Here is a 57,671-nt window from a genome sequence, read left to right as displayed (position 1 = left end):
CTTGAGTAATTTTGAACTGGGACTGGCGAAAGTAGAAACAGCTATGAATAAATGCCCCAGAAGCATCTGAATGCTCGCTGAATATTTTATAATCTTAGCTACAAAATTATAAACTAAGTAAACTATATTTCCGATTGTAAATTACACCAAAAAACTTCAAGAGCCTACGAAGTTAGCTTAACTCTCATATAGGTGAATTGTGCTTAAAGACAGGAGGCAGTCTCAATAAAAAAATTTTCACCGCTAAGTGTGAAAGAGGGACTGAAGACTGGGGAGCCAGTCGCGTGCGGAGGTTCCCGACGCTCGATGACTCGCTACCGCTTCGCTATCCGTTGAGCGAACTGGCGTGACTGGGGAGGAATTCAATTAGTTCTTCTGCTCCCTTGATCCCCTGCCCCTCTACCCCTCTGCTCTCCTGCCCCTCATCTCCCCATCTCCCTCTGGGGGTGTACCCCTTGGTTAGGATAGAATATTGCCGCAGGTAACTGTCTGTCGCCGCTTGGATTTATCTTTGTAAGTGACTTCTTCCTCAGTTGCCACCACACTCTATCGATCCATCATGCAACCACCCATTATAGTTGGCACTGTCCTGCAAAATCGTTACCGCGTAATTCAAATTCTCGGACAAGGGGGATTTGGTAGAACCTATCTGGCAGAAGACCAAAGGCGCTTTAACGAACTGTGCGCGATCAAGGAATTGATGACTGTAGCAACGGGAGTTTCTGCCTGGGAGAAGGCACAAGAACTTTTCCAGCGAGAAGCTACTATCTTGTATCAAATTGAACACCCACAAGTACCTAAATTCCGGGAAAAATTTGACCAAGACCAGCGCTTATTTTTGGTGGAGGACTATGTTGCTGGTAAGACATACCGGACTTTATTAGCCGATCGCCAAGCTGTTGGTCAAACCTTCAGTGAAACAGAAGTGTTGCAGTTAATACGCTTTTTATTACCTGTACTAGAGCATATTCATAGTCGCGGGATTATTCACCGGGATATCTCACCAGAAAATATTATTTTGCGAGATAGCGATGCTAAACCGGTGTTAATTGACTTTGGAGTGGTAAAAGAACTGGCAACGCGTTTGCAGTCTCCAGATAGCGAATCGCCAGTCACTACGGTGGGAAAATTAGGCTACTCTCCTATTGAGCAAATACAAACAGGACGCGCTTATCCAAATAGCGATTTGTATGCATTAGCAGTCACAGCGATAGTTCTGCTAACGGGTCGAGAACCAAGCGATTTATTTGATGAAAACCAACTAACTTGGAATTGGCAAAGGTGGGTGAGAGTAAATCCGCAGTTTGCTCAGGTTTTGAATCGGATGTTGAATCGGATACCAAGCGATCGCTACCAAAGTGCTGCTGATGTAGCCCAAGCATTACAATATCCGGAACTACCCAGTGTCCCTACCCCTGAGTTGTCTAACTTGCAAACAGTTGCTGTTGGCCGCCGCCCTGACCCGGTATCACCACCAATTGCGCCCAATAACAAACCTGACCCCGTAATTCCACCCAGCCGTAGTAGCTCAGTTTTAGATAATCCATTAGCGATCGGGGCAATTGGTAGTGCTGTAGTTGTTTTGGCAGGATTCGGTTCTTGGGCGCTGGTAAGTTCCATCCGTAATCAGTCAAGAACACCACAAAATGAGGCACCACCGCAAACTTTTCCTTCGCCAGTTGTTTCTGGTGGCACTACATTCGCACCAACACCCACACCTACACCTACTAACGACCAACCAGTAATATCTACTAAACGCCTGAATTTGAGAGGATCTGGCACAACCATAGTTGAAGATACTATTAAGGCAAATCAAATCATTCAGTACAGCTTTTTTGGACAACAAGGAGCCAAGTTAACTGCATTTCTTGACCAAGGAAGTGGCATTTTGCTATCAGTCTTTGGTTCCAACCAACAACCAATCGATAGTACTGCCCTGCAAGTAACATCTTATCAAGGAATATTACCAATTACTGGTAGATACACCATTCAGTTAACTTTAGCGCCAGGAGTTGCCGAAAGCGATTACAACCTGAATGTTGCATTGGAAAAAGCGCTTGAGCCGACACCCACGCAAACATCTATAGAAACCCCAATACAGATACCAACACAAACTCCAATACAAACACCTACGCCAACACCAATAATCGTACCGACACCAATAATCACGCCAACGCCAACCCCAACAACTGATGGAGAAAACAGCCCACCCGTTGATAGCACATTCACGCCATTTCCTGAGCCAAGCACTTCACCCTAAATTCACTCATAAACTAGTTAATGGTCAACGGTCATAAACTTCGGATTTTAGACTCTTGACTTTAAACTCTTGACTTTGGAATATTAAAAATTGTTAAACGCACTACTGATTACTGGAACTGATACCGAGGCAGGTAAAACTGTTTTAACCACAGCTTTAGCAGCCTATTGGCAAAAATATTATCCGCAGCGTAGCTGGGGAATCATGAAACCGATTCAATCAGGGATTGGCGATCGCGAATGGTATCAACAAGTGTTTACACTGGAACAATCTGCTGAAGAAATTACACCGTTGTACTTTCAAGCACCTCTAGCCCCTCCCATTGCGGCAGCGCGAGAAAATCGACAGGTGGATTTAGCAGTAGTTTGGCAAGCTTTGTCAGAATTGCGATCGCGTCGTGATTTCCTTCTCATTGAAGCTTTGGGAGGGTTAGGTTCACCCGTCACAGATGAATTAACAGTGGCAGATTTAGCAGGAGAATGGCGGCTGCCAACGGTGTTGGTAGTGCCAGTCAGACTAGGTGCGATCGCTCAAGCAGTAGCAAATGTCGCATTAGCTAGGCAAATACGGGTGAATCTTAAAGGCATTGTGCTTAATTGCGTACAACCCCGTTCAGATGCAGAAATAGCCGACTGGACACCACCCGATTTGATTCAATCACTGACTAACACACCAGTTTTAGGCTGTTTGCCTTATCTAGATAATCTTAATGATTTAGATAAACTCGCCCAAGTTGCATCAAATCTCGATTTGGAAACATTACAAAGTTAGGAATCAGTGGTCAGAAGGCAATAGGCAATAGGCAAAAGTCAGTAGTAGAGACGCGATTATACTCTTACGAGAAGCCGCTCTTACGAGCGTCTACGCGTCTGTACAATAGTCAGTGGTTATTCCCCGCGTCCCTGCGTCCCCGTGTTTTCCTCATCCCCCTCCTCCCCACTCTCCATCCTCGAATGGCGATTAACTTAACACTTTCAGAACGATTAAACTGGGAAAATGACCTAAGTTAGCTGTTTATAACTAGCTTGTTTTTACAATGGTTTCCACTTTTCCCAACCCATCTTCTGTTGACTTATCACGTGTTCGCCTCTCGATTCGCTCATTGCAACCACAATTGGTAGAGTGGCGGCGGGGATTACATCAAAAACCAGAGTTGGGTTTTAAAGAAAAACTAACTGCTGAATTTGTCTCACAAAAGCTGCAAGAATGGGGAATTGAGCATCAAGCTGGTATTGCCCAGACTGGGATTGTTGCCATCATTAAGGGTATCAAACTAGGTGCTGAGAAAGTATTGGCAATTCGGGCAGATATGGATGCTTTGCCAATTCAAGAACTCAACGAAGTGCCCTATCGATCGCAACATGATGGAGTTATGCACGCTTGTGGACATGACGGACATACAGCGATCGCTTTAGGTACAGCTTACTATCTCCAGCAGCACCGCGAAGATTTTGCTGGCACTGTCAAAATTATCTTTCAGCCAGCAGAAGAAGGGCCAGGAGGTGCTAAGCCGATGGTTGAAGCTGGGGTACTGAAAAACCCTGATGTGGATGCGATTATCGGCTTGCACTTGTGGAATAATTTGCCCTTGGGCACAGTCGGTGTTCGCAGTGGGGCATTGATGGCAGCTGTTGAGTTATTCGACTGCACGATTTTGGGCAAAGGTGGACATGGTGCAATACCCCATCAAACTGTAGATTCTGTGGTGGTTGCAGCCCAAATAGTTACTGCTTTGCAAACTATTGTCGCTCGTAATGTTAATCCGATTGATTCAGCTGTAGTAACTGTGGGCGCACTTCATGCAGGCACAGCACACAACGTGATTGCTGATACAGCCAGTATGAAAGGAACTGTGCGGTATTTTAATCCAGCATACAAAGGCTTTTTTAAACAGCGTGTCGAACAGGTGATTGCTGGAATTTGTCAAAGTCATGGTGCCAATTATGACTTGAAATATCAGGAATTGTATCCACCAGTGATTAACGATGCCACAATGGCAGAATTGGTGCGATCGCAAGCCGAACAAGTTATAGAAACACCTGTAGGAATTGTACCTGAGTGCCAGACTATGGGCGGCGAAGATATGTCATTCTTCTTGGAAGAAGTTCCCGGTTGCTATTTCTTTTTAGGTTCTGCCAACCCTGAGAAAGATTTGGCTTACCCTCATCATCATCCCCGATTTGATTTTGATGAAATCGCCTTGGCAATGGGTGTGGAGATATTTGTGAGATGCGTAGAAAAATTTTTAAATTAATTGGGTGGGTGTTAATTATACCAATTTGAAATTTTTTGTCTCACGCAAATACGAGGCAGTACACCCTTCCATACAATAGTAATCCTATCTAATTTGTGAAAAAGATTTTCTTTAAACGAACCGCAAAGACACAGAGAACTCAGAGAGAATAAAGAAAGATTTTCATGAATTATTTAGGATTTCTACAGATTCATAATTAAAATTCTAGAGGCAGCCGACTGTCATGGACTAGTTGCAAACATTCTCTGATGTCAGAACCTTCCCAGCTACCCACGAATTCTAATAAATTTTCAGCAGTAGAACCTGTTAAAGTATGTTCTGTTATAAGCGTTTGAGCAGGTTGGCTCTCTGAAAATATACTGTTTGTTTGATGCTTGGCTTGCAAAAATTGCACAAAGTCTAATATTTCCTCCAATAAGGGTTCAGGTAATTTTTCTAGTTCTTGGGTAATTTGTTCTTTAACAGTCATTATTACCCCTGTGTTTAGATAGTTGAAAAGGTGGGTGTTAATTTATATCTTATCTAATGTTGATTGTAGCTTTTTGTGAATTTTAGAGTTTATGCTTTAGCACATCACTATATTAAAGGTGGTAAAGTCAAAAGTTTTGTAATCTTTACAGACCTGTTTTTACCTGTATAGATGCGGTTTGTAGGCGCTATTTTCACCGTACCTTACTCTTACTAATTTACAAAACCTTTATAGTTTACATTTTGTTAGTCTCAATGAAAGAGAGGTGATAATATCCCACCAAGCTATAGTTTTTCCACTGCTAAATCTCGAATCATAACGCTGCCATAACCAGATTAACAGAGACGCAGGAAGGTGACCTTCGGGAGATTTAGTATTGAACGTTATTTGCTCGTACATTAGCCATCCTTCGGGGTCTTTATACCATCCGACATACTGGCAAAAAGTAATGTAAATGTTTATATTAGCAAAACGTTTACCTCCAACTTCTTGCCAAATCCGCTTTTGTACGCTAAAACCAAAATGCCCATTGCTGCATCTCACCCAGATTTGGTCTATTGTGCGTAGATCGGTGCAGGGAAACTTGTTAATATCTTCAATATCAAGCCACCCTTGCTGTTCTCTGCCAGCAATTTTCAACATCAACCTAGTTGTTTCCTCATCTGCTGCTTTCCATTGACCCGCTTTGAGTAAATTCTCCAGTTTGTGATAGTCTACCCCTACATCTGAAGCTAATATCAATTCTGTTGAATTACTCTCAATTTCTGCAAAACCTGTCCCTGCTTGCAAAGAAGGGAGTAAATTTAACCACTCTTGCATTGTCTGGGGTCGGTCTTTTGCCTCTAATGCCATACCTTGCAAGATTCCCTGATTAACAGCATCGCTAAGACTGGGTATTAGTTGCTTGGGTTGTACTAATTCCTCTTGTTCATACTTGCGGTCAAATGAATTAGTCGGGCGTTGTCCAGTGACAGCATAATACAGTGAAGCTGCTATGCAGTAAACATCCACTGTTGAGTGACGACTACCTTTTCGGACTAATTCATAAGGTGCGAATGCCTTATTACCAAAAGACCTGGAAAGGGTACTAGGTGGAGAAATATCCCCAGCAATACCAAAGTCTATCAGCACTGCTTTACCAGAGTTAGCAATCTCCGGATCAAAGTTAAGCATAATATTGGGAGGAGTGACATCGAGGTGAAAAACTCCTTTTTTATGTACATCAACTAAGGCCAAACCAATTTGACGGATGTATTTCACAGCATCAGTTTCTGGTAACGCCCCGTGAGTTTGGACATACTCCCACAGACTCTTACCTGCTATGTATTGCATTTCTAAGCAGTAGCGACCATCTTCTTCAAAAAAGTCGAATACTTGGACAATATGAGGGTGGGAGTCAGCACAACACATTGCTAGCATCTGTGCTTCTTTTTTGAAGCGTTCAACATACTTGGGATAGTCTGGGTCGCGTTGGACGCTGATATTAGGAGTTTTGATGACCACTCGGCGATTTAACTTAGTGTGCATCGCTTGGTACGTAACTGCAAAACCGCCACCACCTAAATATTTTTCTATTCTGTATTTACCGTTGTATATTAGCTGTCCCTCTTGCCAGTTCATATCCAAATTGATTGATGGCTTATGTTGATTTTGACACGCTTTTTGTTTGTTATGGTCGTTCCCCGTCAGTAGGTAAAGAGAATGTAATTACCTATTGCGTGGTTGAGTGGGGGATGATGGCGTTTGTTGTAGTGTAGGATTTGTAGGTATTGATTTTTCTAGAAACCAATCTTTTAACAAATCTGTACCGTCTTTGATTCCTGAGATCAAGGCTGCAAATAATGCCAAGATACCCATAATCTCTAATATCCACGCCCATAAAGGTTGTGTCCAAGGGAGTTTGGGAAGAGAAAAGTTAGATGTTTTTAAGCCTAATTCCTTTAGCCATGTCTCTACTGTTTGCGGACGCTTTTCTGGTTCTAGTTCCATTGCGTGGAGAATGGCTTGATTGACGCGATCGCTTATTCCATTGTTCAATTCTTGAGGTGGAGTTAAACGCTGATTGTTATCTTGGCGATCGATAGCACTTTCTGGCTGTTTTCCTGTTAATAAAATATATAAAGTTGCAGCCAGCGAATAAACATCAGTCCAAGGGCCGCGTCGCGTTTGTTGTCTAGCAGAGTTGGAATACAGTTCAATCGGTGTAAATCCTTCAGTCCTTGCACCGCGACTAGTTAATGGATTGTCAATTCCTCTTGCTAAGTCAAAATCTATCAAAACAACTTCATTTTTACCCGCCCGCACCATAATATTTTCTGGTTTCACATCCCGATGCAAAAATCCTTGTTTATGTACTTCTATCAATGCTTGTCCAACTTGCTGGATGTAACCTAGGGCTTCTTTTTCTGGTAAAACTCTGTTAACTAAGTTGGCTAAATTGGTTCCGGGAATATACTCCATTACCATGCAAAGTAAATCCCCTTCGTTGAATGTCTCAAGCACGCGGACAATATTTGGGTGTTTGCATAGTGCTAGTTTGCGCGATTCATCTGCAAAACCTGATTTTAAGCGATCGCGTTCTTCGTTACTTAGTTGGTTAAGCAGATCGGGATTCAATGTTTTGATTACAACGTTCTTGCTATCCCGATCCTGAGCAAGATAAGTAATGGCAAAGCGTCCCCGTCCTAATTCGTGTTTAATTTCATACTTATTTCGGTATAGCTTCTGTCCAGGTACCCAAGCCATTGGTTCATCATCTCAGAGACTTGGATTAATTTTGACATAGTCATCTAGCAAACAGAAGTTTATCAATTCTAGAAAGACCTAACCGTTAATCACACAAGCAAAAGGCTATTTCCACCAATTCTTCAAAACAAGGCAACAGATTCAAACTTCTAGGTTCTAGTTAAATCTGACACCTCTTAATTACGAATTATGAATTATGAATTACGAATTACCTCCATACTTCCGGCTGTAAACTACATTTACGGCAATTCAAGAGGCACGATCGCTTTTGGAAAAACTACTAAAAATATCCAAAATTATTGATACCTGCACCGAACGCATTGGTCGATTGACTAGTTGGCTGGTGCTAATAATGGTCATACTCGGCGTGTGGAATGTTGTCGGGCGATACCTAGGGCGAATTAGCGGTAACAACTTCACTTCCAACGCTTATATAGAAGCTCAATGGTATATTTTTGATTTAGTTTTTTTCTTGGGCGCAGGTTATGCCCTCAAGCATAACGAACACGTTCGGGTAGATATTTTTTACAGTAATTGGCAGCGCAAGCAGAAAGCACTTGCAGACTTACTGGGAACAGTATTTTTCCTGATTCCTTTTTGTATCTTGGTAATAATTTTTTCTTGGGATACTATCTTGGCTTCATGGCAAATCCGGGAAGCATCGTCCGATCCTGGTGGCTTGCCCCGCTACCCAATTAAAGCCATGATTATTGTCGCCTTTATTCTACTGATTTTCCAGGGAATTTCTCAGGCGATTAAAAACTTGGCTATTCTTCAAGGCAGACTAGAACCCCAGGAGGAAAATCATGACGCTGGCTTATGAATGGCTGGGGCCGCTGATGTTTGCTGGTGCATTGGTACTGCTATCACTGGGATATCCTGTGGCTTTTTCACTAGGTGGAGTGGCGATCGCATTTGGGATACTAGGAATTAGCTTGGGTGTATTCGACCCCATATTTCTCACCGCTATGCCACAGCGGATTTTTGGCATCATGGCGAACTACACTCTCCTAGCTATCCCTTATTTCATCTTTATGGGGGCAATGCTAGAGAAATCTGGCATCGCCGAGAGGTTGTTGGAAACGATGGGGATTTTGTTGGGACGCTTGCGTGGCGGACTAGCCTTGGCTGTGATACTAGTTGGGGCAATGCTTGCAGCAACTACTGGTGTGGTGGCGGCGACAGTAGTAGCGATGGGTTTGATTTCTCTACCGATTATGCTGCGCTATGGCTACAACAAAGAATTAGCCACTGGTGTAATTGCCGCATCGGGAACCCTAGGACAAATTATCCCGCCAAGTGTGGTTTTGGTAGTACTGGGCGATCAGTTGGGTGTATCGGTGGGCGATTTATTCATCGGTTCGGTGATTCCCGGTTTGATGATGGCTGGCGCATTTGCCTTACATGTGTTGATTGTGGCGTTTTTGAAGCCAGATATAGCACCAGCTTTACCTGCCGAGGTGCGAGAAATTGGTGGTAAAGCTTTAGGAAAGCGAGTGATTCAGGTGATGGTGCCACCTTTGATACTCATTTTATTAGTACTGGGAAGCATATTTTTTGGGATTGCTACGCCAACGGAAGCAGGTGCAGTCGGTTGCGGAGGAGCGATCGCACTTGCTTTCACTAACCGTCAACTCACGTTAGAATCTTTGCGGCAGGTTTGCGATACAACTTTGCGAATCAGCAGTATGGTAATTTTTATACTGTTCGGTTCTACAGCTTTTAGTTTAGTCTTTCGGGGATTGAATGGCGATCGCTTCATGTTAGATATTCTCTCCAATCTTCCCGGCGGTCAAGCAGGCTTTTTATTTGTCAGCATGGCAGTGGTATTCATCCTCGGCTTTTTCATCGACTTTTTTGAGATTGCTTTTATCGTCGTGCCGTTGTTTGTGCCAGTTGCCCAGCAGTTAGGTATCGATTTGGTGTGGTATGGTGTGGTGTTGGGAGCAAATTTACAAACTTCTTTTCTCACGCCTCCCTTTGGCTTTGCACTGTTTTACCTGCGCGGTGTTGCGCCGCCAGAAGTCACAACAGCAGATATCTATCGCGGTGCAGTACCATTTATTCTGCTGCAACTGTTAGTACTGGTGTTAATTATTGTCTTTCCGGGAATTGTTAGTTTTTTGCCTTCGTTGGGAAGTTGAGACGAGGCGAGAGAAGTAACCGAAATTCTACGGTAACGAGAATAACTTAGAAGCTGCTCGTTTGCTGGCTGCACCCGATGCTTCAATTAACACTGCGCCAGCATTTTTAAAAGCTTCCATCAGTTCCGCACCCGCTTTTTCTGGTGAGCCGACTCCAAATGGGGGTGAGGGATTATACTCCAGTATCAATTCTGTCAACTTGGCAGTATTTTCACCGTAAAGTATTCCTGCAATAGTCAGGGCAAAATCAATCCCAGCCGTTATGCCTCCACCTGTAACGCGGTTGCCATCTATGACCACTCTTTCTGTACTTACTTGCGCTCCCATCAATGCCAATTGTTCCCGAAATGCCCAATGAGTCGCAGCTCGATAGCCCCGCAGTAATCCGGCGGCTGCTAGAATTAAGGAACCAGTACAAACAGCAGTAACATACTGAGCTATCTTTCCCTGTTCCTGCAAAAATGCCAACACTTCGGCATCTTCCATCATTTGGACTGTGCCAAAAACTCCACCTGGTACACATAACACATCCAGTTGAGGACACTTATCAAAAGTAGTGGTTGGTAAAATTGTTAACCCGCCATTGCTGACTACAGGTTCAAGTGACTTCCACAATAGTAGGACACGAGTATTGGGCATTGAAGAAAAAACTTGGTGCGGCCCAGTGATATCTAGCTGAGTCATATCTGGGTATATGACTAGACCAATAGTGTATTTAAGCTGATTATTCATACTGCCAATTCCAAATGTTGTAGTGAATACAGTTATCCTAGAGTTGAATATTTTGGCTGGCAATTACCCAGTTGAGTACATTTTTTCTATGTTTCGTAGCTTTCAGACATTGGTGCAAAAAATAGCGATCGCCAAGAATGAACTCCAATTGCGCCTAAACTATATGGATATAGTGGGAGATTTGTTCGCTTGTCAACACTGGAGTATTTATTTGCATGACAGTTTAGGACAACGTGCGACTATTGAGATCAAAGGACTACCAGATAGCTTTCTCGATTATTACGAAACTATTGGTGCAGAAGTTGATCCGGTAATCAAGTATGTCAGCAAACATCATATCCCTGTTCATGAGCAAGTCATTTTTACTGAAGCGACTTGGAAGCAGAGTCAATTATATCAGAGTGGATGTGGCAAAATTTATGACCACGAACATATCATGACTGGGCCAATTGTTGGGCAAGGAAAACTGATTGGCACAGTTCACTTTGCCCGAACCAGTGGAACATCACCCTTCAATACAATGGATTTGATGCATCTGGGTGCAATTTGCGCTCATATTTCCGCAAAATTAGCATTTCTCCGGGCACAACCAGAATTGAGCCGATTAGAAGGCGTGACTTGTTTAACTGTGCGAGAATTGCAGATAGCTTCCTTAGTCGCAAATGGTTTAACCAATGCCGAAATTGCTAATGAACTTTGGATTAGTCAAAATACGGTCAAGCAGACTTTAAAGCGAATTTTTCGGAAGCTAGATGTATCTGCACGAGCGGAAATGGTAGCAAAATTGCAATTAACTAGCTGATAAAATGTCTGCGAATAAGTACGTCGGCGAGAAAAACAAAGCTATATAACGAAATGTAAAATCTCTGAAACTGGCTCGTAGTTGCGCTGTCTTCGCTAAAGCGCAAATACGAGCCATGATGAATTATTTGCGCTTACATACTTAAATATTAAGTTTAAATATTTGTAGATGTAACAAAATTGGCATAGCTTAATTCATTGATGCGATTCCAAGTAAAAATCTGCTGCCGAAAGCCTTTCCACTGTTCGTAGACTTGTTTGAAACTAGGGTCTTTGCTGGCATTTTCTTCAAATAACTCAAAGGATAGTTTCTGGGCTGCTTGCATAATCTCTGGGCTGTAAGGAACCAGCTTTGTACCACCTGCAAGTAATCGCGTTAGTGCTTGCCCATTCAAGGAATCGTACTGACTCAACATATTTAAGTTAGCTTCATAAGTCGCTGTCTTTAAGACTTCCTGGTATTCTTTGGGCAAACGCTTCCAAGGAGTCAGGTTAACTAATACATCTAAGGTTGGCCCTGGTTCCCACCAACCGGGATAATAGTAAAATGGAGCGGCTTTGTGTAAACCGAGTTTCTCATCATCGTAAGGGCCAACCCACTCGGCAGCATCAATTGCCCCTCTATCTAATGCTAAGTAAACTTCGCCGCCTGGTAATACTTGCACGTTGACTCCCAAACGTGACATTACTTCTCCACCTAATCCCGGAATTCGCATTTTCAAGCCTTTGAGGTCAGAAAGAGATTTGATTTCTTTTTTGAACCATCCCCCCATTTGTGCGCCGGTACTGCCAGCGGGAAAACTAATGACGTTGAAGTTGGTATAAATTTTGTGTATAGCTTCTAGTCCACCACCTTGATAAAGCCAAGCATACTGTTGTTGGGCGTTTAAACCGAAGGGTACAGCGGTGGCGAAAGCTAATCCCGGACTTTTACCGATGTAATAGTAACTGGATGTGTGACCGCATTCAACAGTGCCAGCTTGCACGGCATCTAGAACTTGCAACCCTGGTACTAACTCCCCAGCAGCAAACGGCGTAATCTTGAAACGCCCATTGGTCATTTCCTCAACTCGCTTCGCAACTGTTTCTGCACCAATAAAAGTACCTAAAGACTTGGGCCAGCTGGTTGCCATCCGCCAACGAATATTCGGCAGTCCCGTTTGTACGCTTGGGGATTTACTGCTTTGGTTACAGGAAGCTAGTGTAGCAGCAGTTGCCGTGGCGATCGCAGCAGTGTTCAGAACCTCTCGGCGTTTCATATTTGTTTGTTATTTAAATGACGGAGAATTTAGGCTGATAGAGAATATTTATCAGGTTTTTGATGAGTTTTTCCTGGAATTATCGCTAGTGAGAATTCCAGGCTTGAAAGATTCCTAGTAAAACACAGCAGAGACAGCGTAAAATAAAACATCAATTTCTGGTAGCAATGCCCTTAGCAGTACCGAATACTGCCATCAACAGAAAGTGAACTCTACGCAAACCACCACTAGTCAAGAAAAAAAGCAAAACCTTTTCTTAGTATGTGGACTCAAAAGTTTAGGTCAACATTGTATTGCAGTTTTAAAAGAATACAACGTTAAAGTTAGCGCCATTGATGATGTGCAGCCTGAATATTGGGAAGTCCCAGAAGTACCAAGCTTAATAGAAAACTTAATTATAGGAGACTGCCGTCAACCAAGTGTTTTAGAGCAGGCAGGTATACGCCAGTGCCGTTCAATACTCTTAGTGACAAGAAATGAGCGGATGAATATAGAAGCGGCGTTTGCTTCCCGACGAATGAATCCGCACGTTCGCATAATTGTACGTTCTGATAAACAAAATTTCACTGAACTTTTGTACAAAAATCTAGGCAATTTTGTTGCTTTTGAGCCTACCCATCTCTCTGCTCATGCCTTTGCTTTGGCAGCCCTCGGATCTGAAGCTATTGGATATTTCACTTTAGAGGGGCAACTGTTGCGAGTTATCGAGCATCAGGTACAACAAAAAGATTGGTGTAATGGCAAGTCAGTACATCGACTCAATTTAACGACTCGCCGCATCTTGAGTCATACACCTGTTTCATCTCAACCACCAACACAATTCTATGAGTGGAACCCAGAGGCACTTGTGCAAGCGGGAGATACACTTGTCTACATTGAGGTGGCACCAGAACTGGCTTTGTCTGAGCAATATCCAGGGAAATCTCAGCCCTTCTGGTGGGAGTGGCAACAGTTTGTTCGAGGTATAACAGCGAAAAATCTCCAGCAGCAAATAATGCGATTTTGGCAATCTTACTACCAAAGCCAAAATCAAATCCGGCGAATTGCGACAATCTATGCAATTACCGTACTCATCTTGTGGCTGATGGGAATAGTTCTTTACCGCTTGTATTATCCTCATATCTCCCTGCAAGAAGCTTTTTATGCAACAGCAGTTTTGCTTTTGGGAGGATACGGTGATTTATTTGGCGGTGTTAAGTTTACATCGCAACCACAACCCTCAGATTATATGCCGTGGTGGTTGCGATTATTCAGCCTGGGACTAACGTTGATAGGTCAAGCTTTCGTGGGAGTGTTGTATGCATTGCTGACTGATGCGCTTGTCACTTCTAGGTTGCAGTTTTTCAACAGACATCCGCCGATACCACAACGCAACCATGTAGTGTTGATTGGCTTAAATCGGTTGGGGCAGAGAGTGGCTGGTATTTTGCAAGAACTCAACCAACCATTAGTGGGAATAGATACTACCACTCTCGACCAAAGCACTTTTCCCAAGATACCCTTGATTGTTGACAATGCTAACGCAGCGCTGGCTATGGCAAATCTTTCCTATGCCAAAAGCATTGTTGTAGTCGGGGACGATCGCATGGAAAATCTAGAAATTGGTCTGATGGCTCATGCAATTAACCCCGCCATTCGCTTGATTATCCGCTCTCAAGATCGTCAATTTAGTGAGAATATAGCCCCTCTGTTTCCCTATGCCCAAGTTTTGTGTGGTGCAGCTTTGTCAGCAGAAGTTTTTGCTTGTGCTGCTTTTGGCGAAAACGTTCTGAGCTTTTTTCACTTGAATGCTGAGATAGTCATGGTGACGGAATACAAAATCGAGGAGGGTGATACTCTCAACGGGTTGCTTCTATCTCAAATAGCTCATGGCTATGGTGTCGTGCCGATTCTTTACCAAAAAGCGCGGCAACACAATTACTCGTTAATGCCTTGGGATGATGTGAAGCTGAATGCTGGCGATCGCTTGATTGTTTTAGCCGCCAGCAGTGGTTTGCAGCGAATTGAATGGGGTGAAATGCTGCCTCGCCTTTGGCAGGTACACATTGAAAAAGCTCTGACTAAAAATGCTATTGCTGATGGTGCAGAAAAAATAGCCTCGATTACGGGATGTAATTTTACTACTGCTAGGCAATGGATGAATGATTTGCCTAGAGTGTTGCCAACACCACTTTATAAACATCAAGCTCAGGGTCTTGTGCGCCAGCTAGCAAAAGTCCAAGTTTTAGCAAATACAATTTTCATTGGGCAATAACAGAAGGCAGGAGGCAGGAGGCATACAGAAGGCAGAAGGATGTCCACACCTCCTCATCTTCCCCTGCTTCCCCTGCTCTCCCTGCTCCTCTCCCTAGGGCACATTCATCCCCCGCTGGACTGCTGGACGCTGTTGCACTGTCTCAACCCAGCGTTTGAGGTTTGGGTGATTGTCTAGCGTCAAACCTTGCATTTGATAAATTGCCACCCAAGGATAAGTCGCAACGTCAGCTATGGAATAATCACCGCTGATAAATTCATTGTCTGCCAATTGTTTATCTAGTACGCCATAAATTCGGAGGGTTTCCTTTTCGTAGCGTTCGATGGCGTAGGGAATCTTTTCTGAGGCAAACTTTTTAAAGTGGTTGAGTTGTCCAAACATTGGCCCGACTCCCCCCATTTGGAACATCAGCCACTCTAGTACTTGAAAGCGCCCTTTTTGGTCAGTGGGTAGTAGTTTACCTGTCTTTTCTGCCAAGTAAATTAGAATTGCACCGGATTCAAAAACTGTAATGCCTGTCTCTTGGTCAACAATTGCCGGAATCTTACTATTAGGGTTGATGGTGATGTATTCGGGTGTGAATTGCTCTTGTTTGGTAATGTCGATTTTGTGGACGTTGTAGGGAAGTTCGACTTCTTCCAACATGATGGAAGCCTTGCGTCCGTTGGGTGTAGTGAAGGTGTAAAGGTCAATCATGCGTTAATACCCTGGAATGTTGAGGTTTTCCGAGGGTAGTGTAGCTTGAATTGAGGTATTAGAGGCGGGGGAGATGAGGGAAATGAGGAAGTAGTAGTTCGGAAAACCAGGTTTGAGGATCAAAGGTGCAACTTCGAGGATTAAAGGCGCAACGTTGAGGGTCAAAGGCGCAACTTCGAGGATTGAAGGCGCAATGCTGAGGGTCAAAGGTGCAACTTCGAGGATTAAAGGCGCAATGCTGAGGGTCAAAGACGCAATTTCGAGGATTGAAGGCGCAAGCTTGAGGTTCCAAGGCTCAATGTTGAGGCTTAAAGGTGCAAGCTTGAGCTTCCAAAGCTGAAAATTTACTATTTAGAGATGAGGACTTAGATAAAATTGTGAAAGAACGAACCGCGTTCGCGAAGCGTCTCGCAGAGAAGGACGCAAAGGACACAAAGGAATAAGAGTTGCAAAGAGTTTTTGGGTAAGTCTAGAGTAAAAATAAGGGCGTTGCTACTTCCAATGTTCGGGGCGTTGAAGATTTTCCGGTAAGATGGTTGTGCGATCGCCTATTGCCAATTCAATCTGGTGTTGCTCTAGGTTTTTGGCTTCCCTGAGGTTTGCTCCTTGCAGGTTGGCTTCCTCAAGGTTTGCTTTTTGTAGGTCAGCATCAGAGAAGTTTACCCCTTGTAGGTTGGCTTCAGAGAGGAATGCTCCTTGCAGGTTAGCTTTAAAGAGTCCTGCATTTTGCAGATCGGCTCTATAGAGATATGCTCTTTGCAGCTTTGCTTCAGAGATATTTGCTCCTTGCATTTCAGCATTATGAAAGTTTGCCCCTTCCAAGTTAGCTGAGGAGAGGAATGCTTCTTGCAAGTTAGCTGCTATGAGGAATGCCCCTTGCAACTTGGTTTCAATAAGGTCTGCTCCTTGTAGGTTGGCTGCAACAAGGTTGGCCCCTTGTAGGTTAGCTTTAAAGAGTGTTGCATTTTGCAGGTTAGCTTTATAGAGATATACTCTTTCTAGATTGGCTTCCTCAAAGTTTGCCTTTCTGATATCAATATTATGTAGATCAAGGCGCTGATTTTCTTGCTCATTCTCACACTTACGTTGTCCGATAATTGTAAGGGCTGCTTGAATATCTGTGCGTGTTTTTAATTGTTGTTCTATCTCCTCTGACTTATTACCATTTATCCAATAATTTATTAACGGTTTTGCATTCTCTGCCTTTTCTTTGTATTTTTTCAAAGGCGCATTCTCTCGCACAAAAGCCGTGAGGATTTCCATGATTGTCCAGTGGTCTTTTGGGGAATCTTTGGCAATTCGTTCTAGAGTATAAATTGCGCCTAATCGTACTTCAATCTTGTCACTTCCAAGCTGTTCGATTGCTTTAGCAAAGCGTTCTGTTATTTGCTTGTCTTCTGCTATTTCGGCATTTTTCAGTGCAGCCTCAGCATTTTTCAAAGCAGCTTTAGCACTTTCACTGGCAGCTAAAGCACTCTTATCCATTGCTTCCGAACGCTTGGCTGCATAGTAAGCATTAATTATTCCTGCAAATCCAGCAAAAATAACTCCAGTAGTTGTTAAGGCTGGAGTACCGTATTTGAACCTTTGCTCTGTTGATAAACCCTCAAGATTCAAGAATGCTAAGAAAACACCAGCTATGAAGAGAAGAAATATAACTGCTAGACCGATCAACCAATTCTTGAGTGTGTCTGTGTTGTTATCAGACATAAATTTAGATTATCCCTCATCTCCGTAACAGTTCTGGAGACTTCGGTAAAAACTATAGCATTTTGTGAAACTGGTAGAATGCGCCCAAATAACTAATATCAAGTCCAGATAATCACTTATGATTCAAATCTCTCCGCGTCCCCGCGTCTCCGTGTCAGCAGTCACTCAACTAGACTGCCGCCAATGTATTGGTGCTTCGATATAATCAGGGAGGCGAGTGGTGCGATCGCCAAGTGCTACTCTAATCTGTTGTGATTCTAGGTTTTTCGCTCCTGTCAAAACTGCGCCTTCGAGTTTGACATCACAGAGATTAGCATCACAGAAGTTAGCTCCTATGAGGTTAGCACTTGAAAGGTCAGCTTGATAAAGGATTGCCCTATTCAAATTAGCTCCCATCAAATTTGCTTTATGCAAGTCGGCTTCCGTCAAGCTGGCTTCGCTAAGGTTGGCAAAAAATACTTCTGTATGATGCAATTTGGCAGCATTAAGATTTGCCCCAGTCAGGTTAGCGGCATTTAGATTTGCTCCAGTCAGGTTAGCTCCTATCAAACCTGAAAGATGCAAGTTAGCTTTACCAAGTTTTGCTCCTTGCAGGTTAGCTAGAAATAGTTTAGTTCCTGAGAGGTTGGCAACTTTTAGAGTCGCTTGTTGCAAGTTGGCTTTATAAAGGTTTGCCCCTTGCAAATTTGCTGCACGCAGACTTGCACCATAAAGGTTGGCTGCACGCAGGTTAGCCCCAGAAAGGTTAGCTCGATTGAGGTTTGCCCAACAAAGTTTTGCTCCCCGCAAGTTGGCTTTAAGCAAGTTGGCTTCATAGAGAGCAGAACGAACTAGTTTTGCGCCCTCAAGGTCTGCACCGTAAAGGTCACAGCTACGTAGGTCTGCCTCACAAAGGTCACAGCCACGTAAATCTGCCCGTTGGAGGTTAGCTCCTAGCAAGTCCGCTCGCCTGATGTCTGTATTACGTAAATCCAGTTTCTGAGTTTCTTGTTCTATCTCGGAATTGCGCCGCCCGATAACAGTCAAGGCTGCTTGAATATCCCGGCGAATTTTTGGGGATGCTTCATAAACGTTCGTTTCTGGCAGCTGCGTCAGCTGCTCTCTGGTTCTTTGTCTGCTCCAGTATTTTGGCTGTAAGTCTTCCTCCTTTTGTTGAGCCTCATCACGGATAGGAGCATTCTCTCGTACAAAAGCTGTGAGGATTTCCATAATTGTCCAGTGTTCTTGGGGAAAATCCTGTGAGATTCTTTCTAAAACATAAATTGCACTTGTTCGGGTTTCAATTCTTTCATGTCCCAACTGGGTAATTGCTGCCATCAAGCGTTCTGTCACCAGTCTGTCTTGATGGAGCTTAGCGTTTTCAATGCTCACTTCAATGTTTTTTTCAGCAGCAAGCCTCCATTGGAGAAGCTCCGTTAACGCATTTTTCTGCATAGCTTCCGCACGCTTGGCTGCATAGTAAGCATTCGTCATTACTGCCAATCCTAAAAAAACGATGGCAGTAGCTATTAATGCTTGATTTCTATATTGCATTTGTTGCGGAATTGGTAATCCTTTAATATCAGATGATGCGAAAACAATTAGAGTCAGTGCGAGAGCAAATATGACTGTTATAGCTATTAGCCAAGGTAAGAGAGTGTCTGTCTTTTTAGCAGACATATCAGTAATATTCCTCACAACACAGAATTATTACCTAGAGGTTTGGAATGTTTAGTATATCATTTAGCTAAAAATTTGAATATGTGTCTCCAGCATTAGTTGATATGTCTTTTTTTAAGAAAATGGTATTAAATGTTATAGTAATTAACACTATTATGTAGTAATAAAAATTATGCAGTTATGCGATCGCTTTTAGCCTCGGTGAAGTGATGCCACTATCTTTAAAAGTAGCTAGTACAGCACGGGGTAAATAACTAGCTTGAAAATGGGTGTGAAGGTGTAAGGGAAAGACATTTTCATGCTTGGTTATGAAATTTTTTTTTCATTGGGACTGCCTCCTTAAGCGCCTGTAGAGAATTTGGCTTCTCGGAGGTTAGCCCCATCTAGTATGGCCTCATTAAGATTTGCCCCATGCAGATTGGCTAAATATAAGCTTGCTCTATGCAGGTTAGCACCAGAAAGATTAGCCTTAGAGAGATTAGCTGCACTGAGAATTGCCCCAGATAAGTTAGCGCCAGAGAGGTTAGCGCCAGAGAGATTAGCTGCACTGAGAATTGCCCCAGATAAGTTAGCACCAGAGAGGTTAGCCCCAGAAAGATTAACTTGATAGAGGTTTGTCAGTTCTAGGTTAGCCTCATTCAAGTTTGCACCTCTTAGGTTATTGTGACTCAAATCAAGTTGTTCATTTTCCATGTCTTGCTGAACATCTCTTCTACCAATCACAGTAAGGGCTACTTGAATATCTGTACAAATTGTTAGTGATGGCTGGCTTTTGACCTCCTCTTGACTTACGCTAAGAGTATGATTTCGCACAAAATTTGTCAGTATTTCCATGATTTTCCAGTGATGTTCTGGATAACTATGAGCTAATCGCTCTAAATCATAGATTGCAGCCAGCCTGTTATCAATTTTTGGATTATTTAAATCCTCTATTGCCACTCTCAAGCATTGCTTAAGTGCCTGATGTGAATTATTTTGCAATTTTTCTTTGTTAAAAACTATCCCAGGTATGATGTTTATAATTGGTACTTGATTTGTGATTAACTGTCTTTTCGCTGAGTAGTAAGCATTAATAATGGCGGTTAACATAACCAACAAGATTTTGAATTATCGGTGGTGTAGCTATTGTCTACGCATTTACAAAGTTTGCCATTAGTAAATTTAATGATTATTTAAGCCAAGCAATAAGGAAATATCACTATTAATTTAGCTAATAAAAATCGGTTTTGAGGCTAATTGTAACCATCAGTATGCTAGTACAAATTTATAACTATTACCGAGCAACAAGACATCTAAAATCCCAGTCATTGACAAATCGCAATAGTTGTTTAGTTTGGATATTACGCGAGCAAAAATTAATAGAGTCATTTTATAAACAGGATGTTGATAATGGTATGTATAAACTGATAAGCTAAAGATAATATTTGACTGTATGGTAAATAACAAACTATAAAAAAATAGTAAAACTAAAAGATTAAAATATTTTTAATTTTAAATTGTTTAGTCAGGTTGATAGATGCAGCAATACTCCCAGCCAATAGTCAAAGACTTAGTGCTGATTGGTGGTGGTCACAGCCATGCCATTGTGCTAAGAATGTTTGGGATGCAACCCTTGTCTGGAGTCCGGTTGACACTGATTACCCCAGCTTCAGATACACCCTACTCAGGAATGCTACCAGGACACATTGCTGGATTTTACAGCCACGATGAATGCCACATTGACTTACGAAGATTGACTAATTTTGCTCAAGCACAGTTATATATTGACCAAGTAGTTGATTTGGATTTAAACAACCACAAAGTAATTTGTGCTAATCGTCCTGCCGTAGATTTTGATGTCCTGTCTATTGATATTGGCAGCACTCCAGCGACAATATCTATACCGGGTGCAGCAGAATATGCGATCGCAGCTAAACCAGTATCAAAATTATTACAACATTGGTATGATTTACTGACAGAAGTAGCCAAAAATCCCCAAGAAGCGATTTGCATTGGAATTGTGGGTGGCGGTGCTGGTGGCGTAGAATTGGCTTTAACAATGCAAACTCATCTACATCAGATTTTGCATCAAAATCAACAGCCAATTAAAAATTTAGAAATTCATTTATTCCAACGTCACGAGGAACTGATGCCTCATTATCATCAGTCAGTGCAGCGTTTAGTTAAGCAAATTTTAACTAAGCGCGGTATCAAATTGCATCTGGGAGAAACTGTGTGTGAAATTGCACCACAGTATCAAGAAATATTGGAGATTAAATGTGAATCTGGATTGACAAGAAACTGTCATAAAATTTTTTGGGTAACGCAAGCATCTGCACCCCAGTGGTTAAAAAAAACCGGATTGGGAACTGACGAGAAAGGCTTTATTTTAGTAAAAGATACTTTACAATCTCAAACGCACCCGGAAGTATTTGCAGCAGGTGACATTGCCACAATGGTGAATTATCCTCGTCCCAAAGCTGGGGTGTTTGCTGTACGGCAAGGGAAACCGTTATTTGAGAACTTACAACGGTTTTTATTAGGTAAGTCGCTGAAACCTTACAAACCACAGCAACAATATTTAAGTTTAATTGGTACAGGGGATAAAAGAGCGATCGCCACACGCGGTGCTTTCACCTTAGCACCTCACCAATTATTGTGGCGTTGGAAAGATTGGATTGACCGCCGCTTCATGGAACGCTTCAGCGAGGGACTGGGGACTAGTGACTGGGGACTAGGGATTAGGAAAGAGTTTTCCCAACATCCAATATCCAATACCCAGTACCCAGTACCCAGTACCCAATCCCCATTGATGCGTTGTGCTGGATGTGGTTCTAAGGTTGGCAGTACTGTTTTAGAAAAAGTGCTATCTCGCATTCAGCAAGAACAGCCAATTGCCAAAGATAGAGAAGATATCATCATTGGTTTGGATGCACCGGATGATGCAGCAGTGGTACAAATACCAACAGACCAGTTGCTGGTGCAGACAATTGATTATTTTCGCACTTTAATTAACGACCCGTATATATTTGGGCAAATTAGCGCTAATCATTGCTTGAGTGATATTTTTGCCATGGGGGCAACTCCTCAAAGTGTACTAGCGATCGCTACCATTCCCTACGCTGCACCAGCCAAAGTTGAAGAAACTCTTTACCAATTATTGTCTGGTGCTGTCAAAGTCCTCAACCAAGCCCAAGCACCGCTAATTGGCGGACACACCAGCGAAGGAACAGAACTGGCATTTGGCTTGGCTTGCAACGGTCTGGCTTATCCCAACAAGTTATTACGCAAAAGCGGAATGCAACCCGGACAAGTGTTGATTTTAACCAAAGCATTGGGAACCGGAATTTTATTTGCTGCCGAAATGCGTCGTCTAGCTAAAGGTCATTGGATTGATAATGCTGTAGAGTCAATGCTGTTATCAAATCAAGCTGCGGCGGCTTGTTTGTTGCAACATGGCGCAACTGCTTGCACAGATGTTACGGGTTTTGGGTTGCTGGGACACTTAATGGAAATGGTGCAAGCCTCTCATGTTGCAGTTGAGTTACAACTTGCAGGTATTCCGGTGTTAGCAGGGGCCATTGAAACAGCACAAAAAGGAATTTTTAGCTCGCTTCAACCAGAAAACTTACAGGCATCGCGTTACATTCAAAATCGCTTGCAAGTTGCATCTCACCTTAATTATCCCCTATTATTCGACCCGCAAACCGCTGGCGGTCTTTTAGCTTCCATCCCAGAAGAACAAGCTAACCATTGTTTAGCCGCACTCCAAGCCTTGGGGTATGAGCATAGTTGCTTAATTGGTTGCATCACGCCGCCAGTAATGACACAACCAATTACTTTGATTGATAAGTAGGTAGACATACCCTGGTTCTACCTAGCAATGGTAAAATCATCGCCGACTACAATAATTTGTATTGACAAACACTTTGAATATTTTCCATCGCATGTTCAAATAAAAATGATTTAATAAAATTCTTGCGAAAGTGTATACAGCCTCCTGTGGTTCAGAGATAGCGGCCAAGGCTATTAACTTTTGCGTGATTTCTAATCACTACATAATTATTGACCAATGAAAACTACTTTTACTCGTACAACAGTATTATTATCTACTTGCGTGCTGCTAGCAGCCTGTGGTGGTGGCACAAATTCTGCAAATAATAGCCAAAATAATACTACAAGTAACTCTGCAACTAACACCACAGCAACGACGGGGACATCAGGTGCTATTCCCATAGGTATTGCTGTTGCACAAAGTAGCAACGTCGCTTTACTCGGTCAAGAAGAAGTTGCTGGAGCAAAAATTGCCGAGAAGTATTTTAATGATAAGGGTGGTATTAATGGAACTCCAATTAAATTGGTGTTTCAAGATACTAGCGGCGATGAAGCAGGAGCAATAAATGCTTTTCAAACTTTAATTAATAAAGATAAAGTTGTTGGAATTGTCGGCCCAACTTTGTCACAGCAAGCTTTTAGTGCTGACCCGATTGCCGAACGTGCTAAAGTACCGGTTATTGGCCCATCAAATACAGCCAAGGGAATACCTGAAATAGGTGATTACGTTGCTCGTGTGTCTGCACCAGTTTCTGTAGTTGCTCCCAACTCTGTGAAAGCTGCGCTAAAGCAGAATCCTAACATCAAAAAAGTTGCTGTTTTCTACGCTCAAAATGATGCTTTCAGTAAGTCAGAAACTGATATTTTTCAGAAAATAGTTAAGGATCAAGGTTTGGAATTGGTAACAGTACAAAAGTTCCAAACCAGTGATACAGATTTTCAAAGCCAAGCAACTAATGCTATTAACCTCAAACCAGATTTAGTAATTATTTCTGGTTTGGCTGCTGATGGTGGTAACTTAGTGCGACAACTGCGGGAATTAGGTTATAAAGGCTTAATTATTGGTGGTAATGGTTTGAATACATCGAATATATTTCCAGTTTGTAAAGCATTGTGTGATGGTGTGTTGATTGCTCAAGCTTACAGTCCAGAACATCCAGGTGAGATTAACGCTGCATTTCGCAAAGCCTATAATGACCAATACAAAAAAGAACCACCTCAATTTAGTGCCCAAACTTTTGCAGCAATACAAGTATATGTTGAAGCTCTTCAAGCTATAGATAAAAAGAGCAAAGCCAACAAATTACAATTGCCACAGCTAAGAACTGAATTAAACAAGCAGCTACTAACTGGGAAATACAATACGCCGTTAGGTGAAATTAGTTTTACCCCATTAGGCGAGATAGTACAAAAAGATTTTTATGTAGCTCAAATCAAGATAGAAAAAGACGGAAACAAGAGCAAATTTGCATTTATTAAGTAGTTACTACATGGATATAAGTCTGTTTGTACAACAATTGCTGAACGGGTTATCCATAGGTAGCGTCTATGCGATTTTTGCTTTGGGTTATACCTTAGTCTATTCTATTTTGGGCATCATTAATTTAGCTCATGGTGCAATTTTTACCCTAGGTGCATATTTCACTTATGCACTTATGGGTGGTACTTTTGGATTTAACGGCTTGTTGGCTAATTTAACGCTGCCCATACAATTACCATTTGCGATCGCTTTACTTTTAGGAAGTACCTTGGCAGGATTGGTAGGAATCGCGATGGAACGTATTGCTTTTCAACCCTTACGCCGTCAAGGATCTGACCCCTTGCTGACGGTTGTTTCTAGCTTGGGAGTAGCAGTGGTAATTGTCAACTTAATTCAGTATTTAGTAGGCGCAGAAAGTTACACATTTCCCGCAGACACTTACGGTAATTTACCGCCTGCGATTAACTTTGGTAGTGTAGAAAAACCGATTCCTATTCGCAGCGTACAGGTAGTAATTTTTACTGTTTCATTAGTGTTTGTGGGAATTATTACTTACTTTATTAATCGTACTAAATATGGTAAAGCAATGCAGGCGATCGCAGAAGACCCCACTACCGCTAGTTTATTAGGAATTAACTGCGATCGCTTTATTGTATTAACCTTTTTCATCAGCAGTTTTTTAGCGGGGTTGGCGGGGACTTTGGTAGCCTCTAGTGTCAGCATTGCTGGCCCGTATTTTGGTATTGCCTTTGGTTTACGGGGTTTGGCTGTGATTGTCTTGGGTGGTTTAGGTAGTATTCCTGGTGCAGTTTTAGGAGGTTTACTAATTGGCTTAGTAGAAGCGTTTGTTCCATCTGAATATTCTGGTTATAAAGACGCTGTAGCCTTTGGAATTTTGTTTATCATGCTATTAGTTAGACCCCAAGGTTTGCTAGGGCGTAGGTTTATTCAGAAAGTGTAGCGAGAGTAAATTAGGAAACTCCTGACTTAAAACATGGCTGAATTTTTCTCTACTTACGGTTCATTAATCGTCTCTATGGTATTAGGAGCGTTGCTAGGACTATCGCTTTATTTACCACTAATGACAGGACAACTGTCTTTAGCTAGCCCTGGATTTTATGCTTTAGGTGGGTACATTGCAGCAATTCTATCTACACAAATTTTTACATCAAGCACTGGTTTATTTCCGATTCAATTTTTATTATTAGAAATGTTAATTGCTGGGGTAGTTTCTGGTTTATTGGGTGTAGCAGTGGGAATTCCAGCGTTACGATTGCGAGGAATTTATTTAGCGATCGCTACTATTGCTTTTGTAGAAGTTCTACGAGTCATCTCGCTCAATCTGGAAATTACAGGCGGTGCTGTCGGAATTTTTGGTATTCCTCAACCCTTCCAAACACCAATTGAATATTTATGGATTGCTTTGCCATTACTAATAGTTAGTATGGTGTTATTTTACCGTTTAGAACGCATTCGTGTAGGTAGGGCGTTTATAGCTATTCGTGAAGATGAATTAGCAGCGGGAGCAATGGGAATTGACCCCACTTACTATAAAGTTATGGCGTTTACACTTGGAGCAATTCTCGCAGGGATTGTCGGTGCAATTAGCGCCCACTTTCTCAATACATGGAATGCTCGTCAAGGTACTTTTGATGCGAGTATTATCTACTTAACTTTTGTATTAATTGGCGGTTCCAGAACTTTTTTAGGTTCTGTAGTAGGTGGTATGGTATTTACAGCCTTACCAGAAGTTTTACGCGGACTAGCAGATACAGGCGGTTTACCTAATTGGTTAGCACAATTCTTACGTGATGGTCGATTAATTATTTTTGGCTTGCTTATAGTTGTAGGAACAATCTTTTTTCCTCAAGGTTTGGTAACTCCAGATATTTTTAAAATAGGTAAAATTAGAAATAAATAAAATGAGAAACTGCAAAATTAATATGCGAAAATTAGAAAATGTCGGATATCAACCCAGCATATAACAATAATATTCTTTTAGAAGCAAAATCCCTGACTCGCCGCTTTGGGGGTTTAGTTGCAGTAAATAATGTATCTTTTGCAGTCAATAAACATGAGATTTTCGGATTGATTGGCCCTAACGGTGCTGGCAAAACGACACTTTTTAATTTAATCACAGCCTTCATTCCACCTTCAAGTGGAGAACTACTTTATCAAGGTGCAGAAATTTCTCGACTGCGCGCCCATCAAATAGCTGAATTAGGTATAGCTCGTACCTTTCAAAATATTCGCCTGTTTGGTGAATTATCGGCATTAGAAAATGTCATAATTGGGCGACATTTGCACAATAAAAGTAGCATAATAACAGGAGTTTTGGGATTACCACCAGCTCTGAAAGAAGAATACAAAAATAGACGTAAAGCTTTAGAATTATTGGATTTGATGGGTTTAAGAGAACGCATAGAAGAAAAAGCAAAAAACTTCTCTTACGGCGATCAACGTCGTTTGGAAATTGCCCGCGCCTTAGCTTTAGAACCGCAAATCTTACTTCTCGATGAACCTGCTGCCGGTATGAATCCCAACGAAAAACAACAACTCAGTACATTTATTCGCAATCTTCGCGATCGCTTCAACTTGACTATCATCCTGATTGAGCATCATGTACCATTGGTAATGGGATTATGCGATCGCATTGCTGTTTTAGATTTTGGTCAATTAATTGCCTTGGGTGAACCAGCTGTTGTCAGAAATAATCCGGCTGTAATTGAAGCTTATTTAGGCAATGAATAATAACTAAGATGAGAATATATTTTATTAGTAGCGTATGAGTGAAATTATTTTTTTGGTTGAAGAAGACCCAGACGGTGGCTACACTGCAAGAGCGCTTGGTGAGTCTATTTTCACACAAGCGGATGACTTGAAAACGTTGCGAGAAATGGTAAGAGATTCAGTTCAATGTCATTATCTCGATAAGCAGAGTCGTCCCAAACTTATCCGCTTGCACATAGTTAGAGATGAAGTAATTGCCTTGTGAAACTGCCCAGAAATTTATCTTGTGAAGACCTCATTAAAGCACTTGCTCAACTGGGTTACGAAACAACTCGCCAGACTGGTAGCCACGTTCGTCTGACAACTCAAGAAAATGGAGAACATCACCTCACAATTCCTGCTCGCGATCCAATCAAGGTAGGAACTCTCAATGCTATTCTTCGAGATATCGCTAATCACTTTGATTTAGAGCGTGAAGAATTACTCAATCGCCTCTTCTAGTGTTGGCATTATCTTATCTTGTCACAATGCGATCGCACTGATTTGGGACTTTATATTGATGTATATTAAGCTTTGTCTCACAATTCAATATATCTAGATGTGAATAGCCAATGAACGCTCATGAACAACCAAATTTTACAATCTTAGAAATTCAAAACCTTGATGTTAATTATGGTGGCATTCAAGCTCTGAAAAAAATTAATTTAACTATTCAAAAAGGTGAAGTAGTTACTTTAATTGGTGCTAATGGTGCAGGTAAAACTACTACACTCCGCGCTATCTCTAAAATAGTTAATCCTAAAAGTGGTGAAATTATTTATAGCGGACGTAATATTACCCGTCGTCAAGTACACGAAGTTGTCAAACTTGGTATTGCCCATTGTCCAGAAGGACGAAGAGTATTAGCAAAGCAAACAGTTTTTGATAACTTACTATTAGGTGCTTATATTCGCTCCAACCAAGCAGAGATTAAAGCAGATATTCAACGTCAATTTGAACAATTTCCTCGTTTGGCACAAAGACGGAATCAACTAGCAGGAACCCTCAGCGGTGGCGAACAGCAAATGTTAGCGATCGCTCGGGCTTTAATGAGTAGACCACAACTGTTACTTTTAGATGAGCCTAGCTTGGGTTTAGCACCTGCGATCGTTCGGGAAATCTTCTCCATTATTGAAAATCTCCGTGCAACAGGCGTTACTATTCTACTAGTTGAACAAAATGCTAACCTTGCCCTACAAATTGCCGATCGCGGATATGTTTTAGAAGCTGGTTCTATCACTTTAACAGGTGCAGCATCAGAATTAATTAGTGATGAGCGAGTTAAAAAAGCCTATTTGGGATAATTAGTTAAAATAAGACTTAAGAGGTGCAAATATATGGTAAATTCACCAACTAAACCCATAAGTTTAGAAGAGTTTTTAAAACTACCAGAAACCAAGCCAGCAAGTGAATATATCAACGGTGAAATTATTCAAAAACCAATGCCTCAAGGAAAACACAGCATACTTCAGGGTGAGTTAGTCAGTAGTATAAATGCTATAACTAAGCCTCAAAGAGTGGCTATTGCCTTTCCAGAATTGCGGTGTACCTTTGGTGGACGTTCGATTGTACCCGATGTTGCTGTATTTGCTTGGGAGCGAATTCCCCTAGATGAACGTGGAGAGGTGGCAAATATCTTTAAAACTCACCCAGACTGGACAATTGAAATTCTCTCACCCGATCAAAACCAAACTAAAGTAACTGGAAATATTTTGCATTGCTTAAACCAGGGTAGCCGTTTAGGTTGGTTAATCGATCCAGATGAGCGTTCTGTTTTAGTTTATCCACCAAAGCAGCAACCATAACTTTTAGAAGAAGAACAAGAAATATTACCAGTTCCCAATTTAGTTAGCGGTCTGCAATTAAGTGTAGGGCAACTATTTGAATGGTTGAAGATATAAATTTATGAGAATTTGTAATGCCTAAACAAGCTATTTCACATCAGATTTAAGTCTTTAGCTAAACAGGCTTCGAGGAAAACCCAATAAATTTTCCAAATAGGTTAAATTATTATAAAGTATTACAGAAATTGTCATATTATATTTGCAGCCCTCTTTTTTGGGTGTCTATCTTTGTGTAAATGCGAATTCTGTTCGCCTGAATATTTAAACTTATGAGTCAAATAGTCTGGATCGCAAGACATGCCAACCGCCTCGACTTTGTCAACCCCGATTGGTTTCTTACCGCAGAACGACGCTACGATCCACCGCTGTCTGATGATGGAATAACTCAGGCACAGCAGTTAGCCAAACGCTTGAAACGAGAAAAGATTGCTCACATTTTTGCTTCCCCCTTCTTGCGAACTGTGCAAACAGCAAACGCAGTCGCCCAAGTGGTAGATTTGCCCATTAAACTCGAAACAGGCTTGAGTGAATGGCTAAATCCAGCGTGGATGACAGAAGAACCAGAAAGACTTTCAATTCCAGCCTTAGCAGAATTATTTTCTAGAATTGACATCAGCTATACACCACGCATTGCCGCCAAATATCCCGAAACTCGCGAAAAAGTATGGGAACGTTCCGGGCAAACAGCTAGATGCCTAGCTGCTGAATTCTTCCCAGAAAATATCCTTTTGGTAGGACACGGTGTATCCGTGGTGGGTGGGACAATAGGGCTTGTAGGTGAAATTGCGAAAACTGAAGTCAAGGCTTCCCTGTGTTCTCTAGTAAAAGTGGTACTTCAAGGGCCAGAATGGTTACTAGAACTAAAAGGAGATACTTCCCATTTAACCCAGGTTGAGGAAGTAATTCGATTTGCTTAAATGACTTCCGCTAGCCTCAGTACATTCTCCAAAAATCACTAAATTAGCGATAAGTTTTATGACTTTGTTACTAGCAGGAGATATCGGCGGCACGAAAACTATTTTGCGATTGGTTGAAACATTAGACTCGTCAGAGTTACATACTATTTTTGAGGAAAGTTACCACAGTGGAGATTTTCTCGATTTAGTACCGATGGTGCAGCAGTTTTTGGTTAAAGCTAACACACTAACTCCCCAAAAAGCTTGTTTTGCGATCGCTGGGCCAGTAGTGAACAATACTGCCAAGCTGACTAATTTGGTATGGTTCCTGGATACCGAACGCCTCCAACAAGAATTGGGCATTGCATCTATATCTCTAATCAATGACTTTGCTGCTGTGGGCTATGGCATTTTCGGTTTACAACCACAAGATTTGCTGACTTTGCAAGCTGGTAAACTTAAACCGGAAGCGCCCATTGCTATTATTGGTGCTGGTACTGGCTTAGGACAGGGATTTTTAATTAAGCAGGGAGATCGTTATCAAGTCTTTCCTTCAGAAGGCGGACACGCCGACTTTGCCCCCCGTAACGAGTTAGAGTTTCAGCTATTAAGATACCTGCTAGATAAACATGATATCCAGCGTATTTCAGTAGAACGAGTAGTTTCTGGGCTGGGAATTGTGGCAATTTATCAATTTTTGCGCGATCGCAAACTAGCCACAGAATCACCAGAAATCGCCCAAATTATCAGAAGCTGGGAACAAGAAGCCGGAAAGCCGGAGAAAAGTGTCGATCCGGGTGCGGCTATTGGTAAAGCTGCACTGCAAGGAAGCGATCGCCTTTCAGAACAAACCTTGCAATTATTTATAGACGCTTACGGTGCAGAAGCTGGCAATCTGGCCCTAAAACTCTTACCTTACGGTGGCTTATACATTGCTGGAGGCATTGCCCCCAAAATACTGCCCTTAATCCAAAACAGCAGTTTCCTGTTAAGCTTCACCCAAAAAGGCAGGATGCGTCCTCTCCTAGAAGAGATACCCGTGTATATAATTCTCAATCCCCAAGTGGGGCTAATAGGTGCTGCTTTATGTGCTGCTAGGTTATAACAACTAGCATCATCAGTAATAGTTGCATCTTAAAAGGCAAAAAATATGACAATCATACGTCTGTTGCCATTCATCGCCACCGCTTTAATTTGTGGGGGTTCTGTCATAGTTGAAGCGCGTCAACCCAAACAACCAGTTTCTCAGCAGAAACCAACCACTGCTAAACCCGCACAGCCCAAATGGAAGTTATTCACTGCCCCAGACGGGCGTTTTACTATTTTGATGCCAGGAACGCCCAATAGAAATACTCAAGCTCAAAAAACCTACATGGGGGAAATTAACTTAGAAACATTCATCGTTCAACCACTAAAGCAGGAAGTTGCATATATAGTTGCTTATAATGACTTTCCATACAGTTACGGTGAAATAACTAACCCCCAAGCAATACTAAACGATGCACGGGATATGGCTTTAAAGACTACGAAAAGTAATTTAATTCGTCAGCGAAGCATTCGTAGTTTAAATGGTCATCCTGGCAAAGAAATTGAGTACATTAATGCTGGGGGTAAAATCACTAAAAGCCGCATGTATGTTGCCGAAGGGCGACTATATCAAGTAATGGCAATAACTACTAAAAAGCAGCAAAAGACTTTAGCAAAAACTATTACGGGGTATTTAAATTCCTTTCAAGTAGTTTTGAAAAAGTAAAATAATCTACCCGCCTTGGAATGAAATCCAAGGCTAATAGCTTTATCACTGCTTGCTTGGCAGCAGTGAGCTGTCTGGTTTTGCCACTCGCAGTTCGTGTTCGGGATAGCTTTCAACAAACGTATCTACCTCTTGTAGACGTTCTGGAAGTGGCTCATAATCTCTACCATAGCTCTGAAATCGAAATCCTAGTGCATACAGCTTCTGCACTTTCTTCCACTGCTCATCATCACTGCGCTTTGGGGTTTTAAACGCACGTTCCATTAAATAAACTGCCTTACCGCATTCTGGACAAATGCGTTCTTTCTCGCAATCTTTTTGGTAAGTTAACTTGAAACTTTTCTGACAACTAAAGCAGGCGTGAGCAACTAGATATGGGTAGGAATAATACGTTGTAATTGGTGAATCTGTTGTGATTTGACGATTTCCAATATCCCGCCGAATTTCCATGCGACGATTTTTTTCTTCCTTTCGTGACATGACCAGTTTGGATTGTCTTTACAGATATATTTTATTTCCCTTCTCCCAAAACTGGGAAAAGGGAATAGAAGGAGTGAGGGTAGTTAGCCCATCATTCAGTACTTAACAAACATGCTCTCACAGGCAAGGATTAACCTAGGTCAAACAGCAAGATTTCTGCGCCGATGTTGGTGCTAATTTCCAGTTGTTCTTCACCACTGATTTGCACGCCATCGCCTGCTCTAAGTTCTTCACCATTCAAGGTTGCAATACCTTGAGCTATTTGTAACCAGGCATAACGATTAGGCTTAACGTGGTAATTAACAACATCACCATCTTCTAAAACAGAAGTGTATAAATCAACATCTTGGTGAATTGTCACAGCACCATCGCGCCCATCTTTGGCAGCAATTAAACATAGTTTGCCACGCTTTTCTTCTAAGGGAAAAGCTTTCTGTTCGTATCTGGGTGTCAAGCCTTGTTCGTCAGGTAAAATCCAGATTTGCAGCAAGTGGAGGGCTTCAGTTGGTGAGGGATTAAATTCGCTGTGGGCAATGCCAGTACCAGCACTCATAATCTGTGCGTCACCAGGACGAATCACTGACCCTGTACCCAAGCTATCTTTATGCTCTACTGCACCCTCTAAGACATAGGTAAGAATTTCCATGTCGCGATGACCATGGGTAGGAAATCCAGCACCTGGGGCGATGCGATCGTCGTTGATTACCCGCAGCGAGCGAAATCCCATGCGGTTAGGATCGTAAAAACTACCAAAGGAAAATGTGTGGTAACTATCGAGCCAGCCCATCTGAGCATGACCGCGAGCATTTCTATCATGAATTAGGTAGTTAATCGTATTTTGAGACATAAGTTTACCTCGCTAACTCTCAAGTCTTTTTGTTGGCAACTAAAAAACAAAATATGGCAGTTTCTTATCAGACATCGCCTGTTAAAAGGCCTTCAGCAGTAATTAACAATTGCTGAGTGTAACTTATTTCATGTCTTGGATAACAGGACAGACTTTTTTGAATAAATCACTTCAATGACCTTTTTTATCTGACTAGGCTTTTTTGCTTTGCTACTTCAAAATCAAAAGCTTTTTTAATTTTTTAGCCCTTGTCTTCAACTATTTAAATAGTAAAGTATATACATATAAAATGAAAAGTACGCACTTAAAAGTGGCGTACTTACTAAAAAGATACTAATAGGTTTGAGAAGTGTGTATTGCCCAAAAGTGCTTATCTTACAGCAGCTGTCTTTTGAGTTTTAGTAGCACCTGCTGCACCATTCTCTCCCTTGACTTCTGCTACTTGCAGATGAGCTTCTAAGAACCAGAGTCGTTTGTCAATGGTGCGAGAAATTTCAGTATAAAGGTCAGCGGTATCAAGATCGCCTAATTCATCGGTTTTGTCGATCGCTTCTCTGAGGTGTTTGGCATAGGGTGCAAAGCGATCTGCCAAAGCTGTTACATGCTCTTTACCATCCAAAATATCAAAAGGATATTCTGGCAGGATGGAATTGCTAGCTGCGGCGCGGGCTGTACCTACAGCGTATCCACCCAAAGCGGTAACGCGTTCGGCAACCATATCGACGTACTCTTCTAATTCACCAGCAATTTCATCAAACAATTCGTGCAACTGAAAGAAATCAGTTCCTTTCACGTTCCAATGAGCTTGCTTTGTTTGGGTTTTCAAATCCAAAGTAGCTGCCAAGGTTTGATTAAGAAGTACCACGATTTGCACTCGCGCTTGAGCGGGAATGTCAATACGGGTAGGGTAAAGACGTGATGCAAGTGTGTTATCGCTCATGATTCTACCGTTTTGGATCGACACAAACAGTCTACAGATAGTAGTTAAGTTTTTGGAACTCTCTCTAGATAGATGGAATTAACGGGTTATTGAACTATTATCTTTTTCATGCTAAAGAAATTTTGAATTTGCTCGCTCAGGCGCGATGATTGTCTATGGTGCTATATGTGCCACCAAAAAGGCGATCGCGAATGATCTCACTCTGCAAGAAATCATGAGGGAAACCCAGTTCAATTTGACTGACTTCATTAAGCCGTTGCAGATGTTCTGGTGATAAAGTGACATCTAGGCTAGCTAAGTTATCTTGAAACTGCGTCAGCTTCCGTGCGCCAATAATCGGGATAATTACGCCATTTTGAGCGTGTAGCCAAGCCAAAGCTATCTGTGAGGCTGTACGTCCGGTTTCAGAGGCAACTTGACCGACAACCTCAGCGATCGCTAAACTTCGTTCTGAAATACTTCCTGCGGGAAAGTTTGCCATTCGTCCCTGTTCTTCCCCTGCTTCCAGTGGCTTGTTATACTTACCTGTCAGCACGCCACCAGCCAGAGGCGACCACGGTGTTACCGCTAAATCTAAGGCTTTTGCCATTGGTAGCAGATCCCGTTCTGGTGTTCGCTGAATCAAATTATACTCAATTTGCAGGGCGACAAACTGCGTCCATCCTTGATATTGGGCGATTGTGTTTGCTTGGGCAATAATCCAAGCAGGTGCATCAGAAATGCCGATGTAGAGTACTTTACCTTGACGAACCACATCATCAAGCGATCGCATAACTTCCTCCACTGGCGTTGTGAAGTCCCAAGCGTGCAACCAAAATAAATCTATGTAATCGGTATTCAGTCGTTTCAAGCTGCCTTCTAGCGACTGAATCAAATTCTTGCGATGGTTCCCACTAGCATTAGGGTCGCCCTTACTCTCATTCATCCGCAAGGGAAAAGAATACTTAGTAGCAACTACAAAGCGTTCCCGGTCTTGGGCAATAAATTCACCAACAATTTTTTCACTACTGCCATCAGTATAACCATTGGCAGTATCAATAAAATTGCCTTCTGCTTCCACAAAAGTATCAAAGATTTTCCGGCTTTCATCAACAGATGCTCCCCAACCCCAGTCTTCACCAAAGGTCATAGTGCCCAAGCAAACTTCTGAGACTCGTAACCCGCTTTTACCCAAGAGTTTGTATCTCATAATTCATTTCAAGATGAAGTGTGAAATGAAAGAATATCTAATAAGTATAAAATTTTTTATACTTATTAAACATCCTCTGAAATACTAGTGTACATGCTGAGTAAAATTGTGGGTGAAAAAGAAAAAAGATTTTTTAAATTTTATACCCAACCCATTCATAAGTTATAAAATCATACTTCATCCTAGCCTGCGGCAAGTCATATTCAGGTGTCTACATCGTTTATTTTATTTTTTCTCTATAGACTTTCGGTGTGGCACCAATAAGTTTGCGAAAGACATTTGTGAAGTGACTTTGACTTTGGAAACCCACTTGTTCAGATATTTGCTCGATGGTTTTTTCAGTTCGAGTCAATAAATTTTTTGCTCGCTCAATTCTGCTATTCATTACATATTGATGAGGAGTAAAACCCGTTGACTGTTTGAACAGCCGCGAGAAATGATACATACTAATTCCCACCTTCTCAGAAATTTCACCTAAAGACAAATCTTTTTCTAAGTTTTCATGAATGTATGAGATTACTTGTCGCAACTTCAGTCGGGAAAGACCTTTATCTCTAGAGTAGGGGAAAATTTTTTCACTGGATACAGAATAGTGTTTCAGCAGGTGAATGCAGAGCGTAGTTGTGAGAGATTCAATGTAAATACGACTACCCATGCTATCTGATTCTAACTCTGACTTGAGTGCCAGCCCGACCTGCTGAATCAGAGGATTGGGTGCGGCAAAATGTGGTGCAATCTCAACGCTTTGAAAATCTATAGACTCTAAAGCAGCACGAGTGAAAAAAGCTTGTTCTAGGCTGAGGACGAGAAACTCCGCTTCCGACTGCCAGCGTGATATGTGCTGCGTGTTTGCCGGAATAATCGCCACATCCCCATGAGCTATTTGTTCGTGCTGAAGCCGTCCGTTGAACACCCGCTCTGCCTTAGTGCCGTTACGCTCTAGGCAAATAGTAATAACATGCTGTTGAAAGCTATGTTCGGGAGTTTCGTAGGCAGGTTGTCGATGATGTTCCAAACGAACTCCATCCCACTGGGCATGATAACTGGAATTTAGGGGCGATCGCGGCAGAATTTCTAAAGAAGCATCTTTTTGAGCAAAATCAACACTTAAGATTTTCTCTTCTAGCATCGTTCTCACCCCATTGAAGGAAGGCAGGGAGCAGAGGGGCAGAGGAGAGATAAAACTTCTAATTTCTAACTTTTAACTCAGCACTCAGCACTCTCAAACCAAGAAGCAGTTTTAGGTGTAACGCTATACTTAGTACTAAAACACCCTAGACTATTATTACAAAAGAATCAATATTTTGATGAATTACTACGTTATCTACGACGGAAATTGCAATCTCTGCGTGACTCTGGTGCAATTGCTGGAAAATCTAGACCAGGGAAAGCTATTTCGCTATGCTCCAATGCAAGACGAGCAGACACTTGCCCAATTTGGTATTACATCTCAAGATTGCGAACAGGGGATGATCTTAATTGATGCCAATGCACCTCAAAGACGTTGGCAAGGCAGTGACGCGGCTGAAGAAATTGGGCGGTTATTACCAGTTGGCAGTATATTTGTAGACGCTTATCGGACATTACCAGGGATGAAGTGGGTAGGCGATCGCTTTTACGAACAAATCCGTGACAACCGCTACACTCTCTTTGGTAAGCGTTATAGTACTTATCAATCGGCATTCTGTACTGATGGCAACTGCACCAATTCGTAATTAGGAAGCGTAGATAAAGGCTTGATATCAGCGGTTTCCAATACGTTATCTCTTGAGTCTGCATCCAGTAAGATTTGTAGCCAACGCATCGTTTCGCTAGGAAAACGTATTCCCAGACCAAAAATGTTCAATAGCAAGGAAAGTAAAGGTCATGGCAATGAAAATTGGTACTTTATTCAACGACACTTTGACTGGAACCAATGACAATGACACACTTACCGGTTTAGCTGGAAATGACGTGTTATTGGGCAAAGCCGGAAACGACGAGCTCAATGGTGGTGAAGGTAAAGACTGGCTTGATGGTGGTAAAGGCAACGATACCTTAATCGGCGATGAGTATATCGATCCCTTTATCGAATTTACAAGTAAGTCCAATCTTGACGAAACCTACGTTATACAGAAATTTGAAGCTCTCTCAAGAGCCTACAATAATGCAGATGATGTTCTACGAGGTGGGTTTGGTAATGATTCTTTGGAAGGCGGTGCAGGAGCTGATACCTTAATTGGCGGTGCTGGGGATGATGTTTTATTGGGTGGTTATGACGGTTATGAGGGTTTTAGCCAAGTATTGTGGGATTTTGGCTATGATACATACGGTCAGTATCTCGGCACTAATGATCTACTAGTAGGCGGCGCAGGAAACGATACCTTACGTGGGGATTCAATTTGGTTAGACGAGATTCCTGGATTTGATAATTTTACTGGAAATGACACATTAGATGGCGGCTCAGGAGATGATTTTTTAGACGGTGGTGAAGGAGACGATTATCTCTATGGTGGCTCTGGTAACGACAGTCTCTATGGTGGTGTGCTGCTAGGTAGATATCCTACTGGAGGAAATAACTTCCTGTATGGTGGCACTGGTGATGATTTACTACAAGGCAGTGCCAAAGATGATTTTTTAGATGGTGGTACAGGCAACGACACATTGTTTGGCGACGAGAGTAGTATATTTGCGGGGGTTCGTGAGGATACTTTAATTGGTGGCTCTGGTGACGACTCCTTAGTAGGAGATTATGGAAGTGATGTTCTGGATGGTGGTGCTGGTAATGATGTGCTGAGTGGTGGTGTGTCTTTGACCTCGGATTATGAGGTTGACACATTGACAGGCGGTGCAGGGGCAGATCGATTTATTCTAGGAAATGAATATGACAGTTTTTATGTTCCATATAGCTCTGTAGAAGACCCTATCAATAATTACGCAATCATTACTGACTTTAACAGCAACGAGGATGTTATCCAACTATCACAGGCATATGGGATAGAATTTCGAGATCAATACATTCTAGGCTCCTCTCCTGTGGGATTAGTACAAGGAATAGCAATATATGTTAACTATCAACCTTTTAACGATCCAGTTAGACAAGATTTGGTTGCAGTTGTACAAGGAGTTACCAATCTAAGCCTTGAGGGAGACTATTTCCGTTTTGTATAGCTTCCCCCCGAATTGTATTAAATGATGATTGCCGCTTTTCGATCTCTAAAGTTAGCGTTTGTCTTGGCACTGTTTTGTGGTTTGCTACTAGCAGGTTGTCACCCTAGCAAATTTAAAACCAAAGCGGCTCAAGGATCTCAAGTAGTTTTAGTTTCTCTGAGCGACCCAAGTAGCTTTAACTATGCTATTAATGACTCTCCTTATAGTATTTTTCCCTTTATTTATAAGGGATTGCTTGATGAGAACGCCCTTACTAATAAGTTAGAGCCAGGACTGGCAGAATCTTGGTCAATTTCTAGCGATCGCCAGCGAATTACTTTTATACTCAAAACAGCGCTGAAGTGGTCAGATGGTGAACCCCTGACAGCAGATGATGTCGTCTTTACTTATCGAGATATTTACCTAAACAAAAAAATTCCCACTGTCTGGAGAGATTTTCTGCGTATTGGCAACAAAGAAGCTTTTCCAACGGTGCAGAAACTCGACGATCGGCGAATTGAGTTTACCTTACCGGAACCTTTTGCCCCTTTTTTGAGAAACACAGAAAGATTGGCAATTCTCCCAGCTCATGTATTGCGCTCTTCCGTGCAAACCAATGATGCTAATGGCAATCCTCAATTTCTATCAACTTGGGGAACTAACACCCCTCCGCAAAAAATTATTAGCAATGGTCCCTACCAGATAGAAAGCTATACTCCAGCTGAGCGAGTTATCTTACGACGCAACCCTTATTACTGGCGGCAAGATGCTCAGGGAAATCCTCAGCCATATATTGAACGTATTGTCTGGCAAATTATTTCATCAACTGATAACCAGTTGCTAAGATTTCGCTCTGGTGAACTGGATAGTCTAAATGTAACACCATCGGTATTTGGGTTACTGAAGAAAGAGGAAAAACGAGGAAAATATACTATTTATAACGGCGGACTCAATGGTGGTTTTGCGTTTGTTGGTTTTAATCTCAATCAAGCTCGCAATGCCAAAGGACAGCCTTTTGTAGACCCAATTAAGTCTCGGTGGTTTAATAATTTGGCTTTTAGGCAAGCAGTCGCCTATGCTATCAACCGCGAACGGATGAAAACCAATATCTATCAAGGATTAGGTGAAGTACAACATTCGCCCATAGCGGTGCAAAGTTCTTATTACCTGTCACCAGCAGCAGGGTTAAAGGTTTACGATTACAATCCCCAGAAGGCAAAGCAAATGTTGCTGGCGGCTGGTTTCAAGTACAATTCTCAAAAAGAATTATTAGATAAGGATGGCAACCGAGTACAATTCAACCTCGTGGTGAAATCAGAGGATCAGTCTCGGATAGATGCAGCTGTACAAATCCAACAAGATTTAAGCCAGATTGGGATTAAAGCAAATATGCAGGTAGTCAACTTTAATGTGGTACTGCGAAAGTTGCTTTCCCGACGAGATTGGGATTGTTATGTAGGTGCGTTTGGCGTTCCTGGTGCAGATGTGGAACCTAACCTTCTATCGTTGTTTTGGACTAGTCAAGGCTCGTTTCATCAATTCAACCAAGGGACTCAAGCAGGAGAACCGCCACTCAAAGGATGGGTAGTTTCTGATTGGGAGAAGGAGATTGACAGTCTTTTCAGCGCTGGAGTCAAAGAACTAGATGAGAACAAGCGCAAAGCGATTTATGGCAGATTACAGCAAATTGTCGCCGAACAGTTGCCTGTGTTTTGCCTAGTGAATCCTATCTCATTTCAGGCGGTGCGCGATCGCGTCGAGCCAATCAAATATTCTAGTTTAGGGTCAGTTTTCTGGAATATTGATGAATGGAAAATAGCTGATGACTGATGGCCGACGGATAGGAAAAGCAAGGGAGCAGAGGGGCAGAGGAGCAAGGGAGATAACTCACTCATCACTCTTGTACAGACGCGATGAATCGCGTCTCAGTCTCAGCACTCAGGAAACTTCCCAATTTTTCAACATCAAAATAGCATCCTTGTACAAAGACAAATCCACCTCGTGAACTTCTATTCCTTGCCCAATTCCTTGTAGAAGGGTGATTGTCAATTGTCCTCCTAGGTGTTCGCGGAACTCGGTAAGCCCCCTAAATAAGCAATGGGGATGGTCTGGTCGATCTAATTGTTCGGTAAGTGTCGGTACGTACAATGCAAATCCTAATGTCTTGAGCGTACTTAGAATCTGTTGCCACTGCGATCGCAAGAGTAACCCTGTTAAATATGAATAAGTGCTATCCAAGGCAATGCCAATGGCTACCGCTTCACCGTGACGTAGATTGTAATTCGTTAAATGTTCGAGTTTGTGAGCAGCCCAATGTCCAAAATCTAAAGGACGCGATGAACCCATTTCAAAGGGGTCGCCGCTACTGGCAATATGCTCTAAATGTAACTGGGAACACCGATAAATCAGCCTTTCCATGGTCTGCATGTCTCGATTAGCCAATTTATCGGCATAAGTCATAATAAAATCAAAGAAATCCGCATCTTTAATCAGTGCTACCTTCACCGCTTCCGCAATGCCCGCTCGCCAATCTCGATTATCAAGAGTCGTTAGAAAATCAAAGTCATTTAATACAGCATAAGGTGGCATGAATGTGCCGAGAAAGTTTTTCTTGCCAAAGGCATTGATTCCATTCTTTACCCCTACACCAGAATCGTTTTGCGCTAACACTGTAGTCGGTACTCGCAGCAGCCTAATTCCGCGGTGAGCAGTTGTCGCTGCGTATCCTGCCATGTCCAGCACAGCTCCACCTCCAATCGCTAAAACGTAGGAGTGGCGACACAATCCACCTACATTAATACTCTGATGAATTTGCTCGAGAAATCTAGAATCGTTTTTGACTGTTTCTCCACCTGGAACGATTATTGGCTCCCCGCTTAAGGTGAGTACATCTCTATAATGCTGAGCATATACTGATAATTTTTCTAACAACTCATCTTGGTACTGTATCACTCCTCCATCTATTACTGTTACCACTGGTTTCGGAGTTGACTGTCCATCTGCGGCGATCGCTTGCGCCAGTAAAGGATTATCTAACTTAAATAGGCCTCTTGTGAAGTGAACATCATAATTGAAGGTCACGCGCACACATTGGTTCAGTGGTTGCAAATTAATAGCAATATTTTGTTTAAGGGACGTTTTCATAGCAGTAGTTTTTAAATAACTGTAAATAGATGTATCGCTTCAATTAATATTGGCAACAAATTGAGAAATATAAATCCATGCGAGTAATTGCAGCCTGAAGTAATTCATCAAACCGCTTAAGCCAATAAGTTATGTGTTAAAATGCCTTTATCTACCCGGAGAAAGTCAAAAACTAACATTAATTGTCAATTTTTTTGATGCCTATATTTTGTCTTTGAGACGGGCAATGGATATTATTGTTGCATAAAGTCTGATTTTTTTTATTCACGTAAGTTTAGGTTTTATAGACTTTAAATTAAAACTTTACAGTATCTTATTTAAAGCAGGGATATTTTTATAGATTCAGTAAAATTACTACTTTAGTAAGATATTTTATATTCCATTTAATAATAAAGTATCCATCTTAGTGGCAAGTTTTATACTTGTTTGTCATAGAAAAAAGCTGGTAAACTTCTCCTGAATTAATCATGAGTAGGGTAAACGAGTTACTGCATCAATGGCTATTAAAATCTGCTTCAAATCAAGGTCTTACTTGGCTAGAACAAAAACAGGCGCAGATTGCTAACGGTGCTGCTGAACGAGTGTTTTTTACTGCTTTCAGTGCTGTGCCGCGTTATCTAGGTAAGGAGAATTTGCAGTTAACATCTGAGGATTTGGAAGCAGCACAGGCTCTACTTCCTGGTTGGTTTCCTGGTCATTGGAGTGTAGATCGAGCAGGTCGCACGCTCTTACTACTAGCTTTGCCCCACGATGAACCTGAAGAGTATGTGCGATCGCTCGATAAAATCTTCACTACTGCCGATATGGAGGAGTTAGTTGTCCTCTATCAAAGTTTGCCCCTACTGCCATATCCAGAGTTACATCGCCAACGTGCGACTGAGGGTATTCGCAGCAATATGACTAGTGTTTTCCAAGCTATAGCACTACGAAATCCTTATCCGGCGAATTATTTAGACAATAACGCTTGGAATCAGATGGTACTGAAGGCTTTGTTTGTAGGCAGTCCATTACATCTAATTTGGGATCTGGATGGTCGTACCAACCCCGAATTGGCGAGGATGTTGACAGACTATGCTCATGAACGTTGGGCAGCCAAACGCCCAGTTACGCCAGAACTTTGGCGACCTGTGGGACGATTTGCCGACACTGCAATCATTGCAGATCTAGAAAAAGTGCTAGCCAATGGGAGTGTAGCCGAGCAAGAAGCAGCAGCATTAGCTTGTGCTCAATCTCCTTTACCTGAAGCGCAAGCATTACTCTCCCGTTACCCAGATTTGCGCTCATCTATTCAACGAGGTGATTTGAGTTGGAGTAGCTTAAGTCGCGATCGCTTATCAGTCTGCAAATGAATTTTATCCTTGATAAAGCTAGAGCAATAGCATCATGTTCATCGATCCTCATATTCACATGTGTTCCCGTACTACCTACGATTACTTAGTAATGCGGGAATATGGCATTGTCGCCGTCATTGAACCAGCCTTCTGGCTAGGACAACCTCGAACCAGCGCTGGCACATTCAAAGACTACTTCAGCAGTCTTGTAGGCTGGGAACGGTTTCGTGCTAAACAGTTCGGCATTCAACACTACTGCACAATCGGCTTGAACCCGAAAGAAGCTAACAACGAAGCGTTAGCAGCAGAAGTTATGGAACTGCTACCGCTTTATGCTTGTAAAGAAGGAGTTGTGGCTATTGGCGAAATTGGCTATGACGATATGACAGAAGCAGAAGATAAATACTTTTGTCAACAATTAGCATTAGCCAAAGAACTGGATATGCTGGTGCTGATTCATACTCCCCATCGCAATAAGAAGGCGGGTGCTAGCCGCAGCATGGATCGGTGCATCGAATATGGCTTAGATCCCTCACAAGTAATTATTGACCACAACAACGAAGAAACCGTTGAGGAAGTACTAAAACGGGGTTTTTGGGCGGCTTTTACAATTTACCCACAGACGAAGATGGGCAATGCCAGGATGGTGGAGATTGTCCGGCAATATGGATGCAATCGCATCATTGTAGATAGCAGTGCTGATTGGGGTATCAGCGATCCTTTAGCGGTTCCGAAAACTGCTCAGTTGATGTTAGATAGGGGCATTCTTGAAGAACATGTCAGAGCAGTTTGTTACGAAAATGCTTTAGCAGCTTACAGTCAAACTGGGCAGATGCAAGCATCAGACTGGCTCAATCCCGAATCTGTCGATCAGCGTCAGTTGTTCAATGGCAATTCTGTCTTGCGGGGACAGGAACCAGGGATTAAGTCTATTTCAGATTATGTGTTGATTGAATAGAAAATTAGCTAGAGATTCATCTGTAATAGCTGCCCTAAATCTGCACTTTCTGTTGAACAATTACTACACAAGGAGACAGACAAGTGAATGTTGCAAGCTTAAATTTTCAACGCTGGCGGGGTTATCTGGAATTGATGCGTCCCGCTAATATTGTTACTGCCTGGGCGGATATTCTTGTTGGTTTTGCTGCCTCTGGTGCTGCGATTATTTTGAATAAATTAATCAATGGACAAGCAAGTTTTGCCAATTTAATTCCTTTAGGCTGGTTGTTATTAGCTACAACTGGTTTATACGGTGGCGGTATAGTTTTTAATGATGTTTTCGATGCTGAATTAGATAGCAAAGAGCGACCAGCTAGACCAATTCCCAGCGATCGCGTGTCTCGTCAGAATGCTACTTTATTGGGAAGTATATTGTTTGTCATTGGTATTGTGGCGGCTTTTCAAGTCTCTTGGCTGAGCGGCATCATAGCTATTTTTATCACTTTTGCAGCTCTATTTTATGATGCGATCGCCAAGCATCATCCTTTTTTTGGCCCGCTGAATATGGGTTTATGTCGTGGCAGTAATTTACTATTGGGTGTAAGTGCCGTACCAGCAGTAGTAGGAGAACGTTGGTATTTAGCGCTAATTCCTGTCTTTTATATTGCTGCTATCACCGCAATTAGTCAGGGAGAAGTTCATGGAGGAAAGAAAATTACAGGAGTACTAGCACTGCTCTTAATTGCTATAGTCCTGACGGCAGTTTTAGGCTTGGGGTTTTTAGAAAACTATACACTTATTGCAGCGTTACCATTCGCTACTTTATTAGCTATCCAAGTGCTGCCTAATTTTGTTAAGGCTGCACGCGAACCAGTACCCGAAAAAATCCGTACTGCTGTGAAAGTAGGTGTGTTATCTCTAATTATTTTGGATGCAACAGTTGCCGCTGGTTTTGCTGGTTTATTTTACGGTTTATTAGTGCTAATTTTGCTCCCAGTTTCAATGAAATTAGCACAAATATTTGCTGTTACTTAAATCAGACCAAGAGATTAGCCATAACAACTCTAAAAACTCTCTGCGTCTTTGCGTCTCTGTGTGAGATTTAATCATGAAAATTAGAACAGATAGCAACTTTCACTTAACTTATTGCACCAATATTCATCCTGGAGAAACTTGGCTAGAGGTTTTTGACAATTTAGAGAAGTATATTCCCAATCTCAAGTCACGTTTATCGCCTGAAGCACCATTTGGAATTGGATTAAGATTATCAGATGTAGCGGCAAAACAACTTTTAGAAAATGACAACTTAGCTCAATTACAAGCATGGCTAACTCAAGAAGATTTATACGTTTTTACCTTAAATGGATTTCCTTATGGAGGATTTCATCGACAGGTAGTTAAAGACCAAGTTTATGCACCAGATTGGTCAACGCAAGAACGACTGAACTATACATTAAACTTGATAAAAATTCTAGCAACTCTTTTACCAGCAGGGCTGGATGGTGGAATTTCTACACTGCCATTATCTTATAAACCTTGGTGGAAAGAAGACCAAGTAACTGGCGAGACAGTTATGAAAAATAGCTGTTTTAACCTAGCATCAGTTGTAGCGGAAATGATTCGCATTCGCGCAGAGACAGGCAAGTTACTTCATATTGATTTGGAACCTGAGCCGGATGGATTAATTGAGAATACATCGGAAGTAATTGATTTTTTTCAAAATTTGTTATTGCCGATTGGTGGAAATTACTTATCAGAAAAATTAAACATTGAACTAAAATTAGCAGAAACTAAATTGCTAGAACATGTACGTGTTTGTTATGACACCTGCCATTTTTCAGTTGAATATGAAGAACCCAAGACTGTATTCGCACGTTTACAATCGGTAGGAATCAAGATTGGCAAGATTCAAATCAGTGCGGCAATGCAAGTCAAATTACCTGCTGAGGCTGAAAAGCGTAGCTTGATAGTTGAGCGCTTACGCCCCTTTGCTGAATCTACTTATCTTCACCAAGTAATAGAACGTCGCAGTGACGGTACGCTATATCACTATCCCGATTTAATAAATGCATTACCACACTTAAAGCAATCTTTAGCTGAAGAATGGCGCACTCACTTTCATGTCCCAATTTTTATTCGTGATTATCAAATTTTGCAGTCTACGCAAGATGATATTGCTACTGTGTTGCATTTACTTCAGACCAACTATGCTTGCCAACATCTAGAAATTGAGACTTACACCTGGGATGTGTTGCCATCAGAAATGAAGATAGATTTGCTGACATCTATTCAGCGGGAATATGAATGGGTAATAAAATTAATTCATAATTCGTGAGGCAGTACGGTCTTGGGGTTTCACGCCACTTCCTACCCTGCGGGAAGGCGTTCCGCCTACAACGGGGGGAACCCCCCTTCGGGTTCGCAGTTCCTTCAAGTCGGCGAAGCCGCCCAACGGACTGCTCACCGCAACGGAGTGGCTCCCCAAGTGGAGTAACTGCCGTTAGCGTAGCGTTAGCGAGCTTGCGTTCGCGCAGCGTCTCGTAGAGAGCGTCACCCGTTCGCCGTCAGGCGTTCCCGCAAGGTAGGGTAATTTTTAATTCGTAATTAGGAAAGTCAGATTTCATCTGGGTATTTTGATTTTGACCTGGATGTAGCTTTCTTTTTTTTAATTGGTATAGAAGAGGATTAAGTTGATGCAGAAAACGGTTGTTCTGAATGTTGTGGGGTTAACGCCCAGTTTACTAGGAAAAAACACGCCGTTTTTATCTTCTTGGGCTACTGAAGGGCAAATATTGCCGATCGCACCAATATTACCTGCTGTAACTTGTTCTATTCAGGCTACTTATTTAACTGGAAAATTGCCTGACGAACATGGGATTGTTGCTAATGGCTGGTATTTCCGCGATGAGTGTGAAGTGAAGTTTTGGCGACAGTCTAATAAACTAGTACAAGCGCCAAAAGTTTGGGAGATCGCTAAATCCATTGACCCAAACTTTACTTGTGCCAACCTTTTTTGGTGGTACAACATGTATTCTTCAGTAGACTATGCCATTACCCCACGCCCAATGTACCCGGCAGATGGCAGAAAACTACCTGATATTTATACTTACCCTGCGGATGTGCGATCGCCAATTCAATCTGATTTAGGGCAATTCCCTCTATTCAATTTTTGGGGGCCAAACACTTCAATTGTTTCTAGCCAATGGATTGCCAATTCAGCCAAATGGATTGAGGAACGCTACAGCCCTACATTATCATTAATTTACCTACCTCATTTAGATTACTGTCTGCAAAAATTTGGTCGCGATGAACAACAAATACAAGCAGATTTACAAGAAATTGATGCTGTCTGTAGCGATTTAATTGCATATTATCAAACACGTAACGCTCAGATAATTATTCTTTCAGAGTATGGCATTACCCCAGTTTCCAAAGCAGTGCATTTGAATCGCGTGCTACGGGCAAATAATTTAATTGCCGTGCGCGAGGAGTTGGGGCGAGAACTGCTTGATTTTGGTGCTAGTATTGCCTTTGCCGTTGCCGATCACCAAATTGCTCATGTATATGTCAACGATCCAGCGTATATCTCGAAAGTTCGCTCTATTCTAGAAGCAACTGAAGGTGTAGCCCAGGTATTAGATGAAGAGGCAAAGAAAGCCTACCATCTTAATCATTCTAGATCGGGAGAATTGGTTGCGATCGCTCAGCCTGATGCTTGGTTTACCTATTATTATTGGCTTGATGATGCGAAAGCGCCTGATTTTGCCAGAACTGTAGATATCCATCGTAAACCTGGTTACGATCCTGTAGAACTTTTCCTCGATCCGCAATTGAAAATTCCTCAGCTAAAAGTTGCTTTCAAACTGCTGAAGAAACAACTCGGTTTTCGCTACCTAATGGATGTAATTCCTCTAGATGCTTCACTAGTATGTGGTTCTCACGGTCACATTACCAATTTTCCATCTGACGGGCCTCTATTTATCACCCATCAAACTCACCTAGTCGAGCAAAACTCAATTGCAGCGACGGATGTTTGCTCGTTGATTCTTAGACATTTAACACTCAAGAATGAATAGTCTAAAGTCAATAGTTAAATTAAGCAGTACCATTGGATAGTGAATTTTATCTCGTGGCTAGGTTTGCTTTACGCTAAAGATAGTCGCTGCGAGCAAGTTCGTAAGCTTCGCTGATGAGTGAGGAAGTTGACGAAGAAACAGAATAAAAAGGGAATCAGAACTGTTAAAACTTTTAATTACTCTGTTTATTAAATACCTCTAAAATCTGTCGGCAAATCTGTTTGAGTTTATCTCCAACTTCACTAGAAGGCAAAGATTCGCCGAAAAAACTCCAGTTTTCCACTGTTGAAAGTCGCCACGCCTCGCCACGATGGTCAAATCCAGCTACCTCTATACCGATTGCACGGCGTAAATTATTGATGGGGTCTTGATAAAACCGGATTTGAATTAATATACTGCGACTGCGCCAGGATTTGCTGATACCAGGAAAGTGAAAGCCGATGTCTATGGAATCTGGATCTACCAATTCCCTAGTTTCGGGGTCATTCTTCCAAGGCTTAAGATCCGATTTGGCATCAGGAAACTCAAATTTGAATAGGTTCACTACCGTAGCAATCTTGTTGGCGAGTTCAAGGTTGGTTGCCTGTTCAGCTGCGTTCACGACAAAAAAACTCCTAATTATTGTGTCGGCTTTCGGATGTGACGACAGAAAAACCGCCAGAAGGCTTATGATGTTGGTGTTTCAGCTTATCAATACCTTTTGGATTTCGCAACTATAAATCACACTTCTCTGACAATTATTCGTACCAAAAGCTGCTAAAAAACTGCTCATTGAAGGTTTATGTATAGGAAAAGGCTAGCTAAATAATTATACTTAAAATTTTTTAGAAACTTTATTGAGTTAGACAACGTAACTCCGCAAGCACTCAACAACTCCAATAGCTTTGTTTTCTAGCAGTACAAGCCTTTTTAAGGTGACTTGTAAAATTTCTTTTTTCTCTGTGTGGTCTCTTTGTCTCTGTAGCTTTTCAGTTATTTATTTAACCACAGAGGCACAGAGAACACAGAGTTAAGAGGTTAACCTCAAGTCTAAATTTTTAACTGGTTGTTTGCCGCTTAAAAATTACTATCTCAGTGCCAACAACCGGGTTACGAGCAATCAGTCTGTCTCGAGAGTCGATAATTTCTAAATGGGTAAAATCTAGTTCTTGAGAACGTTGTAATATGTCAGCTGCTAGTTTGTCCTGTTGAGATTCCTTGAGAGTATACCAATCGTCGCTAATTTTGATAATCAGATTGCTGGTGCGGAAGTTGGCTTGAATTGACTGTATCAGACCAGAGGCAAAGCGATCGCTAATTTCTGCCACTTGATTTTCGATGGCCGCAATCAAGGTTTGTTCTGGTGTCAATTCTATAGTTGGAGTTAGCGTTGGAGTTGGCGTTGGTGTGATTTCTAACGTTGGTTCCGGTTCCGGAAGTGGCGGAGTTACTTCTGTTGTTGGCGGCGTAATTTCCTCTGGTGGCAGTGGTTCTGGTGCTGCTGATGGTGGAGTAGTTCCTGTTGGTGTTGGTTCAGGAATCTCCTCAACAGGAGGAACTGTTGCTATTTCAGCAGGCTTACTACTAAACACAGTCGTAGTTGTCCAAACCAGTATTACAGCAATTCCAGCAATAATTCCTGTCAAAGCGGTATCCGAAAACTTGGCCGACAAATTTGCTGGTAACAAAGAGCGGATTTTAGCTAACAGTCCACTCCACCCCGACTGAAGTTGCTGCAACAAACTGGGGGTTTCCTCACCACTAGGTGCGGGTTCTGTTTCCAGTTTCTCTACCGTTGTTTCTAAAACCCCAATTGTTCCTCTTAGAAGTTGGATAATTGTAGACTTCCAAAAGGGTTGGACTTTCTTTGAGGGTTTTTGGCGAGGTTGATTCGCTTCGGGTTCAGGGGACGAAGGCGGTTGTGAATTCTGATTGTCTTGTGACATGGAACTTTCACCAAAAGCAGCGAATCAAAGACAAGTAACACAATTATGATTGTTGCTGTCTTTACAGCCTTAATGTATCATCTCATCGCTCTTTGCTTCGGCTAAACTGACTAGATTGGGTACTGGTGATTAAGAATTGGGAGAATTTATGACTATAATCTCTTTCCCAGTTCCCAGTCACTAGTCCCTAATCTCTAAATACTTGAATTTAGTGAGTTATGAACTTGAAACGCCGTCAATTCTTATTTTTAGGTAGCCTCAGCGCCATTAGTGCAGGATTTCTCAGTTGGGCATTGGCTCGCGAACATAGTCAAGATGCTAGTATGACTGATTCAGCGATCGCCGCCAACCCAACTAAAAAAGACTTGCTGTTACGTTTTGTATCTGTTGCCGATACAGGGACTGGAGCCAAGGGACAGTATGCTGTGGCTGGAGCGATGAATTTTTATCACAAGCAAAATCCCTATGATTTAGTGGTTTTAGCTGGAGATAATATTTACAACAACGGTGAAATTGAAAAAATTAATGCAGTTTTTGAGCGTCCTTATCAAGCTTTGCTCAGGCAAGGTGTGAAATTTCAAGCTTGTCTAGGTAATCACGATATTCGTACTGCCAATGGCGATCCGCAAGTTTGCTATGCTGGCTTTAATATGAAGGGACGTTACTATACATTTAAACGCGATCGCGTGCAATTTTTTGCTTTAGATACTAACAGTAATGCTGATTGGAAAAACCAGTTAATTTGGTTAGAAAAAGAATTAAGTCTCAGTAAAGCTCCCTGGAAAGTGGTCTTTGGCCATCATCCGATTTATGCATCTGGTATTTATGGGAGTAATCCAGAGTTTATTAAAACTTTTACTCCTCTATTCCAAAAATATGGCGTTCAAGTCTATATTAATGGTCACGAACACCATTACGAACGCACTCGTTCTATTAATGGTACGACTTATTTAATTACTGGTAGTGGTGCAGGTACTCGTCCCGTAAAACATTCGGAGTGGACAGAGTACTCTGCTGAAAAGTTAGGTTTTGCAGTGTATGAAGTCTATCCCGATAGAATAGAAGTTAATGCGATCGGTACTGATAAACGTGTGTTTGATAAAGGTGTTATTCAGTTAAAATCAGCTTAATTTCTGGCTAATTTAGAAGCTTTAGGGTGGGCAATGCCCACCAAATAAATTGTACTAAACCTAGTTAAAACTATGAAAGTCAAGCGCCTATAAAGGCCGCTCATTGCTAACATAGTCAGGATTATCTGGTTCAATTGCCGCATCGTTGTAGCGTTTATCTGCGGTAACAGGCATCTTCCGTAGTGATAAGATATCGGGCATGGGCTGAAGAGTGGTTTTTGAGTTGTCGTTGTGAGAGACAATAACCCTACTACGGAGCGTCCTATCTCTTCATACTCTTTTTTGGCAAAGGTATTGTTTTAAAATACAGCATTTACGATCGCACCTGCGGAATGTGGGTTTTGCCATTTACCGAGACGATTAGTTGTCATTGCGAGCGGAACGTAGTAAAGCAATCGCAACATTTTTACTTTGCAATTGCTACCCTTCTCCGACAGGAGAAGGAGTACGCTTCATTCGCAAAATTATGTTTTTACACATTTGAGATGCTTTTAAATAAAGAAATAATGGCGTTGCTGAATTGAAATTATGATTGAGGCTTTTTGGAAAAACTAAAATTCTTTTCTCCCCTTACTCCCCCTAATTTTCCTGTTCATCCGCTGATTCGGCAACGCCAAATTAATTCTCCCCCTACACCCCTGTACCCCTCCAAACTATTGATTTTTCATTTGATAACAGATATTGAAGCAACTAGCATTCAACAGTCACTATATAAACTTTATCCAGGGAACTTCTTCAATAAATCATCCCCAGCGATGACCGTAGTATAAAAGACATAATTATTATTAGCTACATAGCGGCGGTCTTGTTTAATTATTGCCATAAATTCTCGATGTCCTTGTCGCATACGTCCTACTAAACAACCTGCACTGGCATTTTTAATATCATTACTAGGCGCATCATAGCCCCAGTGTTGATTAACCAGGAAAAGACCTGTATCTAATTTGTCACCAGTGCGTTGAAAGTCTTTATTGAAATCGCGGTGAACAGTAATTGGTGCAACTTGCACTAATGCTTCGTGACGTTCTGCATTGCCATGCATACCCACAGCCCAAGCTTTATACTGTCCAAACTTAATTCTGGCAGCACCCGCAGCATTCATGGGATTGAAAGTATAATATTTGCCTGGTTCTGTGGTAGCTTGCCAGTGATCTACAATTTTTGGAACACCATTTACGACTTCGATGACAATACGGCGATCGTTAAATCCATTGGGTGTATCGCTATTGAGAGTCCAGTCCCCATCTATTCCTTCTAGATAAACAATGTTGTATTCTTTAGAACCTGTAAATACCTGATAATCTTGTGCCAGCATATATTTAAGAATTCGGCTGGCAATGTCATTGCCCAGTTTTAAGGGAGGTTTAGGAAGATCGTCCGCTTTGGTTTCAATCAATTTCTTGGCTGTAACTGCTCCTAAAAATTCAGCTTCTTCAGTTTTTGCTAATTCTTGAAATTTTTTCAGAGCTGCCGCAGACACTGGCCCAAATTTACCATCAGCTGGTGGTTCCAACAAACCCAAGCCAATTAACAATATCTGAATCTGACGAGTCAATTCTGAGTCATCAGCGATCGCTTCAAATCCCCACTTCTCTTCTTTTCCCAGAAAATCTTGTAGTTTCATAATGCACCTGCTTTGAATTATCTACTCCTAAGTAAAAATATTTTTTTGAGGAGTAGTTTTGTATTCAATGCTACTTTAACAATCAATAAACGTAAAATTTTTTACTGTTAATTTATATTTAATTATGTAATTTTTCCCAAAAACTGGGTATTTAGAAGGTAATAAGCCTGGAACCTAATTCTTTGAAAACAAAAGTTAATTTTTTGTAACAATAAAATCAATGTATAAAATAATTAGTTATTTTTATAACACTTAAAACTGTGTTATTCTTTGAGGACAGATAACGATGACAGCAAAAATACCACTGCGCCTTCACGACCTCAAACCGCACTATCAGACACTTTGGCATAAGTGTGAAATCAAAGCTGAGAAATTGAATATTGCTCAAGATATAGTAACGAAAATACTTTCAAACCGACCTCGTTACGAAGTTGTCCAGCAAAAAATTAATGTGCCTTGGTATTTCATTGCAGTCATCCACAATATGGAAGCTTCTCTCAACTTCACCAAACATCTACACAATGGTGATTCACTGAAAAAACGTACTGTCAACGTACCCGCAGGCAAACCAATAGCTGACCCAATCGACGGTTGGCAGGTTGGCTACACTTGGGAAGAAAGTGCGATCGATGCCTTGAAAGGCAAAGAATTCGACCAAGTCAAAGACTGGAGTCTAGCAGCACAGCTTTGGCAAATAGAGAAATACAACGGTTTTGGTTACAGACAGTACCATGCAGATGTTTTGAGTCCTTATTTATGGTCGGGAACTAATCTTTATACCAAAGGGAAGTACACAGCCGATGGTAAATGGGACGCTAATGCAGTTTCTGAGCAAATTGGTGCTGCGGCTTTACTAAAAATTTTGATTCAAGAACAAAATCTCACGATCGCAATGACCTAGAGAATGGGGATGGGAGAGTACAAAGACGTGGAGAATAACTCCTACTCTTGACAACTATTTATTGGACGAAGGTAGGTGCAGTAACGTTAACAGTCTGGTAGGCTTTTTTGACACCAACCCAGTTACTAGCAATTGGCATTCGCCAACCAGTACCAAAGGCGCGATCGGTGATTTTTAATCCAGGGGGTGCTTGTCGCCGTTTAAATTCAGCGCGCGCCACCATTTGGATTACTCGGTCTACAATCGTTGGATCGTGACCTGCGGCGACAATTTGGGCTGCTGATTGGTAGTTGTGAATCAGGCGTTGCAAGATGTCGTCTAAAATTTCGTAGGCTGGTAGAGAATCTTGGTCAACTTGACCGGGTTTCAGTTCAGCACTGGGTGCTTTGGTAAGGATATTTTGCGGGATGATTTCACCATTGTGGTTTAACCAATCGCAAAGTGAATAAACGCGGGTTTTAGGAACATCACTAATTACTGCTAAACCACCGTTCATATCACCGTAGAGGGTACAGTAACCGACTGCCATTTCTGATTTGTTGCCAGTAGATAAGAGGAGATAGCCGAATTTGTTAGCGATCGCCATCAATAAATTACCCCGAATCCGGGATTGAATATTTTCCTCGGCAATGCCAAACTCGGTTCCTGCAAACAACTCGGCTAAAGAGTTATCAAAGCCTTGCATTAACTCGCCTATCCGTAAGATATCAGTCTTAATTCCCAAATTTTCGCCTAATACTAAAGCGTCACTAACAGAATGTTCCGAACTGTAGGGCGAAGGCATGAGGACACCGAGGACATTTTCTTTACCGAGTGCAGCAGTAGCGATCGCGGCTACTAATGCAGAATCAATTCCTCCACTTAAACCCAACACTACTTTAGAAAAGCGACACTTGCGGGCATAGTCTTTGACTCCTAAAACCAAAGCCTGCCAAATTTCCTCATCTTCCGATTCATACTCAGGTGCTATGGAACTCAACTGTAAATCCCGTTGCACTTCGTCAAATTCGACCATCACCAAATCAATTTCAAAACCACGGGCACGACACATTACTTCACCTTGACGATTCAAGGCAAAACTCCGACCGTCAAAAATTAAGTCATCATTTCCCCCCACTTGGTTAGCATAAATCACAGGTTGTTGAAAACGCACCGCACTATACCTCAGCATTGCTTCTCGAAAATGCTGCTTGCCGACACTGTAAGGTGAGGCAGACAAATTCACAATCAAATCCACACCCAAAATTGCTAAGTCAGCAATCGGATTCACTGCATAACTACGTTTGCCCCAAAATTCCTCATCGTTCCATAAATCTTCGCAAATAGTTACGCCAATATCGAGATTGTCGAGAGTGAAATAATTAGCTTGTAACCCAGATTCAAAATAGCGGTGTTCGTCAAATACATCATAAGTAGGCAAAAGCCGCTTGTGAAAAATTTGCTTGACCTGGCCTTCTTCTAATAAAGCTGTGCTATTAAATAAAGTTTTTCCACCAGTAATATGTGCTTTTGTATTCTCTTCAACGGTACCTACCAATACTGCTAATTTTGGCGGTAAATCTCTAGCCAATTGTTGTAAAGCGATATTCATCGCTTCCACAAAAGTAGGATTGAGCAACAAATCTCTTGGGGGATAGCCGCACAAAGAAAGTTCGGGTGTTAACAGCAAACGCGCACCTTCTGCCGCTGCTTGTTGTGCTGTCTCCAGAATTTTTTGAGCGTTTCCTGGCAAATCACCAATTGTCGGATTAATTTGAGCGATCGCAATTTTCATTGTATTAGTCAAAAGTCAAGGTTCAAGAATCAAGGGTCAAGAATCAAGAGTCGTCAAAATAAATTACTTTTGACTTTTGACTCTGGACTTTTCTTAAATAAATACTAAAGGTTTATCTTTTAGGGGGGCAAAAGCTTCAGCATCAAACTTATATAAACTAGCTGGACGACCAGCACCCCTTGATACCTTTATTCCGGTATCGCATAAAAAACCTAATTTGAGTAGACGCGCCCGAAAATTAGAATAATCAGCAAAATTTTCGCCTAAAACTGTGGTGTATAACTGATATAAATCATTTAAAGTGAATGTTTCCGGCAAGACTTCAAAAGCTACAGGACTATATTCCAACTTATTGCGTAAACGCCTGTGCCCGTACGCCAAAATCTCATTATGGTCAAAAGCTAATTGTGGTACTTGTTTTACTGGATACCAAGCGATACCACTAACCCTGTCAGCAATTAATTCTGCTTCCTCAAAGCGTACCAGGGCAAAATAACTAACTGAGAGATAACGTACACCATAACTATCAGTAGCTTCTCGTGGATCGCGATTTGGTCCCCCGAAAGTATACAACTGCTCTAAATAGAGATTGTTCACTTTAATTTTCTCTGCCATGATGCGATAAGCAGCGTCTTCTAGAGACTCTCCTTGACGTACCAAAGTACCTGGAAGACCCCAATAATTTAAAAATGGTTCCTGCTGTCGCATGACTAACAGGACTAGCAGCCGATTCTGTGTGGTATCTACAGAAAAAATTACATTATCAACACCAACCTTGAAATCAGCCAAAGGTTGTTGATTTAGCGCAATTGGAATCTTTTTGTGGTTGCGTCCTGGCATTTGTACAAATGCTCTCGATTAATATAGGCAATAATAGGGGGTGTGAGGGCTTCGGTATCTCCGTGTTCGCGGTACGCTGTTGAGGAAACATCCAAACCAGTCAGATTGGCGATCGCTATTTTCCCTCCCAGGTTTTGCACTGCTTCCAAGCTAGACTCATCTATTACATATCCCGGACGCGGTACAATCAAGAGTTGCACTTGCTGTAACAAATCTTCAACACGATACCAACGCGGTAGCTGATTCAGTAAATCTGAACCAATTACCAAGGTGTAATCAGCATCTTCTCCCCAACGCACTTTCGCTTTTGCCACTGTTTCCAGTGTTTTCCAGCTACTCAATTCCTGTTCCACAGCAATGTTGTGCAGTGGAGCATCCATATTTGCAATCAACAATCTTAGCATTGCCGCCCGATGTTCCAAAGGTGTTTGATGGGATTTAAATGGGTTATCAGCCGCCCAAACCGCCACCCAATCATAACGCTCAGATAACCACCTCAGAATCTCTTGGTGTCCAGTAGTTGGTGGATCGGCACTAGTACCAAACAAAGCAATTCTCATCATCTTACTTTGCATCCTTTGCGGTAGCCTGCGGCAAGCCGCTTACGCGTCTACGTTTCTCCGTCTCTTCCGTCAACGCTTGCAGCGCCGCCGAAATCTCCACCTGCACAGAAACAGGACTATCCAAACGCAGTGTTTGTTCTGGCAAACTTGCAACAGAGGCGGCAGTACGTTGGCGAATTGCTGCTAAAGTTTCTGGCGGTTGCACTCGTTCGCCTTGTTTCATCACCACCTGCAACAAAGCTTGTTCGTTCAGAGGGCTTTCTGTCACTAACCCCAACCTGTCGGCTTTCACCTTACCTCCTGCAAATGACCGAAAAATCTGCTTGCGCCCTGGATAAGTCAACTTGCCACTCGACTTTTTCATCACTGGGATACCATCGATGTCTACAAGTTTGTAAACTCCATTTACAGGTGAACCTGTAACTAATCGCGTTCCTAATCCATAGCCATCGATTTCCGCCCCGGCTGCTTTGAGTCTGGCAATTTCCCACTCATCCAAGTCGCCACTGGCAAAAATTGACACACCGGGAAGTAGCGATCGCACCTGTTTGGACAAAGTTATTAAATCTCCAGAATCTAACCTCACCCCAGTTAATTCCATTTCCCCAGAACTTACTTTTTCAGCCAAACGTTCGGCAGCAGCGATGGTATCGTAAGTATCAATCAGCAATGGCGCACCTGGAAAATATCGATGAAACGCGCTAAAAGCCTGGTCTTCACTTCCTTCCACTGCTGACAGTGCCATCACCAAAGCGTGAGCCATCGTACCACTTGGCTGCTGCCCTAGTTGTAGCGCCGCTAACACATTGGAAGTGGCATCCAATCCGCCTGCTAAGGCTGCCCGCGCCGCCCACAACGAGGCTTGGGGACTAAATGCCCGTCTTGTGCCAAATTCTAAAAGTGTTGCTTGCTCCCCTGCCACATTACGGAGGCGTGCAGCCCTTGTCGCCACCAAAGTTTGGTAATTCAGCGTATTTAACAAATAAGTTTCTACTAGCTGTGCCTGCCAAAGGGGTGCTTCTACCCGCAACAGTGGCTGATTGGCAAACACGGCTGTTCCTTCCGGTACTGCCCAAACATCCCCAGTAAACCGTCCCTCAGCTAACAGTGACCAAAAGCGATCGCTAGCCCCAGCAAAAATGCCCGTCGCCTGTAAAGCTGCTATTTGAGAGGAACTAAAGCGAAATTTTTCTAAATATTCCAACGCCTGCGCTAGCCCCATGGCAATTAAATAACCAAAACCCTCTGGCAGTCGCCTAACAAATAACTCAAAGCTGGCCCATCGTTGTTCTAGACCTTCA

52 protein-coding genes and 1 pseudogene (1 of these 53 only partly in view) are annotated in these 57,671 nt (G+C 42.0%); 29 read left to right on the top strand and 24 right to left on the bottom strand.

Going from position 1 to position 57,671, the window contains the following annotated elements:
- The first annotated feature begins 559 nt into the window (after positions 1-559).
- From RMY31_RS17175 to RMY31_RS17165, 3 genes are all read left to right on the top strand, one after another.
- A complete protein-coding gene (locus RMY31_RS17175) occupies positions 560-2,260 on the top strand; it encodes a serine/threonine-protein kinase (protein ID WP_322656754.1) in 1,701 nt (566 codons plus the stop codon).
- Positions 2,261-2,350: 90 nt separating this feature from the next.
- On the top strand, positions 2,351-3,031 hold the full coding sequence (bioD, locus tag RMY31_RS17170; protein WP_322656641.1) for a dethiobiotin synthase: 681 nt from the start codon (positions 2,351-2,353) through the stop codon (positions 3,029-3,031).
- Between the two features lie 265 nt (positions 3,032-3,296).
- Positions 3,297-4,514: a M20 family metallopeptidase gene (locus RMY31_RS17165; RefSeq protein ID WP_322656640.1), complete on the top strand. Its 1,218-nt coding sequence runs from the start codon at positions 3,297-3,299 to the stop codon at positions 4,512-4,514.
- A gap of 196 nt (positions 4,515-4,710) precedes the next feature.
- Here RMY31_RS17165 and RMY31_RS17160 read toward each other — a convergent pair whose 3' ends face one another.
- The 3 genes from RMY31_RS17160 to RMY31_RS17150 all read right to left on the bottom strand — a co-directional run bounded on the left by RMY31_RS17160 (position 4,711) and on the right by RMY31_RS17150 (position 7,728).
- Positions 4,711-4,983: a DUF2281 domain-containing protein gene (locus RMY31_RS17160; protein WP_322656638.1), complete on the bottom strand. Its 273-nt coding sequence runs from the start codon at positions 4,981-4,983 to the stop codon at positions 4,711-4,713.
- 228 nt (positions 4,984-5,211) lie between these two features.
- Positions 5,212-6,603, bottom strand: a complete 1,392-nt coding sequence (locus RMY31_RS17155) for a serine/threonine-protein kinase (protein WP_322656637.1) — start codon at positions 6,601-6,603, stop codon at positions 5,212-5,214.
- A gap of 87 nt (positions 6,604-6,690) precedes the next feature.
- Positions 6,691-7,728, bottom strand: coding sequence for a serine/threonine-protein kinase (locus tag RMY31_RS17150; protein WP_322656636.1), 1,038 nt, complete (start codon positions 7,726-7,728; stop codon positions 6,691-6,693).
- 268 nt (positions 7,729-7,996) lie between these two features.
- On the opposite strand from RMY31_RS17150, the gene RMY31_RS17145 reads away from it, so the two are divergent.
- Positions 7,997-8,551, top strand: a complete 555-nt coding sequence (locus tag RMY31_RS17145) for a TRAP transporter small permease subunit (RefSeq protein WP_322656635.1) — start codon at positions 7,997-7,999, stop codon at positions 8,549-8,551.
- A complete protein-coding gene (locus RMY31_RS17140; RefSeq protein WP_322656634.1) occupies positions 8,535-9,872 on the top strand; it encodes a TRAP transporter large permease subunit in 1,338 nt (445 codons plus the stop codon). The genes RMY31_RS17145 and RMY31_RS17140 overlap by 17 nt, the downstream gene beginning before the upstream one ends.
- Before the next feature lie 27 nt (positions 9,873-9,899).
- Here the strand turns inward: RMY31_RS17140 and RMY31_RS17135 are convergent, their stop codons facing one another.
- A complete protein-coding gene (locus RMY31_RS17135; protein ID WP_322656633.1) occupies positions 9,900-10,604 on the bottom strand; it encodes a DJ-1/PfpI family protein in 705 nt (234 codons plus the stop codon).
- 22 nt (positions 10,605-10,626) lie between these two features.
- Between RMY31_RS17135 and RMY31_RS17130 the strand changes: the two genes are divergently transcribed.
- Complete coding sequence (locus RMY31_RS17130) at positions 10,627-11,406, top strand: LuxR C-terminal-related transcriptional regulator (protein ID WP_409878029.1); 780 nt, start codon at positions 10,627-10,629, stop codon at positions 11,404-11,406.
- Between the two features lie 154 nt (positions 11,407-11,560).
- On the opposite strand, the gene RMY31_RS17125 is transcribed toward RMY31_RS17130, so the two are convergent.
- A complete protein-coding gene (locus RMY31_RS17125) occupies positions 11,561-12,664 on the bottom strand; it encodes a TRAP transporter substrate-binding protein (protein WP_322656632.1) in 1,104 nt (367 codons plus the stop codon).
- 205 nt (positions 12,665-12,869) lie between these two features.
- On the opposite strand from RMY31_RS17125, the gene RMY31_RS17120 reads away from it, so the two are divergent.
- Positions 12,870-14,918: a potassium channel family protein gene (locus tag RMY31_RS17120; RefSeq protein WP_322656631.1), complete on the top strand. Its 2,049-nt coding sequence runs from the start codon at positions 12,870-12,872 to the stop codon at positions 14,916-14,918.
- Positions 14,919-15,011: 93 nt separating this feature from the next.
- On the opposite strand, the gene RMY31_RS17115 is transcribed toward RMY31_RS17120, so the two are convergent.
- From RMY31_RS17115 to RMY31_RS17095, 5 genes are all read right to left on the bottom strand, one after another.
- Positions 15,012-15,614 (bottom strand): glutathione S-transferase family protein, encoded by a 603-nt coding sequence (locus RMY31_RS17115; protein WP_322656630.1) that lies wholly within the window; start codon positions 15,612-15,614, stop codon positions 15,012-15,014.
- 3 nt (positions 15,615-15,617) lie between these two features.
- Complete coding sequence (locus RMY31_RS17110) at positions 15,618-15,863, bottom strand: hypothetical protein (RefSeq protein ID WP_322656629.1); 246 nt, start codon at positions 15,861-15,863, stop codon at positions 15,618-15,620.
- 243 nt (positions 15,864-16,106) lie between these two features.
- A complete protein-coding gene (locus tag RMY31_RS17105) occupies positions 16,107-17,324 on the bottom strand; it encodes a pentapeptide repeat-containing protein (RefSeq protein ID WP_322656628.1) in 1,218 nt (405 codons plus the stop codon).
- A gap of 165 nt (positions 17,325-17,489) precedes the next feature.
- Positions 17,490-18,983 carry a pentapeptide repeat-containing protein gene (locus RMY31_RS17100; protein WP_322656627.1) on the bottom strand — a complete coding sequence of 498 codons (1,494 nt, stop codon included), beginning with the start codon at positions 18,981-18,983 and terminating at the stop codon, positions 17,490-17,492.
- Between the two features lie 339 nt (positions 18,984-19,322).
- On the bottom strand, positions 19,323-20,072 hold the full coding sequence (locus RMY31_RS17095; RefSeq protein ID WP_322656626.1) for a pentapeptide repeat-containing protein: 750 nt from the start codon (positions 20,070-20,072) through the stop codon (positions 19,323-19,325).
- A gap of 427 nt (positions 20,073-20,499) precedes the next feature.
- On the opposite strand from RMY31_RS17095, the gene selD reads away from it, so the two are divergent.
- The 12 genes and pseudogenes from selD to RMY31_RS17035 all read left to right on the top strand — a co-directional run bounded on the left by selD (position 20,500) and on the right by RMY31_RS17035 (position 31,538).
- A complete protein-coding gene (gene selD, locus RMY31_RS17090; protein WP_322656624.1) occupies positions 20,500-22,818 on the top strand; it encodes a selenide, water dikinase SelD in 2,319 nt (772 codons plus the stop codon).
- A 216-nt stretch (positions 22,819-23,034) separates the two neighbouring features.
- Positions 23,035-24,279 (top strand): ABC transporter substrate-binding protein, encoded by a 1,245-nt coding sequence (locus RMY31_RS17085; RefSeq protein WP_322656623.1) that lies wholly within the window; start codon positions 23,035-23,037, stop codon positions 24,277-24,279.
- A gap of 7 nt (positions 24,280-24,286) precedes the next feature.
- Positions 24,287-25,237, top strand: coding sequence for a branched-chain amino acid ABC transporter permease (locus RMY31_RS17080; RefSeq protein WP_322656622.1), 951 nt, complete (start codon positions 24,287-24,289; stop codon positions 25,235-25,237).
- Between the two features lie 33 nt (positions 25,238-25,270).
- A complete protein-coding gene (locus RMY31_RS17075) occupies positions 25,271-26,197 on the top strand; it encodes a branched-chain amino acid ABC transporter permease (protein WP_322656621.1) in 927 nt (308 codons plus the stop codon).
- Positions 26,198-26,235: 38 nt separating this feature from the next.
- On the top strand, positions 26,236-27,027 hold the full coding sequence (locus tag RMY31_RS17070) for an ABC transporter ATP-binding protein (protein ID WP_322656620.1): 792 nt from the start codon (positions 26,236-26,238) through the stop codon (positions 27,025-27,027).
- Between the two features lie 34 nt (positions 27,028-27,061).
- Complete coding sequence (locus RMY31_RS17065; RefSeq protein ID WP_322656619.1) at positions 27,062-27,271, top strand: 2-oxoisovalerate dehydrogenase; 210 nt, start codon at positions 27,062-27,064, stop codon at positions 27,269-27,271.
- A complete protein-coding gene (locus tag RMY31_RS17060; protein ID WP_322656618.1) occupies positions 27,268-27,507 on the top strand; it encodes a type II toxin-antitoxin system HicA family toxin in 240 nt (79 codons plus the stop codon). The genes RMY31_RS17065 and RMY31_RS17060 overlap by 4 nt, the downstream gene beginning before the upstream one ends.
- Before the next feature lie 110 nt (positions 27,508-27,617).
- Positions 27,618-28,349, top strand: a complete 732-nt coding sequence (locus RMY31_RS17055; protein ID WP_322656617.1) for an ABC transporter ATP-binding protein — start codon at positions 27,618-27,620, stop codon at positions 28,347-28,349.
- A 33-nt stretch (positions 28,350-28,382) separates the two neighbouring features.
- Positions 28,383-28,946: pseudogene (locus RMY31_RS17050) on the top strand (Uma2 family endonuclease).
- Between the two features lie 212 nt (positions 28,947-29,158).
- Positions 29,159-29,806 (top strand): histidine phosphatase family protein, encoded by a 648-nt coding sequence (locus RMY31_RS17045; protein ID WP_322656616.1) that lies wholly within the window; start codon positions 29,159-29,161, stop codon positions 29,804-29,806.
- Between the two features lie 58 nt (positions 29,807-29,864).
- Complete coding sequence (locus RMY31_RS17040; RefSeq protein ID WP_322656615.1) at positions 29,865-30,890, top strand: glucokinase; 1,026 nt, start codon at positions 29,865-29,867, stop codon at positions 30,888-30,890.
- Between the two features lie 45 nt (positions 30,891-30,935).
- Positions 30,936-31,538, top strand: a complete 603-nt coding sequence (locus tag RMY31_RS17035) for a hypothetical protein (RefSeq protein ID WP_322656614.1) — start codon at positions 30,936-30,938, stop codon at positions 31,536-31,538.
- Positions 31,539-31,583: 45 nt separating this feature from the next.
- Here RMY31_RS17035 and RMY31_RS17030 read toward each other — a convergent pair whose 3' ends face one another.
- The 5 genes from RMY31_RS17030 to RMY31_RS17010 form a co-directional block, all read right to left on the bottom strand.
- Positions 31,584-32,018, bottom strand: coding sequence for a hypothetical protein (locus RMY31_RS17030; RefSeq protein WP_322656613.1), 435 nt, complete (start codon positions 32,016-32,018; stop codon positions 31,584-31,586).
- 130 nt (positions 32,019-32,148) lie between these two features.
- Positions 32,149-32,865 carry a pirin family protein gene (locus RMY31_RS17025; RefSeq protein WP_322656612.1) on the bottom strand — a complete coding sequence of 239 codons (717 nt, stop codon included), beginning with the start codon at positions 32,863-32,865 and terminating at the stop codon, positions 32,149-32,151.
- 370 nt (positions 32,866-33,235) lie between these two features.
- Positions 33,236-33,805 carry a DNA starvation/stationary phase protection protein Dps gene (dps, locus tag RMY31_RS17020; RefSeq protein ID WP_322656611.1) on the bottom strand — a complete coding sequence of 190 codons (570 nt, stop codon included), beginning with the start codon at positions 33,803-33,805 and terminating at the stop codon, positions 33,236-33,238.
- A gap of 136 nt (positions 33,806-33,941) precedes the next feature.
- The gene (locus tag RMY31_RS17015; protein ID WP_322656610.1) at positions 33,942-34,994 is read right to left on the bottom strand and encodes an aldo/keto reductase; all 1,053 of its coding nucleotides are present in this window, start codon (positions 34,992-34,994) and stop codon (positions 33,942-33,944) included.
- 220 nt (positions 34,995-35,214) lie between these two features.
- Positions 35,215-36,123 (bottom strand): AraC family transcriptional regulator, encoded by a 909-nt coding sequence (locus RMY31_RS17010; protein ID WP_322656609.1) that lies wholly within the window; start codon positions 36,121-36,123, stop codon positions 35,215-35,217.
- A 178-nt stretch (positions 36,124-36,301) separates the two neighbouring features.
- On the opposite strand from RMY31_RS17010, the gene RMY31_RS17005 reads away from it, so the two are divergent.
- The 3 genes from RMY31_RS17005 to RMY31_RS16995 all read left to right on the top strand — a co-directional run bounded on the left by RMY31_RS17005 (position 36,302) and on the right by RMY31_RS16995 (position 39,953).
- A complete protein-coding gene (locus RMY31_RS17005) occupies positions 36,302-36,709 on the top strand; it encodes a thiol-disulfide oxidoreductase DCC family protein (RefSeq protein WP_322656608.1) in 408 nt (135 codons plus the stop codon).
- Positions 36,710-36,860: 151 nt separating this feature from the next.
- On the top strand, positions 36,861-38,144 hold the full coding sequence (locus RMY31_RS17000; protein ID WP_322656607.1) for a calcium-binding protein: 1,284 nt from the start codon (positions 36,861-36,863) through the stop codon (positions 38,142-38,144).
- Between the two features lie 21 nt (positions 38,145-38,165).
- Positions 38,166-39,953 (top strand): ABC transporter substrate-binding protein, encoded by a 1,788-nt coding sequence (locus RMY31_RS16995; protein ID WP_322656606.1) that lies wholly within the window; start codon positions 38,166-38,168, stop codon positions 39,951-39,953.
- Between the two features lie 108 nt (positions 39,954-40,061).
- Here the strand turns inward: RMY31_RS16995 and RMY31_RS16990 are convergent, their stop codons facing one another.
- Positions 40,062-41,267 carry a 3-dehydroquinate synthase gene (locus RMY31_RS16990; RefSeq protein ID WP_322656605.1) on the bottom strand — a complete coding sequence of 402 codons (1,206 nt, stop codon included), beginning with the start codon at positions 41,265-41,267 and terminating at the stop codon, positions 40,062-40,064.
- A 467-nt stretch (positions 41,268-41,734) separates the two neighbouring features.
- Between RMY31_RS16990 and RMY31_RS16985 the strand changes: the two genes are divergently transcribed.
- From RMY31_RS16985 to eboE, 4 genes are all read left to right on the top strand, one after another.
- Entirely contained in the window at positions 41,735-42,616 is an 882-nt protein-coding gene (locus RMY31_RS16985; protein ID WP_322656604.1) for an EboA family metabolite traffic protein, read from the top strand.
- Positions 42,617-42,650: 34 nt separating this feature from the next.
- Positions 42,651-43,556: a TatD family hydrolase gene (locus RMY31_RS16980; RefSeq protein WP_322656603.1), complete on the top strand. Its 906-nt coding sequence runs from the start codon at positions 42,651-42,653 to the stop codon at positions 43,554-43,556.
- An 83-nt stretch (positions 43,557-43,639) separates the two neighbouring features.
- Positions 43,640-44,572 (top strand): UbiA-like protein EboC, encoded by a 933-nt coding sequence (eboC, locus tag RMY31_RS16975; protein ID WP_409878028.1) that lies wholly within the window; start codon positions 43,640-43,642, stop codon positions 44,570-44,572.
- Between the two features lie 73 nt (positions 44,573-44,645).
- Positions 44,646-45,872: a metabolite traffic protein EboE gene (eboE, locus tag RMY31_RS16970; protein WP_322656602.1), complete on the top strand. Its 1,227-nt coding sequence runs from the start codon at positions 44,646-44,648 to the stop codon at positions 45,870-45,872.
- On the opposite strand, the gene RMY31_RS16965 is transcribed toward eboE, so the two are convergent.
- Positions 45,855-46,001: a hypothetical protein gene (locus tag RMY31_RS16965; protein WP_409878027.1), complete on the bottom strand. Its 147-nt coding sequence runs from the start codon at positions 45,999-46,001 to the stop codon at positions 45,855-45,857. The genes eboE and RMY31_RS16965 overlap by 18 nt on opposite strands.
- A gap of 229 nt (positions 46,002-46,230) precedes the next feature.
- Here RMY31_RS16965 and RMY31_RS16960 point away from each other — a divergent pair, with 229 nt between their 5' ends.
- Positions 46,231-47,613, top strand: a complete 1,383-nt coding sequence (locus RMY31_RS16960; protein WP_322656600.1) for an alkaline phosphatase family protein — start codon at positions 46,231-46,233, stop codon at positions 47,611-47,613.
- A 172-nt stretch (positions 47,614-47,785) separates the two neighbouring features.
- On the opposite strand, the gene RMY31_RS16955 is transcribed toward RMY31_RS16960, so the two are convergent.
- Positions 47,786-48,214, bottom strand: coding sequence for a hypothetical protein (locus tag RMY31_RS16955; protein ID WP_322656599.1), 429 nt, complete (start codon positions 48,212-48,214; stop codon positions 47,786-47,788).
- A 436-nt stretch (positions 48,215-48,650) separates the two neighbouring features.
- Positions 48,651-49,538 (bottom strand): hypothetical protein, encoded by an 888-nt coding sequence (locus tag RMY31_RS16950; RefSeq protein WP_322656598.1) that lies wholly within the window; start codon positions 49,536-49,538, stop codon positions 48,651-48,653.
- Positions 49,539-49,756: 218 nt separating this feature from the next.
- Here RMY31_RS16950 and RMY31_RS16945 point away from each other — a divergent pair, with 218 nt between their 5' ends.
- Entirely contained in the window at positions 49,757-50,668 is a 912-nt protein-coding gene (locus RMY31_RS16945; protein ID WP_322656597.1) for a metallophosphoesterase family protein, read from the top strand.
- Between the two features lie 718 nt (positions 50,669-51,386).
- On the opposite strand, the gene RMY31_RS16940 is transcribed toward RMY31_RS16945, so the two are convergent.
- Positions 51,387-52,292, bottom strand: a complete 906-nt coding sequence (locus RMY31_RS16940; RefSeq protein WP_322656596.1) for a peptidoglycan-binding protein — start codon at positions 52,290-52,292, stop codon at positions 51,387-51,389.
- Positions 52,293-52,578: 286 nt separating this feature from the next.
- Between RMY31_RS16940 and RMY31_RS16935 the strand changes: the two genes are divergently transcribed.
- Complete coding sequence (locus RMY31_RS16935; RefSeq protein ID WP_322656595.1) at positions 52,579-53,193, top strand: hypothetical protein; 615 nt, start codon at positions 52,579-52,581, stop codon at positions 53,191-53,193.
- Between the two features lie 58 nt (positions 53,194-53,251).
- On the opposite strand, the gene RMY31_RS16930 is transcribed toward RMY31_RS16935, so the two are convergent.
- The 4 genes from RMY31_RS16930 to RMY31_RS16915 all read right to left on the bottom strand — a co-directional run.
- On the bottom strand, positions 53,252-54,967 hold the full coding sequence (locus RMY31_RS16930; RefSeq protein ID WP_322656751.1) for an NAD+ synthase: 1,716 nt from the start codon (positions 54,965-54,967) through the stop codon (positions 53,252-53,254).
- Positions 54,968-55,060: 93 nt separating this feature from the next.
- The gene (locus tag RMY31_RS16925; RefSeq protein WP_322656594.1) at positions 55,061-55,807 is read right to left on the bottom strand and encodes an NUDIX hydrolase; all 747 of its coding nucleotides are present in this window, start codon (positions 55,805-55,807) and stop codon (positions 55,061-55,063) included.
- The gene (locus RMY31_RS16920; RefSeq protein WP_322656750.1) at positions 55,768-56,367 is read right to left on the bottom strand and encodes a nicotinate-nucleotide adenylyltransferase; all 600 of its coding nucleotides are present in this window, start codon (positions 56,365-56,367) and stop codon (positions 55,768-55,770) included. The genes RMY31_RS16925 and RMY31_RS16920 overlap by 40 nt, the downstream gene beginning before the upstream one ends.
- A 4-nt stretch (positions 56,368-56,371) precedes the next feature.
- Positions 56,372-57,671: the 3' portion of a nicotinate phosphoribosyltransferase gene (locus RMY31_RS16915; protein ID WP_322656749.1), read on the bottom strand. Its footprint extends 116 nt past the window's final position; only the last 1,300 of its 1,416 coding nucleotides appear in the window; the start codon falls outside the window, past its right edge; it ends in the stop codon at positions 56,372-56,374.

The sequence above is a fragment of the Dendronalium sp. ChiSLP03b genome (genome assembly GCF_034531165.2).
GTDB classification, from domain to species: Bacteria; Cyanobacteriota; Cyanobacteriia; order Cyanobacteriales; family Nostocaceae; genus Dendronalium; species Dendronalium minutum.
This window is presented reverse-complemented; position numbering and strand designations above follow the sequence as displayed.

Coding starts and splice junctions, on each gene's coding strand:
- RMY31_RS17175 (WP_322656754.1), top strand. CDS start 560: ATGCAACCACCCATTATAGTTGGCACTGTCCTGCAAAATCGTTACCGC.
- RMY31_RS17165 (WP_322656640.1), top strand. CDS start 3,297: ATGGTTTCCACTTTTCCCAACCCATCTTCTGTTGACTTATCACGTGTT.
- RMY31_RS17160 (WP_322656638.1), bottom strand. CDS start 4,983: ATGACTGTTAAAGAACAAATTACCCAAGAACTAGAAAAATTACCTGAA.
- RMY31_RS17155 (WP_322656637.1), bottom strand. CDS start 6,603: ATGAACTGGCAAGAGGGACAGCTAATATACAACGGTAAATACAGAATA.
- RMY31_RS17150 (WP_322656636.1), bottom strand. CDS start 7,728: ATGGCTTGGGTACCTGGACAGAAGCTATACCGAAATAAGTATGAAATT.
- RMY31_RS17140 (WP_322656634.1), top strand. CDS start 8,535: ATGACGCTGGCTTATGAATGGCTGGGGCCGCTGATGTTTGCTGGTGCA.
- RMY31_RS17135 (WP_322656633.1), bottom strand. CDS start 10,604: ATGAATAATCAGCTTAAATACACTATTGGTCTAGTCATATACCCAGAT.
- RMY31_RS17125 (WP_322656632.1), bottom strand. CDS start 12,664: ATGAAACGCCGAGAGGTTCTGAACACTGCTGCGATCGCCACGGCAACT.
- RMY31_RS17115 (WP_322656630.1), bottom strand. CDS start 15,614: ATGATTGACCTTTACACCTTCACTACACCCAACGGACGCAAGGCTTCC.
- RMY31_RS17105 (WP_322656628.1), bottom strand. CDS start 17,324: ATGTCTGATAACAACACAGACACACTCAAGAATTGGTTGATCGGTCTA.
- RMY31_RS17100 (WP_322656627.1), bottom strand. CDS start 18,983: ATGTCTGCTAAAAAGACAGACACTCTCTTACCTTGGCTAATAGCTATA.
- RMY31_RS17095 (WP_322656626.1), bottom strand. CDS start 20,072: ATGTTAACCGCCATTATTAATGCTTACTACTCAGCGAAAAGACAGTTA.
- selD (WP_322656624.1), top strand. CDS start 20,500: ATGCAGCAATACTCCCAGCCAATAGTCAAAGACTTAGTGCTGATTGGT.
- RMY31_RS17085 (WP_322656623.1), top strand. CDS start 23,035: ATGAAAACTACTTTTACTCGTACAACAGTATTATTATCTACTTGCGTG.
- RMY31_RS17080 (WP_322656622.1), top strand. CDS start 24,287: ATGGATATAAGTCTGTTTGTACAACAATTGCTGAACGGGTTATCCATA.
- RMY31_RS17075 (WP_322656621.1), top strand. CDS start 25,271: ATGGCTGAATTTTTCTCTACTTACGGTTCATTAATCGTCTCTATGGTA.
- RMY31_RS17070 (WP_322656620.1), top strand. CDS start 26,236: ATGTCGGATATCAACCCAGCATATAACAATAATATTCTTTTAGAAGCA.
- RMY31_RS17065 (WP_322656619.1), top strand. CDS start 27,062: ATGAGTGAAATTATTTTTTTGGTTGAAGAAGACCCAGACGGTGGCTAC.
- RMY31_RS17055 (WP_322656617.1), top strand. CDS start 27,618: ATGAACGCTCATGAACAACCAAATTTTACAATCTTAGAAATTCAAAAC.
- RMY31_RS17045 (WP_322656616.1), top strand. CDS start 29,159: ATGAGTCAAATAGTCTGGATCGCAAGACATGCCAACCGCCTCGACTTT.
- RMY31_RS17040 (WP_322656615.1), top strand. CDS start 29,865: ATGACTTTGTTACTAGCAGGAGATATCGGCGGCACGAAAACTATTTTG.
- RMY31_RS17035 (WP_322656614.1), top strand. CDS start 30,936: ATGACAATCATACGTCTGTTGCCATTCATCGCCACCGCTTTAATTTGT.
- RMY31_RS17030 (WP_322656613.1), bottom strand. CDS start 32,018: ATGTCACGAAAGGAAGAAAAAAATCGTCGCATGGAAATTCGGCGGGAT.
- RMY31_RS17025 (WP_322656612.1), bottom strand. CDS start 32,865: ATGTCTCAAAATACGATTAACTACCTAATTCATGATAGAAATGCTCGC.
- dps (WP_322656611.1), bottom strand. CDS start 33,805: ATGAGCGATAACACACTTGCATCACGTCTTTACCCTACCCGTATTGAC.
- RMY31_RS17015 (WP_322656610.1), bottom strand. CDS start 34,994: ATGAGATACAAACTCTTGGGTAAAAGCGGGTTACGAGTCTCAGAAGTT.
- RMY31_RS17010 (WP_322656609.1), bottom strand. CDS start 36,123: ATGCTAGAAGAGAAAATCTTAAGTGTTGATTTTGCTCAAAAAGATGCT.
- RMY31_RS17005 (WP_322656608.1), top strand. CDS start 36,302: ATGAATTACTACGTTATCTACGACGGAAATTGCAATCTCTGCGTGACT.
- RMY31_RS17000 (WP_322656607.1), top strand. CDS start 36,861: ATGGCAATGAAAATTGGTACTTTATTCAACGACACTTTGACTGGAACC.
- RMY31_RS16995 (WP_322656606.1), top strand. CDS start 38,166: ATGATGATTGCCGCTTTTCGATCTCTAAAGTTAGCGTTTGTCTTGGCA.
- RMY31_RS16990 (WP_322656605.1), bottom strand. CDS start 41,267: ATGAAAACGTCCCTTAAACAAAATATTGCTATTAATTTGCAACCACTG.
- RMY31_RS16985 (WP_322656604.1), top strand. CDS start 41,735: ATGAGTAGGGTAAACGAGTTACTGCATCAATGGCTATTAAAATCTGCT.
- RMY31_RS16980 (WP_322656603.1), top strand. CDS start 42,651: ATGTTCATCGATCCTCATATTCACATGTGTTCCCGTACTACCTACGAT.
- eboE (WP_322656602.1), top strand. CDS start 44,646: ATGAAAATTAGAACAGATAGCAACTTTCACTTAACTTATTGCACCAAT.
- RMY31_RS16960 (WP_322656600.1), top strand. CDS start 46,231: ATGCAGAAAACGGTTGTTCTGAATGTTGTGGGGTTAACGCCCAGTTTA.
- RMY31_RS16950 (WP_322656598.1), bottom strand. CDS start 49,538: ATGTCACAAGACAATCAGAATTCACAACCGCCTTCGTCCCCTGAACCC.
- RMY31_RS16945 (WP_322656597.1), top strand. CDS start 49,757: ATGAACTTGAAACGCCGTCAATTCTTATTTTTAGGTAGCCTCAGCGCC.
- RMY31_RS16940 (WP_322656596.1), bottom strand. CDS start 52,292: ATGAAACTACAAGATTTTCTGGGAAAAGAAGAGAAGTGGGGATTTGAA.
- RMY31_RS16935 (WP_322656595.1), top strand. CDS start 52,579: ATGACAGCAAAAATACCACTGCGCCTTCACGACCTCAAACCGCACTAT.
- RMY31_RS16930 (WP_322656751.1), bottom strand. CDS start 54,967: ATGAAAATTGCGATCGCTCAAATTAATCCGACAATTGGTGATTTGCCA.
- RMY31_RS16925 (WP_322656594.1), bottom strand. CDS start 55,807: ATGCCAGGACGCAACCACAAAAAGATTCCAATTGCGCTAAATCAACAA.
- RMY31_RS16920 (WP_322656750.1), bottom strand. CDS start 56,367: ATGAGAATTGCTTTGTTTGGTACTAGTGCCGATCCACCAACTACTGGA.